Origin of the sequence: Acidovorax sp. HDW3, from assembly GCF_011303755.1 — a bacterium.
Taxonomy (GTDB): Bacteria; Pseudomonadota; Gammaproteobacteria; order Burkholderiales; family Burkholderiaceae_C; genus Paenacidovorax.
In genome coordinates, this window is record NZ_CP049885.1 from 600,149 (window position 1) to 656,795 (window position 56,647).

At 66.9% G+C, this 56,647-nt stretch carries 51 protein-coding genes (2 of these 51 cut by a window edge); 23 read left to right on the forward strand and 28 right to left on the reverse strand.

The window, feature by feature from the left end; translation table 11 throughout:
* The 23 genes from G7045_RS02670 to grpE all read right to left on the reverse strand — a co-directional run.
* A protein-coding gene (locus G7045_RS02670) for a YfiR family protein (protein ID WP_166156934.1) crosses the window boundary here: on the reverse strand, positions 1-278 show its 5' portion. Its footprint begins 262 nt before the window's first position; only the first 278 of its 540 coding nucleotides appear in the window; the start codon lies at positions 276-278; its stop codon lies beyond the left edge, outside the window.
* 1 nt (position 279) lies between these two features.
* Positions 280-1,527: a sensor domain-containing diguanylate cyclase gene (locus G7045_RS02675; RefSeq protein WP_166156937.1), complete on the reverse strand. Its 1,248-nt coding sequence runs from the start codon at positions 1,525-1,527 to the stop codon at positions 280-282.
* Positions 1,528-1,584: 57 nt separating this feature from the next.
* Entirely contained in the window at positions 1,585-2,454 is an 870-nt protein-coding gene (bla, locus tag G7045_RS02680; protein ID WP_166156940.1) for a class A beta-lactamase, read from the reverse strand.
* Between the two features lie 82 nt (positions 2,455-2,536).
* Positions 2,537-3,769 (reverse strand): nitrate/nitrite transporter, encoded by a 1,233-nt coding sequence (locus G7045_RS02685; RefSeq protein ID WP_166156943.1) that lies wholly within the window; start codon positions 3,767-3,769, stop codon positions 2,537-2,539.
* 34 nt (positions 3,770-3,803) lie between these two features.
* Complete coding sequence (locus G7045_RS02690; RefSeq protein ID WP_166156946.1) at positions 3,804-6,626, reverse strand: nitrate reductase; 2,823 nt, start codon at positions 6,624-6,626, stop codon at positions 3,804-3,806.
* A 33-nt stretch (positions 6,627-6,659) separates the two neighbouring features.
* Positions 6,660-7,040: a nitrite reductase small subunit NirD gene (nirD, locus tag G7045_RS02695; RefSeq protein ID WP_166156949.1), complete on the reverse strand. Its 381-nt coding sequence runs from the start codon at positions 7,038-7,040 to the stop codon at positions 6,660-6,662.
* A gap of 64 nt (positions 7,041-7,104) precedes the next feature.
* Positions 7,105-9,555 carry a nitrite reductase large subunit NirB gene (gene nirB / locus G7045_RS02700; protein ID WP_166156952.1) on the reverse strand — a complete coding sequence of 817 codons (2,451 nt, stop codon included), beginning with the start codon at positions 9,553-9,555 and terminating at the stop codon, positions 7,105-7,107.
* Between the two features lie 191 nt (positions 9,556-9,746).
* Positions 9,747-10,619: an acetyl-CoA carboxylase, carboxyltransferase subunit beta gene (gene accD / locus G7045_RS02705; RefSeq protein ID WP_166156955.1), complete on the reverse strand. Its 873-nt coding sequence runs from the start codon at positions 10,617-10,619 to the stop codon at positions 9,747-9,749.
* Between the two features lie 175 nt (positions 10,620-10,794).
* The gene (gene trpA, locus G7045_RS02710; protein ID WP_166156958.1) at positions 10,795-11,604 is read right to left on the reverse strand and encodes a tryptophan synthase subunit alpha; all 810 of its coding nucleotides are present in this window, start codon (positions 11,602-11,604) and stop codon (positions 10,795-10,797) included.
* Positions 11,601-12,854: a tryptophan synthase subunit beta gene (gene trpB, locus G7045_RS02715; RefSeq protein ID WP_166156961.1), complete on the reverse strand. Its 1,254-nt coding sequence runs from the start codon at positions 12,852-12,854 to the stop codon at positions 11,601-11,603. Before trpB ends, trpA begins: the two co-directional genes overlap by 4 nt.
* Positions 12,851-13,603, reverse strand: coding sequence for a phosphoribosylanthranilate isomerase (locus G7045_RS02720; RefSeq protein WP_166156964.1), 753 nt, complete (start codon positions 13,601-13,603; stop codon positions 12,851-12,853). The genes trpB and G7045_RS02720 overlap by 4 nt, the downstream gene beginning before the upstream one ends.
* A complete protein-coding gene (gene truA / locus G7045_RS02725) occupies positions 13,600-14,427 on the reverse strand; it encodes a tRNA pseudouridine(38-40) synthase TruA (RefSeq protein ID WP_166156967.1) in 828 nt (275 codons plus the stop codon). Before truA ends, G7045_RS02720 begins: the two co-directional genes overlap by 4 nt.
* Positions 14,427-17,069 carry a FimV/HubP family polar landmark protein gene (locus tag G7045_RS02730; RefSeq protein ID WP_166160324.1) on the reverse strand — a complete coding sequence of 881 codons (2,643 nt, stop codon included), beginning with the start codon at positions 17,067-17,069 and terminating at the stop codon, positions 14,427-14,429. The genes truA and G7045_RS02730 overlap by 1 nt, the downstream gene beginning before the upstream one ends.
* Before the next feature lie 441 nt (positions 17,070-17,510).
* Positions 17,511-18,623 (reverse strand): aspartate-semialdehyde dehydrogenase, encoded by a 1,113-nt coding sequence (asd, locus tag G7045_RS02735; protein WP_166156970.1) that lies wholly within the window; start codon positions 18,621-18,623, stop codon positions 17,511-17,513.
* A gap of 270 nt (positions 18,624-18,893) precedes the next feature.
* Positions 18,894-19,964, reverse strand: a complete 1,071-nt coding sequence (gene leuB / locus G7045_RS02740; RefSeq protein ID WP_166156973.1) for a 3-isopropylmalate dehydrogenase — start codon at positions 19,962-19,964, stop codon at positions 18,894-18,896.
* A 69-nt stretch (positions 19,965-20,033) separates the two neighbouring features.
* Positions 20,034-20,687, reverse strand: coding sequence for a 3-isopropylmalate dehydratase small subunit (gene leuD, locus G7045_RS02745; protein ID WP_166156976.1), 654 nt, complete (start codon positions 20,685-20,687; stop codon positions 20,034-20,036).
* A gap of 23 nt (positions 20,688-20,710) precedes the next feature.
* Positions 20,711-20,833: an entericidin A/B family lipoprotein gene (locus tag G7045_RS02750; protein WP_166156979.1), complete on the reverse strand. Its 123-nt coding sequence runs from the start codon at positions 20,831-20,833 to the stop codon at positions 20,711-20,713.
* A gap of 11 nt (positions 20,834-20,844) precedes the next feature.
* The gene (gene leuC, locus G7045_RS02755) at positions 20,845-22,266 is read right to left on the reverse strand and encodes a 3-isopropylmalate dehydratase large subunit (RefSeq protein ID WP_166156982.1); all 1,422 of its coding nucleotides are present in this window, start codon (positions 22,264-22,266) and stop codon (positions 20,845-20,847) included.
* 40 nt (positions 22,267-22,306) lie between these two features.
* The gene (locus G7045_RS02760; protein WP_166160325.1) at positions 22,307-23,242 is read right to left on the reverse strand and encodes a LysR family transcriptional regulator; all 936 of its coding nucleotides are present in this window, start codon (positions 23,240-23,242) and stop codon (positions 22,307-22,309) included.
* A gap of 209 nt (positions 23,243-23,451) precedes the next feature.
* Entirely contained in the window at positions 23,452-24,816 is a 1,365-nt protein-coding gene (locus G7045_RS02765) for an MBL fold metallo-hydrolase RNA specificity domain-containing protein (RefSeq protein ID WP_166156985.1), read from the reverse strand.
* A 92-nt stretch (positions 24,817-24,908) separates the two neighbouring features.
* Positions 24,909-26,048 carry a molecular chaperone DnaJ gene (dnaJ, locus tag G7045_RS02770; protein WP_166156988.1) on the reverse strand — a complete coding sequence of 380 codons (1,140 nt, stop codon included), beginning with the start codon at positions 26,046-26,048 and terminating at the stop codon, positions 24,909-24,911.
* Positions 26,049-26,135: 87 nt separating this feature from the next.
* The gene (gene dnaK / locus G7045_RS02775; RefSeq protein ID WP_166156990.1) at positions 26,136-28,082 is read right to left on the reverse strand and encodes a molecular chaperone DnaK; all 1,947 of its coding nucleotides are present in this window, start codon (positions 28,080-28,082) and stop codon (positions 26,136-26,138) included.
* A 76-nt stretch (positions 28,083-28,158) separates the two neighbouring features.
* Positions 28,159-28,701: a nucleotide exchange factor GrpE gene (gene grpE, locus G7045_RS02780; RefSeq protein WP_166156993.1), complete on the reverse strand. Its 543-nt coding sequence runs from the start codon at positions 28,699-28,701 to the stop codon at positions 28,159-28,161.
* A gap of 186 nt (positions 28,702-28,887) precedes the next feature.
* Here grpE and rpsF point away from each other — a divergent pair, with 186 nt between their 5' ends.
* The 5 genes from rpsF to dnaB all read left to right on the forward strand — a co-directional run bounded on the left by rpsF (position 28,888) and on the right by dnaB (position 31,915).
* Entirely contained in the window at positions 28,888-29,256 is a 369-nt protein-coding gene (gene rpsF, locus G7045_RS02785) for a 30S ribosomal protein S6 (RefSeq protein WP_166156996.1), read from the forward strand.
* Between the two features lie 17 nt (positions 29,257-29,273).
* On the forward strand, positions 29,274-29,564 hold the full coding sequence (gene priB / locus G7045_RS02790; protein ID WP_166156999.1) for a primosomal replication protein N: 291 nt from the start codon (positions 29,274-29,276) through the stop codon (positions 29,562-29,564).
* Between the two features lie 18 nt (positions 29,565-29,582).
* Positions 29,583-29,864, forward strand: coding sequence for a 30S ribosomal protein S18 (gene rpsR, locus G7045_RS02795; RefSeq protein WP_166157002.1), 282 nt, complete (start codon positions 29,583-29,585; stop codon positions 29,862-29,864).
* A 12-nt stretch (positions 29,865-29,876) separates the two neighbouring features.
* Positions 29,877-30,326: a 50S ribosomal protein L9 gene (rplI, locus tag G7045_RS02800; RefSeq protein WP_166157005.1), complete on the forward strand. Its 450-nt coding sequence runs from the start codon at positions 29,877-29,879 to the stop codon at positions 30,324-30,326.
* 170 nt (positions 30,327-30,496) lie between these two features.
* A complete protein-coding gene (gene dnaB / locus G7045_RS02805) occupies positions 30,497-31,915 on the forward strand; it encodes a replicative DNA helicase (protein WP_166157008.1) in 1,419 nt (472 codons plus the stop codon).
* Positions 31,916-31,990: 75 nt separating this feature from the next.
* Here dnaB and G7045_RS02810 read toward each other — a convergent pair whose 3' ends face one another.
* The 3 genes from G7045_RS02810 to G7045_RS02820 all read right to left on the reverse strand — a co-directional run bounded on the left by G7045_RS02810 (position 31,991) and on the right by G7045_RS02820 (position 34,793).
* A complete protein-coding gene (locus G7045_RS02810) occupies positions 31,991-33,652 on the reverse strand; it encodes a PhoH family protein (RefSeq protein ID WP_166157011.1) in 1,662 nt (553 codons plus the stop codon).
* Between the two features lie 160 nt (positions 33,653-33,812).
* A complete protein-coding gene (locus G7045_RS02815) occupies positions 33,813-34,298 on the reverse strand; it encodes a peroxiredoxin (RefSeq protein ID WP_166157014.1) in 486 nt (161 codons plus the stop codon).
* A 120-nt stretch (positions 34,299-34,418) separates the two neighbouring features.
* A complete protein-coding gene (locus tag G7045_RS02820) occupies positions 34,419-34,793 on the reverse strand; it encodes an Mth938-like domain-containing protein (RefSeq protein ID WP_166157017.1) in 375 nt (124 codons plus the stop codon).
* Positions 34,794-34,898: 105 nt separating this feature from the next.
* Between G7045_RS02820 and G7045_RS02825 the strand changes: the two genes are divergently transcribed.
* The 6 genes from G7045_RS02825 (at position 34,899) to moaD (ending at position 41,176) form a co-directional block, all read left to right on the forward strand.
* Positions 34,899-36,140, forward strand: coding sequence for a pyridoxal phosphate-dependent aminotransferase (locus tag G7045_RS02825; protein WP_166157020.1), 1,242 nt, complete (start codon positions 34,899-34,901; stop codon positions 36,138-36,140).
* A 72-nt stretch (positions 36,141-36,212) separates the two neighbouring features.
* The gene (locus tag G7045_RS02830) at positions 36,213-37,547 is read left to right on the forward strand and encodes a homoserine dehydrogenase (protein ID WP_166157023.1); all 1,335 of its coding nucleotides are present in this window, start codon (positions 36,213-36,215) and stop codon (positions 37,545-37,547) included.
* Positions 37,547-38,980, forward strand: coding sequence for a threonine synthase (gene thrC / locus G7045_RS02835; protein ID WP_166157026.1), 1,434 nt, complete (start codon positions 37,547-37,549; stop codon positions 38,978-38,980). The genes G7045_RS02830 and thrC overlap by 1 nt, the downstream gene beginning before the upstream one ends.
* A gap of 70 nt (positions 38,981-39,050) precedes the next feature.
* A complete protein-coding gene (gene mobB, locus G7045_RS02840; protein ID WP_166157029.1) occupies positions 39,051-39,659 on the forward strand; it encodes a molybdopterin-guanine dinucleotide biosynthesis protein B in 609 nt (202 codons plus the stop codon).
* Entirely contained in the window at positions 39,660-40,904 is a 1,245-nt protein-coding gene (glp, locus tag G7045_RS02845; RefSeq protein ID WP_166157032.1) for a gephyrin-like molybdotransferase Glp, read from the forward strand.
* Entirely contained in the window at positions 40,901-41,176 is a 276-nt protein-coding gene (gene moaD, locus G7045_RS02850; RefSeq protein WP_166157035.1) for a molybdopterin converting factor subunit 1, read from the forward strand. Before glp ends, moaD begins: the two co-directional genes overlap by 4 nt.
* Positions 41,177-41,196: 20 nt before the next feature.
* Here moaD and G7045_RS02855 read toward each other — a convergent pair whose 3' ends face one another.
* Positions 41,197-41,490 carry a hypothetical protein gene (locus tag G7045_RS02855; protein ID WP_166157038.1) on the reverse strand — a complete coding sequence of 98 codons (294 nt, stop codon included), beginning with the start codon at positions 41,488-41,490 and terminating at the stop codon, positions 41,197-41,199.
* Positions 41,491-41,497: 7 nt separating this feature from the next.
* Complete coding sequence (locus G7045_RS02860) at positions 41,498-42,148, reverse strand: cytochrome c oxidase subunit 3 (RefSeq protein ID WP_205737200.1); 651 nt, start codon at positions 42,146-42,148, stop codon at positions 41,498-41,500.
* 210 nt (positions 42,149-42,358) lie between these two features.
* Between G7045_RS02860 and G7045_RS02865 the strand changes: the two genes are divergently transcribed.
* The 12 genes from G7045_RS02865 to G7045_RS02920 all read left to right on the forward strand — a co-directional run.
* Positions 42,359-42,865: a molybdenum cofactor biosynthesis protein MoaE gene (locus G7045_RS02865; RefSeq protein WP_166157041.1), complete on the forward strand. Its 507-nt coding sequence runs from the start codon at positions 42,359-42,361 to the stop codon at positions 42,863-42,865.
* A gap of 132 nt (positions 42,866-42,997) precedes the next feature.
* The gene (locus G7045_RS02870; protein ID WP_166157044.1) at positions 42,998-43,096 is read left to right on the forward strand and encodes a potassium-transporting ATPase subunit F; all 99 of its coding nucleotides are present in this window, start codon (positions 42,998-43,000) and stop codon (positions 43,094-43,096) included.
* A gap of 110 nt (positions 43,097-43,206) precedes the next feature.
* Positions 43,207-44,913 (forward strand): potassium-transporting ATPase subunit KdpA, encoded by a 1,707-nt coding sequence (kdpA, locus tag G7045_RS02875; protein WP_166157047.1) that lies wholly within the window; start codon positions 43,207-43,209, stop codon positions 44,911-44,913.
* 13 nt (positions 44,914-44,926) lie between these two features.
* Positions 44,927-45,634 carry a K(+)-transporting ATPase subunit C gene (kdpC, locus tag G7045_RS02880; protein ID WP_166157050.1) on the forward strand — a complete coding sequence of 236 codons (708 nt, stop codon included), beginning with the start codon at positions 44,927-44,929 and terminating at the stop codon, positions 45,632-45,634.
* Entirely contained in the window at positions 45,624-47,735 is a 2,112-nt protein-coding gene (gene kdpB / locus G7045_RS02885; RefSeq protein ID WP_166157053.1) for a potassium-transporting ATPase subunit KdpB, read from the forward strand. Before kdpC ends, kdpB begins: the two co-directional genes overlap by 11 nt.
* A 27-nt stretch (positions 47,736-47,762) precedes the next feature.
* Positions 47,763-47,915: a hypothetical protein gene (locus G7045_RS02890; RefSeq protein ID WP_166157056.1), complete on the forward strand. Its 153-nt coding sequence runs from the start codon at positions 47,763-47,765 to the stop codon at positions 47,913-47,915.
* 47 nt (positions 47,916-47,962) lie between these two features.
* Positions 47,963-48,790, forward strand: a complete 828-nt coding sequence (locus G7045_RS02895; protein WP_166157059.1) for a TorF family putative porin — start codon at positions 47,963-47,965, stop codon at positions 48,788-48,790.
* Between the two features lie 50 nt (positions 48,791-48,840).
* Positions 48,841-51,606, forward strand: a complete 2,766-nt coding sequence (locus G7045_RS02900; protein WP_166157062.1) for a DUF4118 domain-containing protein — start codon at positions 48,841-48,843, stop codon at positions 51,604-51,606.
* Positions 51,603-52,289: a two-component system response regulator KdpE gene (gene kdpE, locus G7045_RS02905; protein ID WP_166157065.1), complete on the forward strand. Its 687-nt coding sequence runs from the start codon at positions 51,603-51,605 to the stop codon at positions 52,287-52,289. The genes G7045_RS02900 and kdpE overlap by 4 nt, the downstream gene beginning before the upstream one ends.
* Positions 52,290-52,371: 82 nt before the next feature.
* Positions 52,372-54,972 carry an ATP-dependent chaperone ClpB gene (gene clpB / locus G7045_RS02910; RefSeq protein WP_166157068.1) on the forward strand — a complete coding sequence of 867 codons (2,601 nt, stop codon included), beginning with the start codon at positions 52,372-52,374 and terminating at the stop codon, positions 54,970-54,972.
* A gap of 51 nt (positions 54,973-55,023) precedes the next feature.
* Positions 55,024-55,338 carry a hypothetical protein gene (locus tag G7045_RS02915; protein ID WP_166157071.1) on the forward strand — a complete coding sequence of 105 codons (315 nt, stop codon included), beginning with the start codon at positions 55,024-55,026 and terminating at the stop codon, positions 55,336-55,338.
* 33 nt (positions 55,339-55,371) lie between these two features.
* A protein-coding gene (locus G7045_RS02920) for a coniferyl aldehyde dehydrogenase (RefSeq protein WP_166157074.1) crosses the window boundary here: on the forward strand, positions 55,372-56,647 show its 5' portion. It continues 164 nt past the right edge of the window; 1,276 of the gene's 1,440 nt are visible here — the first part of the coding sequence; its start codon is at positions 55,372-55,374; its stop codon lies off the right edge, out of view.

Consider the following 56,647-nt stretch of genomic DNA (forward strand, 5'->3'; position numbering starts at 1 on the left):
TCTTGTACCTGGGCCACGCTGCGGATGCGCACGGGCCGGCCCTGGATGCGCTGCGTGGCATACAACTGGGCCAGCTGCTCGCTCAGGGGGTGGCTGCCCAGGACGGTGATGTCAAACGCTGCGCGCTCGGGCTGCGGCCACTGCACATAGCTGGCAAAGCGCCCCAGAAAGACGGCCTTGAGCTGCAGCTCATCCTGCCCCGGCCACGCTGGCGCCATGCCCGCGAGCAGGCACAAGAGCGTGGCCAGCAGGGGTTTGAGGCGTGTGAAGGGGGGCACGTCAGGCGCTTTCAACGCGGTTGCGGCCGGCCTGCTTGGCGCGGTACAGGGCCTGGTCGGCGGCTTCGATCAGCGCCATGGCAGCGTCGGCACGGGCGCTGCCTACGTGCAGGCCCAGGCTGACGGTCACTTGCAGCTGTGGGCCCTGCGCCAGGACGAAGCGGTGGCTGGCCACGCTGGCACGGATGCGTTCGGCGATCTCGGTGGTGGTGGCCAGGTCGGCGCCGTCGCACAGCAGCAAAAATTCTTCGCCGCCGTAGCGCGCGGCCAGATCGTAGGTGCGGATGCCCGCTTGCAAGATGCGCGCAATTTCCTGCAGTACCTGGTCGCCCGCCGGGTGGCCGTGCTGGTCGTTGACTTGTTTGAAATGGTCCACGTCGAGCAGGATCACGCCCATGGATTCGTGCTTGCGCTGGGCGCGGGTGGCCATGGCTTGCAGGGTTTCCAGGGCATGGCCTCGGTTGGCCAGGCCGGTGAGGGCATCGGTGGTGGCCAGACGGCTGAGCAGCTCGTCGCGCTGTCGGATCTCGTGCAGCATGGCATTGAAGCCCCGGTAGAGCTCGCCAAACTCGTCCGTGCGCAGCGTGCCCAGCGTGGCGGTGTAGTCCTTGCTGTGGCCAATGCGGCGCATACTGGCCAGCAGCTGCAGCATGGGGCGCGTGAAAATCAGTTGCAAACGCCAGGACAACAGCAGCAGGCTGGCAAAAATCAGCAGCGATGCGCCGCCTTGCAGCCACATAAAGCTGCGCATCTTGGCGTACATGGCGTCGTTGTCGGCCAGCAGTGCGAGGGTGCCCAGGTGCGTGTCATCCAAGGTGATGGGGTAGAGCACGTAGTGGTGGGTGCGCTCCATGCCTTCGTGCACTCCAGCCTGGGGGGCCATCAGGGGCTTGATGCGCGCTTGCCAGGCTTTGGCCGCAGACGCGGGCATGGCGGGTGCGAGGTACTGGCTGAGCAACTGGCCGTGTTCGTTCTCGACGAAGGCGTAGTGGATGTGCGGGTTGGTGTGCAGCGCCGCCAGCATTTTGTCGGCGCTTTGTGCGTCATGGAACGCCAGTGCGGCGCGCATGTTCTCGCTGGTGATGGCGGCGATCTGGTGCAGGGCGCGCAGCGACGACTGGCGCTCGGCAGCAAAGGTGGAGTACAGCGCCACCAGGGAAGATACCAACAGCCCCAGCCCCAGGCTCAGGCCGAGCAGCACCACGAGTTTGTAGCGGATGGAGAGCTGATCGAGCGAGAGGACGTTCAAGGCAGGGCAGTAGCGGGGGGCTGGATCGACGGCACTATACCCAAGGATTTTGGATGTTTACAGGGGACTATTGCGGGCGGCGTGGGCCACCTGCGCAAGCGCAGCCTCGCGGGTTTGCAGGCTGGCCGCAGACTCTGTCAGGAACGCCGCCACCACCAGGGGCGCATGTCCTGCGGGCCAGTAGATACCGACGTCGTTGGTGGTTCCATGGCCGCCGGTGCCGGTTTTGCTGCCCACGCGCCAATCGGCGGGCATCTGGGCCGCCAGCCGCGCGGTGTTGGTGCGTGTGCCTCGTAGCCATTGGGTGAGTTGGGCGCGGCTGCGGGCGGACAGGGCATCGCCCAGGACGCAGCGCTGCAGTAGCCCCGCCATGGCCCGGGGGCTGCTGGTGTCGCGCGCATCGCCAGGCGTGGCCTCGTTGAGCTCGGGCTCCCAGCGGTCCAGGCGCGTGACTGGGTCGTCGAGCTGGCGCGCAAACTGTGTCAGCCCTTTGGGGCCGCCAAGGGTGTGCAGAATCAGGTTGGCTGCGGCGTTGTCGCTTTCGGTGATGGCGGCGTGGCACAGCGCGGCCAGGGTCATGCCGTTGCCGTCGGCATGGCGCTCGGTCACGGGCGACCAGTGCAGCAGTGCTTCAGGCCCGAAGGGAATTTGACGTTCGAGCTGTTCCAGGCCCTGGTCTACCCGCTGCAGCACATGCGCGGCAGCGAGCCACTTGAACGTGCTGCACATGGGAAAACGCTCATCGAGACGATGGCCGGTAAGCCGTCCGCTGTGTGTGTTCAGCACCGCCACGCCCAGGCGCCCCTGGCTGCTGGCTTCTATGGCTTGCCAGGGTGGGGGTTCTGTGGTGGTTGCGGCGGCGGCCCAGCCTGGGGCGAGCGCGCCGCACGACAGCAGAGCGAAGCGATGGAAGTCTCGACGTTGCATGGGGCTGGAATGTCAAAGCTTTCAATGATATGTGCGGTCGCGCAGTTATCGGGCGGTGTTGTGCGCTATGCAGCTGTGTTCGTTAGGCGACCGGGGCTGCCTGGGGCAGTGGTGCGCGCCCGCCAGCACGGCTCCAGCTGCGTGTCCAGCGCGGCTGCAGCAGGTGCAGCACAGCCAGCATGGTCACGGCCAGCACGGCCAGGGCGATGAAGCCCCACAGGTAGCTGCCCAGGTACTGGCGTGACAGGCCCATGGTGGCCGGCACCAGGCCGCCGCCCAGTGCGCCGATCTCGCCGATCATGGAGCCGGCCACGGCCGTGCTCTGCGGCCAGCGCAGCGGCACCAGCTGGAACAGCGCGCCGTTGCCCGCGCCCAGGGCGGCAAAGCACAGCAGCAGCAGCGCCGTGGTTCCCAACAGCGAGGTTTGGGTGAGACTGCAGGCGCCCAGGCTCAGGCCGACGGTGACGAGCACTACGGTCAGGGTGTTGATGCCGCCCCAGTGGTCGGACAACCAGCCGCCGACGATGCGCAGCGCCGCGCCCATGAAGGCGGCCAGCATGGTCAGCTGCCCGGCCTGTACCTTGCTCACACCGAACTGGTCGTAGTAGTAGGTTGGCAAAAACGTGACCAGGCCGATGAAGCCGCCGAAGGTGACAGCGTAGATGGCGCTGAAGGCCCAGCCATCCAGCTCGAACAGGCAGGCGATGTGCTCGCGCAGCGAGGCGTGCGGTGCCACGTCCTCGGGTTCGCGCGCCAGCGTCAGCATGACGGCAATGGGCAGCAGCAGACCCAGGGCGGTGAGGCCGTAGACCGCCTTCCAGCCCCACAGCTGCGCTAGCGCCGGCGCCAGCAGCGCGGCCACCGAGGTGCCGACGTTGCCCGCGCCCACCAGCCCCATGGCCAGGCCCTTGTAGCGCGGCGGGAACGAGCCCGAGCCCAGCGACAGCGCCACGCCAAAGCTGGCCCCGGCTACGCCCAGCAGCACACCCATGGCCAGCAGGTCGTTGAAGGTTTCGACGACAAAGTAGCCGTACAAGAGCGCGATGGCGATACCGCCCATCTCCACCAGGGTGGCGTTCTTGCGCCCGATGTACTGCGCTAGCACGCCCAGCGGAAAGCGCATCAGCGCGCCGGCAAAGATGGGCACTGAGAGCATCAGTCCCACCTGCGCGGGCGTCAGCTGCAGTGCCTCTTTGATAAAGGGCGCCATGGCGCCGTTGGACACCCAGACGCCGCAGCAGTAGGTGAAGTAAACAAAGGCCGCCAGCAGCGTGGGCGCGTGGCCGGCTTTGAGAAAGGAGCGAAATCCCGCCATGGTGTGTCTCCGTGGAAGTAAGGAAGAGGGGGGGTCAGGCCGCTGCCATGCTGGCCTGCACCATGCGCTGCAGCTGCGGTACGCAGGAGCCGCATTGCGTGCCGCAGCGCAGCTCGGCCTTCAGGCGCTGCAGGCGGGTGGGTGCATCGCCTTCGCAGGCCTTGAGCAGGCCGGTGATGGAGTTCTCGCCCACGCCCTCGCAGGCGCAGACGGTGGCACCGCGCGGGGCCAGTGGCTGCGGCGGCTGGGCGCCGGGTTGCAGCAGGGCGCGGCGCAGGGGCTGGGCATCCAGGCGTTCCTGCAGCAGCGGGGCGATCCAGGCCTGGGCACTCACATCCCCGGCCAGCAGCACGGCCTGCAGCTGCTGGGCCTTGCCTGCGGCCTCCAGCCGGGCGCGGCGCCACTGGCCCCGGCGCGCGTCGCGGTAGGCCAGCAGGCCCGCGCCCTGCAGGCCCAGGATGGCGGCGATGCGCTCGACCAGCGCCTCGTCCACGGCCTGGTGCGCGGCGGCGCGCAACTGAACGCCACAGCCTTGCACGCTGCTGCCCTGCTCGGCGCGGCCAAACAGGCTGCAGCTGGCAAAGGGGAATTGCTCCATCAGCGCTTCAAGCTGCTGGCGCACGCGCTGCACCTGGGCCAGCGGCAGCCAGGCCTGGGCCCACAGGCCCCAGGGCAGCTCGGCCTTCAGCACCTTGATGGCCGTGTGCTTGAGCTCGGGCTGCAGCGATTGCGGGCAGCGCGCGTCGGCTGTCAGCGCGTTGACGCCCGCCAGGCGCCGCCCCGTGCTGCTGGCGCCGCCCAGCGCCTCGTCGCCCCAGTGCATGGGCAGGAACACCTGGCCGGGCGCCAGCGTGCTGCTCTCCTGCACCGGGGCGACGATGCTGCCCCGGCGGCTGGTGAGGTAGGCCAGGTCGCCGTCCTTGAGGCCCAGGCGCACCATGTCGGCGGCGTGCAGCTCGGCGCGCGGCTCGCTGGCGTGGGCCCAGAGGTTTTCCACCAGGCCGCTGCGGCTCAGGCCATGCCACTGGTCGCGCAGGCGGCCGGTGATGAGGGCGAAGGGGTGGCGCGCGTCGGTGGGCTCGGCCACGCTGGCGGGCAGCTGCAGGGCAAAGCGCGCGCGGCCGTCGGGGGTGGCGAAATGCTGGTCGGTGTACAGGCGCGCAAGGCCCTGGCTCTGGCCCTCGGGGCAGGGCCATTGGCGCGGCGCGGCTTCGAGCTGCGCCCAGGACAGGCCCGTGATGTCCAGGTCGCGCCCGCGCGTGCTTTCGCGGTGCTCGTTCCAGATGGCCTCGGGGCCGTCGTAGGGGAACAGGCTGGGCAAGGCGGCGCGGCTGGGCAGCAGCGGCTGCAGGCGCCGTGCCACCTCGGTGACGATGCGCCAGTCGGCCCAGGCCAGATCCGGCGGTGCAATAGCGGCGCGCACGCGGCTGATGCGGCGCTCGCTGTTGGTGACGGTGCCCTCTTTTTCGCCCCAGGTGCTGGCGGGCAGCAGCAGGTCGGCGTAGCGCGCCGTGGCGCCCGTGGCGTAGGCGTCTTGCACCACCACGTACTCGGCGCGCTGCAGGGCGCGGCGCACCAGGGTCTGGTCGGGCAGGCTGTGCGCGGGGTTGGTGCAGGCAATCCACAAGAGCTTGATCTGCCCGTCGGCGGCGGCCTGGAACATCTCTACTGCGGCCTTGCCCGGCTGCGCGGGCACGCTGGGCACGCCCCACAGTGCGGCGACTTCGGCGCGGTGCTGGGCGTCGGCCAGGTTGCGGTGGGCGCTGAGCTGGTTGGCCAGCGCACCGACCTCGCGCCCGCCCATGGCGTTGGGCTGGCCGGTGAGCGAGAACGGCCCCGCGCCGGCCTTGCCGATCTGGCCACAGGCCAGGTGCAGGTTGATGAGGGCGGTGTTGTTGTCGGTGCCGTGCGCGGATTGGTTCAGGCCCTGGCAGTACAGGCTGAGCGTGGGCTGGCGGGTGGCCTGCGTGATGTGCCCATCGTGCACGCCGGCAAACCAGCGCGCCGCCTGCAGCAGTTCGGCGGGGGCGATGCCGCAGTGCTGTGCGACGGCCTCGGGCGTGGCTTGGGCGACGAGGGCAGCCAGGGCCGTCCAGCCCTGGGTGCGGGTGGCGATGAAGCGCTCGTCGAGCCAGCCCTGCTCCAGGATGCAGCGCAGCATGCCGTGGTAGAGCCACACGTCCGAGCCGGGTTTCAAGGCCAGGTGCAGGTCGGCCAGCTCGGCGCTGTCGGTGCGGCGCGGGTCGCAGACGATGATTTTGAGCGCCGGGTTGGCGCGTTTCGCGTCCTCGATGCGCCTGAACAGGATGGGGTGCGCCCAGGCCGGGTTCGCGCCGCTGATGAACAGCGTGGCGGCCTGGGCGATGTCGTCGTAGCAGGCGGGTGGCGCGTCGGCGCCCAGCGTGGCCTTGTAGCCGGCCACGGCGCTGCTCATGCACAGGCGTGAGTTGGTGTCGATGTTGTTCGTGCCCAGCAGCCCCTTGGCGAACTTGTTGAAGGCGTAGTAGTCCTCGGTCAGCAGCTGGCCCGAGACGTAGAGGCCCACGGCGTCCGGCCCATGCTGCCGCACGGTGCTGGCCAGGCGCTGGGCCAGGCCGTCGAGCGCTGTATTCCAGGCGATGGGCTGGGCGCTGCCTGTGCGTGTGCTGCGCTGCTGCGGCTGCAGCAGGCGCACCTGGGGCGTGAGTTCGGGCCTGGCCGTCAGGTGCAGCGTCGAGCCCTTGGAGCACAGGCGGCCCCGGTTGGCCGGGTGCTCCGGGTCGCCGCGCACGCCGGTGATGCGGCCGGCCTCGCTTTCGATCAACACGCCGCAGCCGACGCCGCAGTAGGGACAGGTGGAGGGGGTAGAGGTCTTCATGCGCGACCGCCTTCTCGTGGTGCGTGTCGGGGGTTACGTACAGCGCAGCGCCGGCCCGGCCAGCGGGCGCGTTTGCGTCAGTGCATGGCTGGCCAGTTCGGTCGCGTCCAGATAGACGGCGCCGGCTTCTATTTGCACGCGGAAGGTGGGCGTGCTGCCCTCATCGGGCGCCAGCGCCTGGCCGTCGGCCAGGGCTATCGTCCAGTTGTGCAGCGGGCAGGCAACGTTGGCGCCGAACACCATGCCCTGGCTCAGCGGCCCGCCCTTGTAGGGGCTGTAGTCGAGCAGGGCGTAGACGGCGTCGGCGGCGGTGCGAAACAGCGCCACCTCCAGCCCCTGGGGGCGTGCGACGCGGCGCGCGCCCTGGCGCGGGATGTCGGCGACTTGGCAGATGTATTTCCATTGCGGGTTCATTGCTATACCTTTCATAGCTGCTAGCGCTTATCCATTGGGCGCTAGAGCCTGTTTTTGCTTGAAATCAAATAGCGACGGCGATCGGGATGAACTGGCGCTCGTCCACGCGCGCCTTCTCGCCCTCGAACCACGGGTCGGGCTCGCCCTCCAGGGCGAACTGCAGCCGCGCCCACAGCGCCTGGCGGTTGTCCGCGTCTTCCAGCACCTTGTGCTTGACGTGTTCCAGCCCCACGCGGGCGACGTAGTGCGTGGTGCGCTCCAGGTACCAGCCCTCTTCGCGGTAGAGCTGCAGGAAGGCGCCACTGATCTCCATCACCTCCTCGGCGGTTTTCACCTTGGTGAAGAAGTGCGCCACCTCGGTCTTGATGCCGCCGTTGCCGGCAATGTGAATCTCCCAACCGGAATCGACGCCGATGATCCCCACGTCCTTGATGCCGCTTTCGGCGCAGTTGCGCGGGCAGCCGCTGACGGCGAGCTTGACCTTGTGCGGTGCGTACATGCGCCACAGCGCACGCTCCAGGTCGCGGCCGAGCTGGCTGCTGTCTTGCGTGCCAAAGCGGCACCATTCGCTGCCCACGCAGGTCTTCACGGTGCGCAGGCTCTTGCCGTAGGCGTGGCCGCAGGGCATACCGATGTCGCGCCACACGCCCTGCAGGTCTTCCTTTTTCACGCCCAAGAGGTCGATGCGCTGGCCGCCCGTGACCTTGACGCCGGGGATCTGGTACTTGTCCACCACGTCGGCAATGCGGCGCAGCTCGGCCGCCGTGGTCTCGCCACCCCACATGCGCGGGATGACGGAATACGTGCCGTCCTTCTGGATGTTGGCGTGGCTGCGCTCGTTGATGGCGCGGCTTTGCGGGTCGTCCAGCGCCTCCTTGGGCCAGGTGCTGGTGAGGTAGTAGTTGACTGCCGGACGGCATTTGGGGCAGCCGTCGGGCGTCTTCCACTCCATGAAGGCGAAGACTTCTTCCTTGCTGATGAGGTGGTGGGTGCGAATCGCATCGCGCACCGCCTGGTGGCCGTGGTCGGTGCAGGCGCACACCGGCTGGGCAGTGCTGGCCGCCGCGTAGGCGCCGCCCACGGTGGCCATCAAAATCTGCTCGACCAGGCCCGTGCACGAGCCGCAGCTGGCGCTGGCCTTGGTGTGCTTGCGCACCTCGTCGATGGTGAACAGGCCTTTTTCCTTGATCGCCTTGCAGATCGTGCCCTTGGTCACGCCGTTGCAGCCGCAGACCTCGAAGCTGTCGGGCAAGGTCGCCGCCTGGTTCTGGCCGGCGTGGCCGCCTTCGCCGATGTTGCTCTCGCCAAACATCAGCTTGTCGCGCAGCTCGGCCACGCTGCGGCCCTCGCGCAGCAGCCGGAAGTACCAGCTGCCATCGACCGTGTTGCCGTACAGGCAGGCGCCGACCAGCTTATCGTCCTTGAGCACCAGCTTTTTGTACTGGCCGCTGCCGGGGTCGCTGAGCAAAATCTCCTCGGTGCCCTCGCCGCCCATGAAGTCGCCGGCGGAGAACAGATCGATGCCCGTGACCTTGAGCTTGGTCGAGGTCTGCGAGCCCACATAGCGGCCAATGCCGAATTCGGCCAGGTGATTCGCCAGCACCTTGCCTTGCTCGAACAGCGGCGCCACCAGGCCATAGGCCACGCCCCGGTGCGCAGCGCATTCGCCCACGGCGTAGATGCGTGCGTCGGTGGTGGTCTGCATGGTGTCGTTCACCACGATGCCCCGGTTCACGTGCAGGCGCATGGATTCGGCCAACTGGGTGTTGGGGCGGATGCCCACGGCCATCACCACCAGATCGGCGCTCACTTCGCTGCCGTCCTTGAAGCGCACGGCTTTCACCCGGCCATCGTCACCGCCCAGCAGCTCCTGGGTCTGCGCCGACATCAGGAAGTTCATGCCGCGCTCGGCCAGCGCTTTTTGCAGCATCTGCCCGGCCACGGGGTCGAGCTGGCGCTCCATCAGCCATTCGCCGGCGTGCACCACGGTCACTTGCATGCCGCGCTTCATCAGGCCGTTGGCGGCCTCCAGCCCCAGCAGGCCGCCGCCGATGACCACTGCGTGCCGGTACTTGGCGGCGGCGTCGATCATGGCCTGCGTGTCGGCAATGTCGCGGTAGGCCAATACGCCCGCCAAGTCCTTGCCCGGGATCGGCAGCATGAAGGGGTTGGAGCCCGTGGCCAGGATCAGCCGGTCGTAGGGCACGGTGATGGCCTCGCCGTTCGCATCCGTGGCGTGCACCGTGCGCCGCGCGCGGTTGACCTCGGTCACGGTGGTGCCGGTGTGCAAGGTGATGCCGTGCTCCTGGTACCAGGACCAATCGTTGAGCACGATCTGCTCCAGCGTCTGCTCGCCCGCCAGCACGGGCGAGAGCAGGATGCGGTTGTAGTTGGGGTGCGGCTCGGCGCCGAAGATGGTGATGTCGTAGAGCTCGGGCGCGAGCTTGAGCAGCTCTTCGAGCGTGCGCACCCCCGCCATGCCGTTGCCTACCAGAACCAGTTTTGCTCGCTTCATCGTGTGCCCTTCTGCAGTGAATGCAGTGGGAGTACGCAATGACCGTGCCAGGGTGTTTTCCCTTGGGGAAGGTCTGGGATGGTGCGTGTTGGGCCTGATTTGGTGCAAACCCTCGGCCCATGCACCAAGCAGGGGAATGACGACGTAAAAAAACCGCCAGGCGGCGGTTTGGGGTTGGGGCTGCTGCGCGCTTATGCGACGGCGTCTGCCGGCAGGCGCTGGAGCATGGCCAGGCTCTTGGCGATGGTGTCGCGCAGCTCGCGCCGATCGACGATCATGTCCACGGCGCCTTTTTCCTGCAGGAATTCGGCGCGCTGAAAGCCCTCGGGCAGCTTGACGCGCACAGTGGTTTCAATCACACGTGGGCCAGCAAAGCCGATCAGCGCCTTGGGTTCGGCGATGACGATGTCGCCGATGAAGGCGAAGCCGGCGGAAACGCCGCCCATGGTCGGGTCGGTGAGTACGCTGATATAGGGCAGGCCTTTTTGCGCCAGGCGTGTGAGGGCGGCATTGGTCTTGGCCATTTGCATGAGAGAGAACAGACCCTCTTGCATCCGTGCGCCACCGGTGGCGGTAAAGCAGATGAAGGGCACCTTCTGTTCGATCGCGGTCTCCACCCCGCGCACAAAGCGCTCGCCCACCACCGAGCCCATGGAGCCGGCCATGAAGTCGAATTCGAAGCAGGCCGCCACCACGTTGATGCTCTTGACCGCGCCGCCCATGACGATGAGCGCATCGGTCTCGCCGGTATTTTCCAGCGCTTCTTTCAGGCGCTCGGGGTACTTGCGGCTGTCCTTGAATTTCAGGGCATCGACCGGCAGCACTTCCTGGCCGATTTCATAGCGGCCTTCGTTGTCGAGGAAGGCGTCGAGGCGCGCGCGCGCACCGATGCGGTGGTGGTGGCTGCAACCGGGGCAGACGTTCTGGTTGAATTCCAGGTCGTTCTTGTACAGCACCGTCTCGCAGCTGGGGCACTTGATCCACAGGCCCTCGGGCATCTGGCGGCGCTCGGTGGGGTTGGTTTGCTGGATCTTGGAGGGCAGGAGTTTTTCGAGCCAGGACATGGGTGTTCCTTCTATGAATTTGCCAGGCTGTACGCACAGCCTATGAAACTGGCACGGCCCAGGCCAGTGGCCGCCGTGCAAGGGCCGCCCCGCTGCACTGGCGGCGTCCCCCTTCCCGCGCGAAGCGCGAGAGAAGGGGGAAGCGGCGCAGCCGCTCAGGGGGTTGCGTTCTTGATTATGCGTCGAGGGCCTTGCGCACGCCGCGCAGAAAGTCCACGGTGACGGCCACCACTTTTTCGTGCGGCTGGTCTTCGATCAGTTGGATGATGCGGCTGCCGATGACCACGGCGTCGGCCACCTGGCCGATGGCCTGGGCCGTGGCCGCGTCGCGGATGCCAAAGCCCACGCCCACCGGGATGCTGACGTGGCGGCGGATGACGGGCAGCATGGCGGCGACTTCCTCGGTGTTGAGCGCGCCCGAGCCGGTCACGCCCTTGAGCGAGACGTAGTACACGTAGCCGCTGGCCACGCGCGCCACCTGCTGCATACGCTCCTCGGTGCTGGTGGGGGCGAGCAAAAAGATCAAATCCATGCTGTGGGCCTGCAGCTGCGCGGCAAAGTCTTCGCACTCCTCGGGCGGGTAGTCCACCACCAAAATGCCATCGACCCCGGCAGCGGCGGCATCGCGCACAAAAGCGCCCGTGCCGTGGATCTGGTCGTAACGCTCGACCGGGTTGGCGTAGCCCATCAGCACCACGGGTGTGCTCTGGTTGCGCTGGCGAAAGCTGCGCACCATGTCCAGCACCTGCACCATGCCAATGCCCAGCGACAGGGCTTTTTCGCCCGCTTTCTGGATCACGGGGCCGTCGGCCATGGGGTCGGAAAACGGCACGCCGAGTTCGATCACGTCGGCCCCGGCCTCGACCATGCCGTGCATGAGGGCGGGCGTGATGTCGGCAAACGGGAAGCCGGCGGTGACGTAGGGAATCAGGGCCTTGCGGCCCTTGGCTTGCAGTTGTGCAAAGGTGTCCTGGATGCGGCTCATGGCTTGTCTGCTCCCTTGACCTTGAGGCCGCGCATGGAGGGCCGGTCGTAAAAATCGGCGCCCGAGAGGTCGGCCACGGTGCCAATGTCCTTGTCGCCCCGGCCCGAGAGGTTGACCAGGATGGACTGGTCGGCGCGCATCGTCGGCGCGAGCTTCATGGCGTAGGCAAAGGCGTGGCTCGATTCGAGCGCGGGGATGATGCCCTCGGTGCGGCACAGGTGGTGAAAGGCCGCCAGCGCCTCGGCGTCGGTGATGCCGACGTATTGGGCGCGGCCTGTTTCCTGCAGCCAGGCGTGCTCGGGGCCGACGCCGGGGTAGTCCAGCCCGGCGCTGATGCTGTGTGTCTCGGTGATCTGGCCGTTTTCGTCCTGCAGGATGAAGGTGCGGTTGCCGTGCAGCACGCCGCTGGTGCCGCGCTGCAGGCTGGCCGAATGCTTGCCGCTGTCGAGCCCCTCGCCGGCCGCTTCCACGCCAATCAGGCGCGTGTCCGCATGGTCGATATAGGGGTAGAAGATGCCCATGGCGTTGCTGCCGCCGCCCACGCAGGCGACCACGGCGTCGGGCTGGCGGCCTGGGCCCAGGAATTCGGGCATCTGCGCCAGGCACTCCTCGCCAATCACCTTCTGGAAGTCGCGCACCATCATGGGGTAGGGGTGGGGGCCGGCGACGGTGCCGATGATGTAGAAGGTGTTGTCCACATTCGCCACCCAGTCGCGCATGGCTTCGTTGAGCGCGTCTTTGAGCGTTTTGCTGCCCGATTCGACCGGCACCACCGTGGCGCCCAGCAGCTTCATGCGGTAGACGTTGGGGCTTTGGCGCTTCACGTCCTCGGCGCCCATGTACACGATGCATTCGAGGCCATAGCGCGCGCAGATGGTGGCCGTGGCCACGCCGTGCTGGCCGGCCCCGGTTTCGGCAATGATGCGCGGCTTGCCCATGCGCTTGGCGAGCATGGCCTGGCCGATGACGTTGTTGATCTTGTGCGCGCCGGTGTGGTTGAGGTCTTCGCGCTTCAAGTAAATCTGCGCGCCGCCGAGCTCGCGGCTGGTGCGCGCGGCGTGGTACACGGGCGAGGGGCGGCCCACGAAGTGCGCCAGCTCGGCTTGGAATTCGGCCTGGAACGCTGGGTCGTTTTGGTAGCGGGCGTAGGCCTCGCGCAGCTCGGTCAGGGCGTGGGTCAGCGTCTCGCTGGCGAAGCTGCCGCCGTAGGGGCCGAAGTGGCCGCGTGCGTCAGGTTGTTGGTAGATCATGGGTATTTTTGTGCAAGTTGGGCGTCGGCCGCACGCACGGCGGCAACGAAGCGGTGGATCTTGTCGGCATCCTTGATGCCTTTGAGGGGCTGGCCGTCGGCGCCCGTGGCTTCGACGCCGGAGCTGACGTCAACCGTGAGCGTGCGGCAGCGCGGGCGCACTTGCACGATGCCATCGGTCACGTTTGCAGGCGTGAGTCCACCAGACAAAACGAGGTGAGAGTTGACGCTTGGTGGAAGGAGTGACCAATCGAATGCCTTGCCGCCGCCGCCATAGCCTTCGACATGCGCGTCGAGCAAGATGGCCTGGGCTTGAGAAAAATCCTGCGCGTATTTTACGAGGTCAAAATTTGCCGCCCCCGCGCCCAGGGGAATGCGCGCCGCCCGCAGCCAGGGGCGCGCGCCCAGGCCGCTGGCGGCCCAGCAATCGGCGGGCGATTCATCACCATGAAATTGGGCTGTAGCGCCCGGTACATAAGCGCAAGCAGCTATCACATTGATAGCATTTTCGTTCACGAACAGCAGTACGGGCGTGACGAAGGGCGGCAGGCGCTGCGCCAGCGCGGCGGCGCGCTCTGGGGTGATGGCGCGCGGGCTCTTGGCGTAGAGCACAAAGCCCACGGCATCGGCCCCAGCGGCCACGGCGCAGTCCACGTCCTGCTCACGCGTGAGGCCGCAGATCTTGATGCGGGTGCGGGAGGCGGGCAGGGGGGTGGGGGGACTGGTGGGGCTGGGGGCGGGGCTGCTCATGGCAGCCAATCATACGCAGCCGTGCGCGTGGGCAGGTTCCACTCCGGGCCGTACACCGGGCCGAGGAAGTACAGGCCATCAGGGGCAAAGGTGGGCGCAGCCGCGTCGCGCGAGCGCGCGGCGAGCACCTGCGCCATCCAGTCGGCGGGCCGTGCGCCCTGGCCGATGGCGATCAGGCAGCCCATGATGTTGCGCACCATGTGGTGCAGGAAGGCATTGCCCTCGAATTCAAAGCGCCAGTAGCAGCTCTCGCTGCCCTCGCCCCCGCTGCGGCGCTGGCTGATGGCGATGCGGTGCAGGGTCTTGATGGGCGTCTTGGCCTGGCAGGCGCTGGCGCGAAACGAGGTGAAGTCGTGCTCGCCCAGCAGGTGGGCAGCACCGGCGCGCATGGCGTCGCCGTCGAGCGGGTGGAACACCCAGCCCACGCGCCCGGCCTCCACGCTCGGGCGCACGGGCGACTGCAGCAGCACGTAGGCGTAGCGCCGCGCTGTGGCGCAAGCGCGGGCGTGGAAGGCGGCCGGCACGGCCTGCGCCCATTGCACGGCAATGTCGGGCGGCAAAAAGGTGTTGGTGCCGCGCACCCAGGAAAACGGCGTGCGCTCGACCGGTGCATCAAAGTGCACCACCTGCATCAGGCCGTGCACGCCGGCGTCGGTGCGCCCGGCGCACAGGGTGGGCAGGGGCGCGCCCAAAGCCACGAAGCGGCCCAGGGCCGCTTCGAGGTGGTCTTGTACGGTGTTGCCACCGGGCTGGCTTTGCCAGCCCCGGTAGCGTTGCCCGTTGTAGCTCACGCCCAGGGCAACGCGGGTACTTGCTGCGGGCATCAGCCTATCTTGGTCAGGAGTTTTTGTGCCCGCTCTTTGACGGCGCCGCTGGCTTCCGCAATGACTTCTTCGATCAGGCTGCGGGCGCCGTCGCTGTCGCCAATGGCGTGAAATTCTTCGGCCAGCGCGAGCTTGGTGGCGAGTGGGTCGCTGTCGTCGGCTCCGGTGGCCATCGGCAGGTGCTCCTCCAGGGGCAGGGCGTGGGTGTCGGAATCGAGGTCGAGCGAGAGATCGCCGAGGTCGAATTCGAGCGAATCCGAGGCTGGGGCTGGGGCTGCTGTAGGCGCCAGCGATGCGGCGGCAGAATCGAGCAGGCCCAGGTCCGAGGTTGGGAAGTCGAGCGCGGCACCCAGGTCGGCCACGGGGGCTTCGGGGGCGGCTTCGGGAAGGTGGAAGTCGGGCATGTCCAGCGTCGGCATGTCGGCCATGGGTTCTATGGCCTGCGCAGCGGTGGCAGCCGCAGCCGCAAAGTTGCCGGGAGCGGCGTCACCGACGGGGGCTGGCAGGCTGTTGCCCAGGTCGAGATCCAAGTCCAGGCTCGGCGGCGTCGCCACCGGTTCGGCCTTGGGCTGGGGCGTGACAGGGGTCGTCTGCAGGAAGTCCGGCGCAGGTGTGGGCGCAGTCTCAGCCGTCATCCTGGGGTGGCCGCCGGGTTGGTACATCGGGTTTTCGGGGTCGAGGCCGCGACCGAGGTCGGTGACGCGGTTCCAGTCCTGGCCCTGGCCTTGGGTTTGACGGAAGATTTCTGCCGCCACGACTTCGAGTGCCTTGCGATCCTGGCGCTTGGCGTAAATCTCAGCGAGCTTGACCTGGATAGAGGAGCGATCGGGGTTGTGGCGCGCAGCTTCCTTGAGGATTTCTTCGGCCTGCAGGTCGCGGCCATAGGCCAGGTAAACATCGGCCTCGGCCACGGGATCGACGTCGCCGCCGGCATCGAGCTGGCTCGGCGAGTACGCCAGGGACGAGCCACCGGTGGTCATTTCGCTGTTGGCGGTGTCCACGCGCTGGCCGCCGCTTTGGCCAAAGAAGGAGTCGGGCTGCAGCTTGCTTTCCATGAAGCTGCTGTCCACGCCAGTGCCAGCGGCCTGGCGGCGGCGCTGCCAGACACGGTAGCCACCAAAGCCCAGCAGCAGGGCCAGCAGGCCGCCACCGGCCATGGGCACCATTGGGTCTTCGAGCAGGCTGTCGATGAAGCTGGGCTCAGGCTGCGGTTCGGGGGCGGGCGGCGGCGGGGCCTTGGGCGTTGGTGCGGGTGCCGGGGTAGGTTCGACCGGGGCTGCTTCAGCTGCAGGGGGTTCGGCGGCTGCGGGCTCTGTCGGCGCTGCGGGTGTTTCGGCGGGCGCAGCTGCGGCGGCAGGCTCAGGTGCGGCGGCTGGGGCCGGGGTGGGAGCTGGCGCCGGTGCGGCGGCAGGGGCCGGGGTCGGTGCTGGGGTGGGGGCGGCGGCAGGAGTGGGCGCCGGAGTGGGTGCAGGTGCAGCTGGCGGGGTGGCTACGGGGGCAGCCACGGGTACGTTCACGCCGGCGGCGGGTTTGGCGGCTGCGGCTGCGGCTGCAGCGGGGGCTGGTGCGCCGGCTGCACCGATCTGGTTCAGCTCGGAGAGGTTGCGCGAGAGCTCGGCCTTGCGGGTGGCGGTTTCTTCGGCCTGCTTGGCTTTGGCAAGTTTGTCGTCGGCCGATTTTTGGCCTTTCATGGCGCCCTTGGAGAGCGTGAGCTTGTCGGGAGCGGCTTGGCTTGGGCGCTTGTCTTGCACCTCGGTTTGCACTTTGCCGCTGGCGCTGCGGCTGGCGCTGCCAACGTCGGCGCTGGGGGCCGAGGTGGCAAGCTTGCGGCGGAACTCGCCAAAGTCGCGGCTTTGCGTGGCCACGATCTGGCGTGCTTCGCTTTGGGAGACGGACTGCGCATTGGCGGCGTCGGGCATGTGCAGCACGGCGCCGGATTTGAGGCGGTTGACGTTGCCGCCGACGAAGGCGTCGGGGTTGCTGCGCACCATGGCGACGAGCATCTGGTCGAGCGAGACGCCCGAGGGACGGTGGGCTTCAGCCAGGCGACCAGCGGTGTCGCCAGGGCGCGAGGTCACGGTTTCGCCGTCGGCGTGGGAGCTGGTGGCAACGGGTGCGGCAACGGGTGCTGGGGCCGGGCTGGCTTTGGCCTTGGTGCTGGCCTTGCTCTTGGTGGCAGCGCCGGGGGTGGCGCTGCTTGCCTGGGCCGGGGTGCTGACGGCGGCGGGGGCCTTGCGCAGCGTTGGCGGGTCAAACAGCATGGTGTAGCTGCGCACGATCTGGCCGGAGCTCCAGGTGGCGTTGAGCACCAGATCGACGAAGGGCTCGTTCATGGGGCGGCTGCTGGTCAGGTGCAGCACCATGGTGCCGTCGGTGCGCCGCTGCAGCTGGGCCTGGACGCCGTTGATGGCGGTGGAGTATTCCATGCCCTGGGCACGGAACACCTCGGGCGATGCGATTTGCGTGCGCAGGGATTCGGCTTCGGCCGGGGTGATTTGGGGCAGTTCGATTTCAGCGCGCAGGGGCTCGCCCAGGGCCGATTGCACGGTGATGCGGCCCAGGGCCAGGGCAGCGGCGTCGCCCGCGTACAGACCGCCAAGGGCGAGGGCAGCGGCGAGGGCAGAGAATTTCCAGCGGTGCATTTTTGCCATTTGTTGCAGGGGTTGGGTGGCGCGATTGGCCGGCGTTGTTGTCATGGTCGGGTGCCTCTACCGCAGCGCAGAAATAAAAAATGACTTACGAAAATCGGACGGGCGCGACGACGTGGAACCTGTGGCTCTATCTTCGCAGCCCCCCTTTTTGCATAAGTCCTACAAATGTAAAAAAGCACCTTAGCAGCAATGTTTTGCACTGACAAGCGCAAGGCCGGCCCAGGCTTTCCCGGGGGCGGCACGGTGGATTTTTACGTTGGCTGGGGACAACGTACGGTAACTAGCCGTATCCACTACGCAAATTTGTAGCGACAAAAAAGCACTGCAGCGGAGCATTTCTACTGCTTGCATTCACCTTAGCAGCGGCCAGGTGCAACGCAAGGGTGGAAAAATGCGGCGGCTGCAGTGCTTTTTGGCGTTTGACCGTGGCGTTTATGCTGCCAGCAGGATGCGCAACATGCGGCGCAGCGGCTCGGCCGCGCCCCACAGCAACTGGTCGCCAATGACGAAGGCCGACACGTACTCAGGGCCCATATTGAGCTTGCGCACGCGGCCCACGCCCACTTCCAGGCCGCCGGTGATGGCGGCGGGGGTGAGTTCCTTGACCGTGACGGCCTTGTCGTTGGCAACGAACTTGACCCAGGGGTTGCCGCCCTGGATGAGGGCCTCGATCTCGGCCAGCGGCAGATCCTTCTTGAGCTTGAGCGTCAGCGCCAGCGAGTGGCAGCGCATGGCGCCGATGCGTACGCACAGACCGTCCACGGGGATGGTGGCCGCAGTGCCGAGGATTTTGTTGACCTCGGCCTGGCCCTTCCATTCTTCCTTGGACTGGCCGTTATCGAGCTGCGAATCGATCCATGGAATCAGGCCGCCGGCCAGGGGCGCGCCGAAGAATTCGGTGGGCACGTCCTGGCGGATGGTGGCTGCCACCTTGCGGTCGATCTCCAGGATGGCCGAGGCCGGGGTGGCCAGCTCGTCGGCCACGCTGGCGTAGACCACGCCCATGCCCTTCAAGAGCTCGCGCATGTGGTTGGCGCCGCCGCCCGAGGCTGCCTGGTAGGTCATGGAGCTGACCCACTCCACCAGGTCGGCCTTGAACAGACCGGCCAGGCCCATGAGCAAGATGGAGTTGGTGCAGTTGCCGCCGATCCAGTTCTTGCCGCCGGCGGCGAGTTTGTTCTTGATGAGGCCGTCGTTCACCGGGTCGAGCACGATGACGGCGTCATCTTCCATGCGCAGCGCGCTGGCGGCGTCGATCCAGTGGCCCTGCCAGCCGGCGGCGCGGATTTGGGGGAAGACTTCCTTGGTGTAGTCGCCGCCCTGGCAGGTGATGATGATGTCGCATTGGGCCAGCGCGGCGACGTCGTTCGCGTCCTTCAACTGGGTGTGCGTCTTGGCCATGGCGGGCGCCTTGCCGCCGGCGTTGGAGGTGGAGAAGAACACCGGCTCGATGAGGTCGAAGTCGCCTTCGGCCTGCATACGATCCATCAACACCGAGCCGACCATGCCGCGCCAGCCGACCAAACCTACCAATTGCTTGCTCATTTCTATCGCCCTTTCAAGTGGAAAAACAGTGTGTGCCAGACCGGTGGTGGCTGTTTTCCTGCCCCGGCTCGTCTGGCCAGGGAGGGCGCACGACGATGCCGGAGCTGGATCAGCCCTTAATGGTCGTCGTGGTTTTGGAGGTGTTTGCGCACGCGCCGCAGGCCGCAGGGGCGGGCGGTGTTTTCAACGGGAAGGCTGGCGTGGCAAACATAAAAAAACATTGTAGGGGATGCAGCGCGCGGCACTGCATCCGTGAAAGTAAACGCTGCTTTAACGTAAGGCGTTGACCACCGCATCGCCCATCTGCACCGTGCCGACCTTGGTCGTGCCTGCGCTGTAGATGTCGGGCGTGCGCAGGCCCTGGGCCAGCACCTTTTGCACGGCCGCTTCGATGCGGTCGGCGGCCTCGCTCTGGCCCAGGCTGAAGCGCAGCATCATGGCCGCGCTGAGGATGGTGGCCAGCGGATTCGCCACGCCCTTGCCGGCGATGTCGGGCGCGCTGCCGTGGCTGGGTTCGTACAGGCCCTGTTTTTTGTCGTTGAGGCTGGCGCTGGGCAACATGCCGATGGAGCCGGTGAGCATGGAGGCTTCGTCCGAGAGGATGTCGCCGAACATGTTGCCGGTGACGATCACGTCAAACGCCTTGGGCGCCTTCACCAGCTGCATGGCGGCGTTGTCCACGTACATGTGCTGCAGTTCCACGTCGGGGTAGTCTTTGTGCACCTCGGTGACCACGTCTTTCCAGAACTGGAAGGTTTCCAGCACGTTGGCCTTGTCCACACTGGTGACTTTTTTGTTGCGTTTGCGGGCGGCTTCAAAAGCCACGCGGGCGATGCGCTCGATCTCGGGCTTGGAGTAGCGCATGGTGTCAAACGCTTCTTCAGCGCCAGGGAAATGGCCGTCGGTGGCCACCCGGCGCCCGCGCGGCTGGCCGAAGTAGATGTCGCCCGTGAGCTCGCGGATGATGAGAATGTCCAGCCCGGCGATCAGCTCGGGCTTCAAGCTGCTGGCGCCCACGAGCTGCTCGTAGCAGATGGCGGGGCGGAAGTTGGCAAACAGGCCCAGCGCCTTGCGCAGGCCCAGGATGGCCTGCTCGGGGCGCAGCGGGCGGTCGAGCGTGTCGTACTTCCAGTCGCCCACGGCGCCGAACAGGATGGCGTCGGCCGCCTTGGCCAGGTTGAGCGTGGCTTCGGGCAGCGGGTGGCCTGCGGCCTCGTAGGCGGCGCCGCCGACGGGGGCGGTTTCCAGCTCGAACTTCAAGTCCAGGGCTTTGAGAACCTTGACGGCTTCGGTGACGATTTCGGTGCCAATGCCGTCACCCGGCAGAACTGCGATTTTCATGGTTTGCTATTAATTTGATAGCTGCTGGCGCTTGTCTGGTAAGCGCTACAGCTTGTTTTTACTTGAATTTCAGGCGGCCATGGTATGCGCCAGCCAGGGCTTGGCGGCCAGGCGCTGGGCCTCGAAGGCGGCGATTTTTTCCTGGTGGCGCAGCGTCAGGCCGATGTCGTCGAAGCCGTTGAGCAGGCAGTATTTGCGAAACGGCAGCACGTCGAAGGCGATCTCCTCGCCCTGCGGGCGGATGACCACCTGGCGTTCGAGGTCGATGGTCAGCTGGTAGCCCGGCTCGGCAGCGACGGCGTCGAACAGCTGCGCCACCGTGGCCTCGGGCAGGACGATGGGCAACATGCCGTTCTTGAAGCAGTTGTTGAAGAAGATGTCGGCAAAGCTCGGTGCGATCACCGTGCGAAAGCCGTACTGCTCCAGCGCCCAGGGTGCGTGCTCGCGGCTCGATCCGCAGCCGAAGTTCTTGCGCGCCAGCAAGATGCTCGCGCCCTGGTAGCGCGGCTGGTTGAGCACGAAGTCGGGGTTGGGCTGGCGTGCTGCTGCGGGCACGCCGGGCTGGCCGGGTTGGTCCAGGTAGCGCCATTCGTCAAACAGGTTGGGGCCAAAGCCGGTCTTTTGGATCGACTTCAGAAACTGCTTGGGGATGATGGCGTCGGTATCGACGTTTTCGCGGTCCATGGGGGCGACCAGGCCCTGGTGGCGGGTAAATTTTTGCATCGTGCAAGCCTGTGGGGTGCGGTTTACTTGGCCGCGCGCTCGATGGCGTCGCCGGCTTTCTGTACGTCCTGGCCTACGCCTTTGACGGTGTTGCAGCCGGCCAGCATGAAGGCCAGGGCGAGCAGGGCAGCGAGGGTCTTGTTCATGGCAGTTCCTTTCAAGCGATGGTGCGGATATCGACAAAATGACCGTGGATGGCAGCCGCCGCCGCCATGGCCGGGCTCACCAGGTGCGTGCGCCCGCCCGCGCCCTGGCGGCCTTCAAAGTTGCGGTTGCTGGTGGAGGCGCAGCGCTCGCCGGGTTCGAGGCGGTCGGCATTCATGGCCAGGCACATGGAGCAGCCGGGCTCGCGCCACTCAAAACCTGCGGCCTTGAAGACCCGGTCCAGCCCCTCGGCCTCGGCCTGCGCCTTGACCAGGCCCGAGCCTGGCACGACCAGCGCCAGTTTCACGTTCGGTGCAATTTTGCGCCCGCTTTTTTGCACCACGGCGGCGGCGGCGCGCATGTCCTCGATGCGGCTGTTGGTGCAGCTGCCGATGAAGACCTTGTCCACGGCAATGCTTTGCAGCGGTTGATTGGCGTTCAGCCCCATGTAGGCCAGGGCGCGCTCCATGGCGGCGCGCTTGTTGGCGTCGCCCTCTTGCGCCGGGTTGGGCACCTGGGCATCGACGCCGAGCACCATCTCCGGGCTGGTGCCCCAGGTGATTTGCGGCACGATGTCGGCGCCGTTGAGCTCGACCACGGTGTCCCAGTGCGCATCGGCGTCGGAGTGCAAGGTCTGCCAGTAAGCCTCGGCCTGCGCCCATTCGGCGCCGGTGGGGGCCATGGGGCGGCCTTGCACGTAGGCAATGGTTTTGTCATCGACCGCCACCAGACCGGCGCGCGCACCGGCTTCGATGGCCATGTTGCACACCGTCATGCGCCCTTCCATGGAGAGGTCGCTGATCGCCTGGCCGGCAAATTCAATGGTGTAGCCCGTGCCGCCGGCCGTGCCGATCTGGCCGATGATGGCCAGCACGATGTCTTTGGCGGTGATGCCTGCGGCCACCGGGCCGTTGACGCGCACCAGCATGTTCTTGGCCTTTTTGGCCAGCAGCGTCTGCGTGGCCAGCACGTGCTCGACCTCGCTCGTGCCGATGCCGTGGGCGAGGGCCCCGAAGGCGCCGTGCGTGCTGGTGTGGCTGTCGCCGCAGACCACCGTCATGCCCGGCAGCGTGGCGCCGTTTTCCGGCCCGATCACGTGCACGATGCCCTGGCGCTGGTGCATGAAGGGAAAGAACGCGGCGGCGCCGACGGCGGCAATGTTCTTGTCCAGCGTGGTGATCTGCTCTTTGCTGATGGGGTCGGTGATGCCGTCGTAGCCCAGCTCCCAGCCGGTGGTGGGCGTGTTGTGGTCGGCCGTGGCGACGATGGAGCTGGTGCGCCAGACCTTGCGCCCGGCTTCGCGCAGGCCCTCAAAAGCCTGCGGGCTGGTGACTTCGTGCACCAGGTGGCGGTCGATGTAGAGCACGGCGGTGCCGTCTTCTTCGGTGTGGACGACGTGCTCGTCGAAGATTTTGTCGTACAGGGTGCGTCCCATGGCAGTCTCTTTTCTTCGGGGGGTTACAAATCGGGTGGGGTTACAAGCGGGTGGCCGGCCGGGTAGGGGCCAGGTGTTCGAGCAGCAGGCGCGCGCTCGCCGGCAGGGCGGCAAAATCGCGCGCCACCAGGCGCAGCTCGCGCTGCGCCCAGGCGTTGGTCAGGGGCACGGCGGCCAGCGGCCCCAGGCCCTGGAGCAGGCCAAAGGCGCGGCTGGGCAGCAGGCCCACGCCCAGGCCGTTGGCCACCATGCGGCACATGGCGTCCAGGCTGGTGACCTGGATGCGCTGGCGCAGCGTGCGCCCGGCGCGCGCCGCCGCCTGCTGCATGGCCAGGCCGACGGAGCTGCCCGCCTGCAGGCCGACGATGTCGCAGTCCAGCGCTTCTTCAAAATCAATAGCAGCTCGCGCGCTCAGGGCGTGGCTTCGCGGCATGACAAGCACCAAATGGTCGCTGCGGTAGGGGCGGCTTTGCAGGCCCGCTGGGCTGCCGCTGCTGCCCAGGTGGCACACGCCCAGGTCGGCCGCGCCCTCTTGCACCGCTTGCAGCACGGCGGGCGAGAGGTGCTCTTGCAGGTCGATCTTGATCTGGCTGTGCACGCGGGCAAAAGCGCCCAGGTCTTCGGGCAAAAACTGCACGATGGCCGAGATGTTGGCGTGCATCCGCACATGGCCGCGCACGCCGTGGGCATATTCGGCAAGCTCGCCCTGTATGCGTTCGAGGCCAAACAGCACACTGCGCGCGTGGTGCAGCAGGCTCTCGCCGGCGGCGGTCAGCGCCACGCCCCGGCTGTGGCGCTGCAGCAGCGTGGTGCCCACGGCTGCCTCCAGGTCCGACAGGCGCTTGCTCACCGCCGAGGCGGCGATGAACTCCTGCTGCGCCGCACGGCCAATGCTGCCCTGTTCGCACACGGCGACGAACAGTTGCAGCGAGGTCAGATCAAGGCGGCGCGCAAAGCTGCGCTCGGAGTTTTTCATGGACTGTGGGGTTTGCATTCTTGTATGGCGAATGCTGGGTGTATTTTCACACGCTCAACCCCGGTTAGTCATCGTAATACACGATGGGTTCTATCGTTGCTGGCCGGGCCTATCGGCGCGGCTGGATGGGGAGTAGGGGACGTTTTGCTATTAAATACATAGCTGCTAGCGCTTGATGTATAAGCGCTAGAGGCCAAAAACATTCCAAATTACAGGCTGTAGCTGGCGCCGGCGTGCGGCACCTGGGCCGGCCAGTGCAGTTCGCGCTCGATGCGTTGGCGCAGGGCGTCGGAGGCGCCCATGTCGCCATGGACGACGAAGACCTTGGCCGGGGCGGGGTGCATCTGGCCAAGCCAGCCCAGGAGCTGGCGTGCGTCGGCGTGCGCCGAAGCCGAATGCAGCTGCTGCACTTCGGCGCGAATGGCCACGTCCTGGCCCAACATGCGTACGGTTTTTTCGCCAGCAGCCAGGCGGGCGCCGCGCGTGCCCGGGGTTTGGTAACCGGTGAGCAAGATGAGGTTGCGGTGGTCGCCCGCGTGCAGCAGCAGGTGGTGCAGCACGCGCCCACCGGTGGCCATGCCGCTGGCGGCAAGGATCACGCGCGGGCCGTGCAGCCGCGCCAGGGCCTTGGAGTCGTCGGCGCTGTGCACCAAGGTCGTGCCCTGGGCCATGGCCTGCAGTTCGGCGCTGCAGAGGCGGTGCGCGCCCATGTGCTGCCCGAGCAGCTGCGTGGCACTCACGGCCATGGGGCTGTCGAGGTACACCGGCAGGCCGGCGGGGATGCGGCCCTGGGCCTTGAGGCGGGTAATCGCCAGCATCAGCTGCTGCGCGCGCCCCACGGCAAACACCGGCACCACGGCGACGCCGCCGCGTGCCGCCAGGCGTGAGAGCAGCGGCGCGAGTTCATCCTCCATCACCACCGGCGCGTGTTCGCGGTCGCCGTAGGTGGACTCGACCAGCACCACGTCGGCCGCTGGCGGCGCCTCGGGTGGGGGCATGAGCGGGTCGTCCGGGCGGCCCAGGTCGCCCGAGAACAGGATGCGCTGCCCGCCCACTTCCAGCAGCACGCTGGCCGCGCCCAGGATGTGGCCGGCGCCAAAGAAGCGTGCGCGCCAGCCCGGCAGCGGATCGAACGGCTGGTGCAGCGGGTGCGCCTGCAGCAGGCGCAGGCTGCGTACGGCATCGAGCCGCGTGTACAGCGGCAGCGCCGGGTCGTGGCGGCTCAGGCGGTGGCGGTTGAGGTAGGCCGCTTCTTCCTCTTGCAGGTGACCGCTGTCGGGCAGCAAGATGGCGCACAGGTCGCGCGTGCCGGCGGTGCAGTGCACCGCACCGCCGTAGCCTTGGCGCGCCAGCAGCGGCAGGTAGCCGCTGTGGTCGAGGTGGGCGTGGGTCAGCAGCACGGCGTCGATGCTGGCCGCCGCCAATGGCAGCGGCTCCCAGTTCATCTCGCGCAGCGTTTTGTAGCCCTGGAACAGCCCGCAATCGACGAGCAGGCTTTGGTTCTGGTAGCGCACCAGGTATTTGGAGCCGGTGACGGTGCCGGTGGCACCGAGAAAGGTGATGCTGACGCTCATACGGGCCTCCTGTGGTGGTGCCAGCGTAGCAGCAAAAGAACGGTAAAAAAAAAACGGCACGCGCTCGGCGTGCCGTGGTGGTGTGTGCCCGATCAGCTGAAGAAGCTCTTGAGCTTGTCGGTCCAGCTCTCGGCGCTGGGCGAATGCTTGCCGCCGCCTTTTTTCAGCGACTCTTCGAGCTCGCGCAGCAGCTTGCGCTGGTACTCGGTGAGCTTGACCGGCGTCTCGACGACGATGTGGCAGTACAGGTCGCCGGGGTAGCTGGCGCGCACGCCCTTGATGCCCTTGCCGCGCAGGCGAAACTGCCGGCCTGCCTGCGTGCCTTCGGGGATGTCGATCACGGCCTTGCCAGCGAGCGTGGGCACCTCGATCTCGCCGCCCAGCGCTGCGGTGATGAAGCTCACCGGCACCTGGCAGTGCAGGTCGTCGCCATCGCGCTCGAAGATGTCGTGCTTCTTCACGCGGATCTCGATGTACAGATCGCCCGGCGGGCCGCCGTTGGTGCCGGGCTCGCCGTTGCCGGTGCTGCGGATGCGCATACCGTCGTCGATGCCGGCGGGGATTTTCACGTCCAGCGTCTTCTGGCGCTTGATCTTGCCCTGGCCGTGGCAGCTGGTGCAGGGCTCGGGAATGATCTTGCCCGTGCCCCGGCAGTGCGGGCAGGTTTGCTGCACGCTGAAAAAGCCCTGGCGCATCTGCACCACGCCCTGGCCGCTGCAGGTGGTGCAGGTCTTGGCCTGGGTGCCGGGCTTGGCGCCGCTGCCGTGGCAGCTGTCGCAGGCATCCCAGCTGGGGATGCGAATTTGTGCATCTTTGCCATTGGCCGCTTCTTCGAGCGTGATGTCCATGGCGTAAGACAGGTCGCTGCCCCGGTACACCTGGCGGCCACCGCCGCGCCCGCCCCGGGCGCCGCCGAACATGTCGCCGAAGATGTCGCCAAAAGCCTCGGCAAAACCGCCAAAGCCTTCGCCGCCACCGCCTGGGCCGCCGCGCATGTTCGGATCGACGCCGGCGTGGCCGTACTGGTCGTAGGCGGCGCGTTTTTGGCCGTCCGAGAGCATCTCGTAGGCCTCTTTGGCCTCCTTGAATTTTTCTTCGGCAGTCTTGGCGGCATCACCCTGGTTGCGGTCCGGGTGGTACTTCATGGCCAGCTTGCGGTAGGCCTTTTTGATGTCGTCGTCCGAGGCGTTCTTGGGTACGCCCAGGACTTCGTAAAAGTCTTTTTTCGACATGGTGCAATCCGTTTGCTTGTAAGCGCAACGCCGCGCAAGGCCGGGAGGGGCCTGCGCGGCGGTCGTGGGTCAGCGCAGCGGCAGGGATCAGCCCTTCTTCACTTCCTTGACCTCGGCGTCGATCACGTTGTCGTCGTCGGCGGGCTTGGTGTTGGCACCAGCTTGCGCGCTGGCAGCACCTTCGGCAGCGCCGGCAGCAGCTTGCGCGGCCTGGGCGTCGGCGTACATCTTCTCGCCGAGCTTCTGGCTGGCGGCCATCAGGGCTTCGGTCTTGGCGTCGATGTCGGCCTTGTCGTCGCCCTTGAGGGCTTCTTCCAGGGTCTTGGCGGCGGCTTCGATGGCGGATTTTTCAGCCGCGTCGAGCTTGTCGCCGTGTTCGCCCAGGCTCTTGTGCACGCTGTGCAGCGCGGCTTCGCCCTGGTTCTTGGCCTGCACCAGTTCGAGCTTTTTCTTGTCGTCGGCGGCATTGAGCTCGGCGTCCTTCACCATGCGCTGGATCTCGTCTTCCGACAGGCCCGAGTTCGCCTTGATGGTGATCTTGTTTTCCTTGCCCGTGCCCTTGTCCTTGGCGCCCACGTGCAGGATGCCGTTGGCGTCGATGTCGAACGACACCTCGATCTGCGGCAGGCCGCGCGGTGCCGGCGGGATGCCTTCGAGGTTGAACTCGCCCAGCAGCTTGTTGCCGCTGGCCATCTCGCGCTCGCCCTGGAAGACCTTGATGGTCACGGCCGGCTGGTTGTCGTCGGCGGTGGAGAAGGTCTGCGCGAACTTGGTCGGGATGGTGGTGTTCTTGGTGATCATCTTCGTCATCACGCCGCCCAGGGTTTCAATGCCCAGGGAGAGCGGGGTGACGTCCAGCAGCAGCACGTCCTTGCGGTCGCCCGAGAGCACCTGGCCCTGGATGGCGGCACCGACGGCCACGGCCTCGTCAGGGTTCACGTCCTTGCGCGGCTCCTTGCCGAAGAATTCCTTGACCTTGTCCTGCACCTTGGGCATACGGCTCATGCCGCCGACCAGGATCACGTCGTTGATGTCGGCCACGCTGATGCCGGCGTCCTTGATGGCCGTGCGGCAGGGGGCGATGGTGCGCTCGATCAGCTCATCGACCAAAGACTCCAGCTTGGCGCGGGTGAGCTTCAAGTTCAGGTGCTTGGGGCCGGTGGCGTCGGCGGTGATGTAGGGCAGGTTGATGTCGGTCTGCGCGCTGTTCGAGAGCTCGATCTTGGCCTTTTCGGCCGCTTCCTTCAGGCGCTGCAGGGCCAGCACGTCCTTGGACAGGTCCACGCCCTGGTCCTTTTTGAACTCGCTGATGATGTAGTCGATGATGCGCTGGTCGAAGTCTTCGCCGCCCAGGAAGGTGTCGCCGTTGGTGGAGAGCACTTCAAACTGCTTCTCGCCATCGACGTCGGCGATCTCGATGATGGAGACGTCAAACGTGCCGCCGCCCAGGTCGTACACGGCGATCTTGCGGTCGCCCTTTTCCTGCTTGTCCAGGCCAAAGGCCAGGGCGGCAGCGGTGGGCTCGTTGATGATGCGCTTGACTTCCAGGCCGGCGATGCGGCCAGCGTCCTTGGTGGCCTGGCGCTGGGCGTCGTTGAAGTAGGCCGGCACGGTGATGACGGCCTCGGTCACGGGCTCGCCCAGGTAGTCCTCGGCGGTTTTCTTCATCTTGCGCAGGATGTCGGCGCTGACCTGCTGGGCCGAAATTTTGTTGCCGCGCACTTGCACCCAGGCGTCGCCGTTGTCGGCGGCCACGATGGCGTAGGGCATCAGGTCGATGTCCTTTTGCACTTCTTTTTCCGAGAACTTGCGGCCGATCAGGCGCTTGATGGCGAACAGCGTGTTCTTGGGGTTGGTCACCGCCTGGCGCTTGGCCGAGGCGCCGACGAGGATTTCGCCGTCTTCCTGGTAGGCGACGATGGAGGGCGTGGTGCGCGCGCCTTCGCTGTTCTCGATCACGCGCGTGGTGTTGCCTTCCATGATGGACACGCAGCTATTGGTGGTGCCCAGGTCGATGCCGATGATTTTTCCCATGTTTCTTCTCCGAATGCTGGAATGTTTGAATGTGTTGTATCTGTGAACGGTTTGTGCGGTTTCAAGGGCCGGGCGCTTATTTGGGCGCCGCCACCGTCACCAGGGCCGGGCGCAGCACGCGCTCGGCGATCAGGTAGCCTTTTTGCAGCACGCTGACGACGCTGTTGGCTTCCTGCTCGGCCGGCACCATGCTGATCGCCTGGTGCTGGTGCGGGTTGAATTTTTCGCCCACGGCAGGGGCAATCACCACCACCTTGTTGCGCTCCAGGGCCGAAACCAGCTGGCGCAGCGTGGCGTCTGAGCCCTCGCGCAGCTGCTCGGCGGTGGCGCTCTCCAGGGTCAGGGCCGCGTCCAGGCTGTCGCACACCGGCAGCAGGCTCTCGGCAAAGCTCTCGATGCCGAATTTGCGTGCCTTGGAAACCTCTTCTTCGGCGCGGCGGCGGGCGTTTTCGGCCTCGGCCTTGGCGCGCAGGAACTGGTCGGCCAGGTCGGCGCTCTTGGCCTTGAGTTCGGCGAGCTCGGTTTGCAGGCGATTGAGCTCGTCGGCGGCGTTGGCCGCCAGGGCAGCTTCGACTTCTTCGGGCGAGGTGGGCGTGGCTTTGGGGTTCAGCTCAGACATGGCGGGTAGTGAAAAGTCGTTGAAAACGGGTATGGCCGCTTACCTGGGGCCGGGCGCCGGATTTTCAAGACACCCGGCGGCGCAGTGGCGAGTGTACAAAAATCAACGCACTGCTATAATGCCCGGCTTTGCCTTGCCACACCGCTACTTTGACGCAGCGGGCGGCTTCAACCAAAAGGAGTGTTTATGCGTCACTACGAAATCATTTTGTTGATCCACCCGGATCAAAGCGAGCAGGTTCCGGCCATGCTCGAGCGCTACAAGGGCATGATCGCCGCTGGCGGCGGTGCTGTGCACCGCGTGGAAGACTGGGGCCGCCGTCAACTGGCGTACCTGATCAACAAGCTGGCCAAGGCCCACTACCTGTGCCTGAACATCGAGGCCGACCAGGCTGTGATGGCCGAGCTTGAGCACGCCTTCAAGTTCAACGACGCCGTGCTGCGCCACCTGACGGTGCAAAAGAAGAAGGCCGACACCGGCGCTTCTTCCATGATGAAGACCGTTGAGCGCGAAGAGGCCCGCAAGGCCAACGCCGCTGAACAAGCAGCTGTCTGATCGCTCTCGCACCCGGGGTGCATAACCACGTTTGCCTGACTGCCTGTATCGCCGAGGCCCAGCCTTTGCGCTACACCCCCGCCGGCCTGCCCGCGCTGGACTTGCGCCTGGAACACCAGTCGCGTCAAGCCGATGCCGGTCAGGAACGGGACGTCAAGCTCTCGCTCAAGGCCCTGGCCTTTGGCGTGTTGGCCGAGCGGCTGGCGCGCCAGAATCTTGGAAGCAGTTTTTGTTTTCAGGGTTTTTTGGCCACAGGACGCGGCGGTAAAACCGTGGTGCTGCATATCCAGGACATTCAACAAGATTAATTTTCAAGAGGCTCGACAATGGCCACCTTCAAGAAATTCAACAAGGACAAGCGTCCCAAGCGCAACTCCCAGTCGCTGCTGTTCAAGCGCAAGCGCTTCTGCCGCTTCACCGTCGCTGGCGTCGAAGAAATCGACTACAAGGACGTGGACACCCTGCGCGACTTCATCGCTGAAAACGGCAAGATCATCCCCGCGCGCCTGACCGGCACGCGCGCCATCTACCAGCGCCAGCTCAACACCGCCATCAAGCGCGCCCGCTTCCTGGCCCTGCTGCCCTACAGCGACCAGCACAAGATCTAAGGAGTCAGAACCATGCAAATCATTCTGCTCGACAAGGTCGTGAACCTCGGCAACCTCGGCGAAATCGTCAAGGTCAAAGACGGCTACGCCCGCAACTTCCTGATCCCCACCGGCCGCGCCCGCCGCGCCACTGCCGCTGCCAAGGCCGAGTTCGAAGCCAAGCGCGCCGAACTGGAAAAGGCTGCTGCTGAAAAGCTCGCTGCTGCCCAGGCACAAGGCGAGAAGCTCGCTGGCACCACCGTCAAGCTGACCCAGAAGGCCGGTGTCGATGGCCGCCTGTTCGGCTCGGTCACCAACCACGACATCTGCGAAGAAATCAACAAGCTGGGCTACCAGCTGGTGAAGTCGCAGATCCGTATGCCTGGCCTGATCAAGACCGTGGGCGACACCACGCTGAGCGTGGCGCTGCACACCGACGTGGTGGTCGAAGTGACGGTTTCCGTCTACGGCGAAACCGCCTAAGCACCGCTGCTGCGGTACTGGCAAAAGCCGCCCTCGGGCGGCTTTTGTGTTTTTCGTCCCCTGTTTATTCCCCGCCTGCCCACTGCTTGTGCAGTGCTTATCCACAGGGTTATGCCATGACGGCTGCGCCCCTGCGCCCTACGATGGCGGGCTTCGCTCCAAGGAATCCCATGTCTGCCGTGATGCCGCCGCTCGACGACGATTTTCTTTCCATGCCGCCGCCGCTCGATCGTGAGGTGGCACAGCTGCGCGTGCCGCCGCATTCGATGGAGTCGGAGTCGAGCGTGCTCGGCGGCCTGCTGCTGGACAACAACGCCTGGGACCGCATTGGCGACGTGCTGGGGGAGAGTGACTTTTACCGCCACGAGCACCGGCTGATTTTTACCGCCATCAGCGGCCTGATCAACGCCAGCAAGCCGGCGGACGTGATCACGGTGTATGAGCAGCTGCAGGGCCTGGGCAAGGCCGAGGAGGTTGGCGGGCTGGTGTACCTGAACCAGCTGGCGCAGTACGTGCCCAGCGCCACCAACATCCGCCGCTACGCCGAGATCGTGCGCGAGCGCGCCATTTTGCGCAAACTCGTCACCGCCAGCGAAGACATTGCCACCAACGCCTTCAGCCCGCAGGGGCGCACGGTCGAGCGCATCCTGGACGAGGCGGAGGCGAAGATTTTTGCCATTGGCGAAGAGGGCTCGCGCACCAAGCAGGGCTTTCAGTCGCTCGACACCCTGGTGATCGACCTGCTCGACCGCGTGCAGGAGATGGCCGACAACCCGGTGGACGTGACCGGCGTGCCCACCGGCTTTGCCGATCTTGACCGCATGACCAGCGGCCTGCAGGCGGGCGACCTGGTGGTGCTGGCGGCGCGCCCCTCCATGGGCAAGACCTCGTTCGCCGTCAACATTGCCGAGCACGTGGCGCTCAACGAAGGGCTGCCGGTGGCGATTTTCTCGATGGAAATGGGTGCGGCGCAGTTGGCGGTGCGTATCGTCGGCTCCATCGGCCGCGTGAACCAGGGCAATCTGCGTACCGGCAAGCTCAGCGACGAGGAATGGCCGCGCCTGACCGAGGCCATCGAGCGCCTGCGCACCGTCAGCCTGCACATCGACGAAACCCCGGGCCTGACGCCCACCGAGCTGCGCGCCAACGCCCGGCGCCTGGCGCGCCAGTGCGGCAAGCTCGGCCTGATCGTGGTGGACTATTTGCAGCTCATGAGCGGCTCGGGTGCCGCCAGTTCGGACAACCGTGCCACGGAGCTGGGCGAAATCTCACGCGGCCTGAAAATGCTGGCGAAGGAACTGCAGTGCCCGGTGATTGCGCTCTCGCAGCTCAACCGCTCGGTCGAGCAGCGCACCGACAAGCGCCCCATGATGAGCGATCTGCGCGAATCGGGCGCCATCGAGCAGGATGCAGACATCATCATGTTCATCTACCGCGACGACTACTACAACAAGGATTCGAGCGAGCCCAACATTGCCGAGGTCATCATCGGCAAGCAGCGTAACGGCCCGACCGGCACGGTCAAGCTGTTCTTCCAGAAGAACCAGACGCGCTTTGAAAACCTCGCCATGGGCGGCGATGGGTATTGATTTTGATAATAAAAATAGCTTCCAGCGCTTGTGTGGCAAGCGCTAGAAGCTATCTATTTGATAGCAAAATCAGGCTTAAAGCACTTCGCTGGCAAAGTCTGCCAGGCGCGAGCGCTCGCCGCGCGCTAAGGTGATGTGGCCGCTGTGCGGCCAGCCCTTGAAGCGATCGACGGCAAAGGTCAGGCCCGAGCTGCCCTCGGTGAGGTAGGGCGTGTCGATCTGCGCCAGGTTGCCCATGCAGATGATCTTGGTGCCGGGGCCGGCGCGGGTGATGAGGGTCTTCATCTGCTTGGGCGTGAGGTTCTGCGCCTCGTCGATGATGACGAACTTGTCGAGGAAGGTGCGCCCGCGCATGAAGTTCATGCTCTTGATCTTGATGCGGCTCCTGATCAAATCGTTGGTCGCGGCGCGCCCCCACTCGCCGGCGTTGCCGCCGTCGCCTTTGGCCAAGAATTCCAGGTTGTCGTCCAGTGCGCCCATCCAGGGGCCCATTTTTTCTTCCTCGGTGCCGGGCAGGAAGCCAATGTCCTCGCCCACGCTGACGGTGGCGCGGGTCATGATGATCTCGCTGTAGCGGCGCTCGTCGAGCACCTGGCTCAGGGCGGCGGCCAGGGTCAAGAGCGTCTTGCCGGTGCCGGCCTGGCCGGTGAGGGTGACGAAGTCCACCTCCGGGTCCATGAGCAGGTTCATGGCGAAGTTCTGCTCGCGGTTGCGCGTGGTCACGCCCCAGACGGCATTCTTGGCGTGGCCGTAGTCCTTGAGGGTTTCAAGGACGGCGGTCTTGTCGCGGATCTCGGTCACGCGCGCGTACAGGCTGGGCTCGCCCGGGGCCTCGAAGTAGACGAACTGGTTGATCATCAGCCCCGCTGCCAGCGGGCCGCTGATGCGGTAGTAGGTGTGGGCGCCGCTTTGCCAGCTCTCGATCTTCTTGCCGGCCTTGCTCCAAAAATCGGGTGGCAGGGCGAGTACGCCGGCGTACAGCAGGTCGTCGTCGTCGAGCGCCTTGTCGTTCTGGTAGTCCTCGGCGGGCAGGCCCAGGGCGCGGGCCTTGACGCGCATGTTGATGTCCTTGGACACCAGCACCACCTCGCGCCCGGGCTGCTGTGCGCGCAGGGCCTCGACCACGCCCAGGATCTGGTTGTCGGCCTTGCCCTGGGGCAGGCTGGCGGGCAGCTGGTAGGGCAGGGGGGCGGTCTGGAAGAACAGCTTGCCGCTGGCAGTGCGCTGGCCGGTGGCGTCCAGCGGGATGCCGTTGCACAGGTCGCCGCCTTGCGTCGCCACCAGGGCGTCGAGCGAGCGGCTGACCTGGCGGCCGTTGCGTGCCACCTCGGTCATGCCTTTTTTGTGCGCATCCATCTCTTCGAGCACGATCATCGGCAGGAAGATGTCGTGCTCCTCGAAGCGAAATAGGCAGGTGGGGTCGTGCAGCAGCACGTTGGTGTCGAGCACGAACAGCTTGCGCGGGCCGCTGCTGCGCGCCTTGCCGGGCTTGGCTGCAGGCGATGGGGTGCTGCTGGCCTTGGTCGGGGCGCGGCTGGTGCGTGCGCGTACAGGTGTGGCTGCGGTGGTGGGTGCGGGCGCAGCGACGGGTACGGGTGCGCTGTGCGCCGTGGCGATGGGCTCGGGAGCGGCAGCTGCAGCCGTTTTTTTGCTGCGCTTGGGCGTGGCTTTGCTGGTGTTGAAAGCGTCGGCGTTGAGGCGGGCTGCGCGTTGGGTGGGGGCGGGGGGCAGGGGCATGGAGCGATCCTCCGGGCGTCAATCAAAAAGCAAAAAGCCGCCAGGCGAACCGGGCGGCTTGTCGTAGGGCGGTGGGGGCAGAAAGCGTCTCGTGCTGAGGGTGCATCGGCCCATTATGCCGCCGCCAGATGACAACTGGCGGGCAGACGGGGCGGCGTTTTCAGGCGGCTTTTTTCAGTGCCTTGAGGGATTTGACGGCCTTGAGCACTTCGTCCACATGGCCGGGCACTTTCAGGCCGCGCCATTCCTGGGCCAGGATGCCGTCGGCGTTGATGAGGAAGGTGCTGCGCTCGATGCCCTTGACCTTTTTGCCGTACATGATTTTGTTTTTCACCACGCCGAACATATGGCACATTTTTTCTTCGGTGTCGGCGATGAGCTCAAACGGCAGTTCGAGTTTTTCCTTGAAATCGTCGTGCGATTTCATGTTGTCGCGCGAGACGCCAAAGACGGCGGCGCCGGCTTTGACAAAATCCTTGTACTTGTCACGAAACTGCATCGCCTCGGTGGTGCAGCCGGGGGTGTTGTCCTTGGGGTAGAAGTACAGCACCAGAATCTGCCCCTGGTGTGAGAGGTTGGAGACCTTGATGCCGCCGGTGGCGTTCGCTTCAAATTCGGGGAGGGGCTTGTTGACAACGATCGCCATAAAGTCTCAATCTCTGCTGGAAATGGTCGTGAAGAAAAAGTCGGGGAAGTGGGATTTTTATTTTTATTGGTGCCCCGACCGCAATCCGCGATTTTACCCCGAAATGCCTTTTCTTCGGGATCAGGGGGTTTCCAGCAGCAGGGCCAGGGCGACGCGGCGGTCTTCGGCGAGCAAAAAGTTGTAGGTGCGGCAGGCGGCGGCGCTGTCCATGGTTTCGACGCCGATGCGCCGCTGCATCAGGGGCGCGAGCCAGGCGGGTGGCACAAAGCGCAGGCGCTCGCCGCTGCCAAACAGCACCAGCTCCACGTCCAGTGCGGCCAGGGCCGCAAAGTGCGCTGCCGTCAGCGCGTCAAAGCGTGTGCAGTCCCAGGGCTGGCGCAGGCCGTTGGGACCGAGCAAAACGCTGTGTGCGATCTTGTCAGGCCCGACCTGCACCCAGCCGGGGCCGTGGCGGCTGATGGATTGGATGCTGGCGGGATCGGGCTGGAATTTCATGGCAGGGCGGGGGCGCGGGCAGCGCCAATGTTCTGTGGTCAAATTATAGGTTTCGCCGCCTGTTGCCGTGGGCGGCGCCCTGTTGTCAGCCACTGCACTCCAGCGATGAAAACTGTCCGCAAATCCGCCAAGCTCAACCATGTTCTCTACGACGTTCGCGGCCCCATCGTGGACGCAGCGCGGCAGATGGAGGACGAGGGCCAGAAAATCATCAAGCTCAACATCGGCAACATGGCGCCGTTTGGTTTTGATGCGCCCGAGGAAGTGCAGCAGGACATGATCCGCAACCTGCCCAACTCGGCGGGCTACTCGGACAGCAAGGGCATTTTTGCCGCGCGCAAGGCGGTGATGCACTACACCCAGCAGCTGGGCATTGCGGGCGTGGCGCTCGACGACATTTACCTCGGCAACGGTGCCAGCGAGCTGATCGTGATGGCGACGAACGCGCTGCTCAACGATGGCGATGAGCTGCTCGTGCCCATGCCCGACTATCCGCTGTGGACAGCGGCCACCAGCCTCTCGGGCGGCAAGCCGGTGCATTACCGCTGCGACGAGGACAACGGCTGGCTGCCCGACCTGGCCGACATGCGCGCCAAGATCACTGAGCGCACGCGCGGCATCGTCGTCATCAACCCCAACAACCCCACGGGCGTGCTCTACCCGGTGGCGCTGCTGCGCGGCATCATCGAGATCGCGCGCGAGCACGGCCTGGTGCTGCTGGTCGATGAGGTCTACGACAAGGTGCTGTACGACGGCGTCACGTTCACGTCCATGGCCAGCCTGAGCACCGACGTGCTCACGCTCACGTTCAACTCGCTCTCCAAGGCCTACCGCAGCTGCGGCTACCGCGCCGGCTGGATGGTGCTCTCGGGTCCCAAGCAGGACGCGCGCGACTACATCGAGGGCCTGAACATGCTGGCCAACTTGAAGCTCGGCTCGAACGTGCCCGGCCAGTGGGCCATCCAGACGGCGCTGGGCGGCTACCAGAGCATCAACGATCTGGTCAAAGAAGGCGGGCGCCTGCGCCGCCAGCGCGACCTGGCGTACGAGCTCATCACGCAAATTCCTGGCGTCACCTGCGTCAAGCCGCAGGCGGCGCTGTACATGTTTCCGCGCCTGGACCCGGCGATGTACCCCATCGCTGACGACCGCCAGTTCTTCATGCAAGTGCTGCGCGCCACGCGCGTCATGCTGGTGCAGGGCTCGGGTTTCAACTACCCGGACAACCAGCATTTCCGCATCGTCTTCCTACCCCACGAGGACGATCTGCGCGAAGCCATCAACCGCCTGGCGGGCTTTCTGGCCCAGTACCGACTGCGCCACGCCCCGGTGGCGCAAGACGTTTGAGTGCTCCTTTTTTTATAGCTGCTAGCGCTTGTCCATCAAGCGCTGCAGCCACTTTTGACTGGTAAATTTGATATGAAACCCATCCAAGTCGGCCTGCTGGGCATTGGCACCGTGGGCAGCGGTGTGTTCCACGTACTCGCGCGCAACCAGGAAGAAATCCGCCGCCGCGCCGGTCGCGGCATTGAAATTGCCATGGTGGCCGACCTGGACGTGGCGCGCGCCCAGAGCGTGGTCGGCGCTGGCGTGCAGGTGGTGAGCGACGCGCGCGCCGTCATCGCCAACCCCGAGATCGACATCGTCATCGAGCTCATTGGCGGCTACGGCATTGCCAAGCAGCTGGTGCTCGAAGCCATCGCCGCCGGCAAGCACGTGGTCACGGCCAACAAGGCGCTGCTGGCCGTGCATGGCACGGAAATTTTCAAGGCCGCCGCCGAGAAGGGCGTGGTCGTGGCCTACGAGGCGGCCGTGGCTGGCGGTATCCCCATCATCAAGGCGCTGCGCGAAGGCCTGGCGGCCAACCAGATCCAGTGGGTGGCCGGCATCATCAATGGCACCACCAACTTCATCCTTTCGGAGATGCGCGACAAGGGCCTGGACTTCGACGTGGTCTTGAAGGAGGCCCAGCGCCTGGGCTACGCCGAGGCTGACCCGACCTTCGACATCGAGGGCGTGGACGCGGCGCACAAGGCCACCATCATGAGCGCCATCGCCTTCGGCATCCCGGTGCAGTTCGACAAGGCCCATGTGGAGGGCATCACCAAGCTCGGCGCTGCCGACATCCGCTACGCCGAGCAGCTGGGCTACCGCATCAAGCTGCTGGGCATCACCAAGCGCACCGACAAGGGCGTGGAGCTGCGCGTACATCCCAGCCTGGTGCCCGCCAAGCGCCTGATCGCCAACGTCGAGGGTGCCATGAACGCCGTGCTGGTGCAGGGCGACGCCGTGGGCGCCACGCTGTACTACGGCAAGGGCGCGGGCTCCGAGCCCACGGCCAGCGCCGTGATTGCCGACCTGGTGGACATCACGCGCCTGATCGAGGCCGACCCGACGCACCGCGTGCCGCCGCTGGCGTTCCAGAACCACACGCTGCGCGAGGCGGGGCAGGACCTGCCCATTCTGCCGATGACCGAGGTCGTCACCAGCTACTACCTGCGCCTGCGCGTGGCCGATCAGGCCGGCGTGCTGGCCAAGGTGACGGGCATCCTCGCCGGCGCCGGCATCAGCATCGACGCCATGCTGCAGCGCGAGGCCGACGAGGTGGGCGGCGAGGGCAGCACGCAAACCGACCTCATCATCCTCACCCACGACACGCGCGAAGGCACCATGAACGACGCCATGGCGCAAATGCAGCAGCTGCCGACGGTGCTCGCGCCCATCACGCGCATCCGCAAAGAGGAGCTCAACTGATGCGCTACCTCTCCACCCGGGGCGACGCCACGCCGCGCCAGTTCTGCGACATCCTGCTCGAAGGCCTGGCGCCCGACGGCGGCCTGTACCTGCCCGCGCACTACCCGCAGATTAGCGCCGCGCGCCTGGCCGCGCTGCGCCAGACCTACGCCCGCGAAGGCTACGCCGCGCTGGCGTTTGAAATCCTCTCGCTCTACATCGACGACATCCCCGCCGACGACCTGCGCGCGATCTGCGCCAAGACCTACACCGCCGAAGTCTTTGGCAGCCCGGCCATCGTCCCCGTGCGCCCGCTCGAAGGCGTGCTGCACATCGAAGCCCTGTCCAATGGCCCGACGCTGGCCTTCAAAGACATGGCCATGCAGCTCCTGGGCCACCTGTTCGAGTACGAACTGGCACGCCGGGGCGAGCAGCTCAACATCCTGGGCGCCACCAGCGGCGACACCGGCAGCGCCGCCGAATACGCCATGCGCGGCAAAAAAGGCGTGCGCGTCTTCATGACCTCGCCCCACGGGCGCATGAGCCCCTTCCAGCAGGCGCAGATGTTCAGCCTGCAGGACGAGAACATCCACAACATCGCCATCGAAGGCGTGTTCGACGACTGCCAGGACATCGTCAAGGCCGTGAGCAACGACCTGGAATTCAAGCGCCGCTACAAGATCGGCACCGTCAACTCTATCAACTGGGCGCGCCTCCTGGCGCAGGTGGTGTACTACTTCGCCGGCTACTTCCAGGCGACGTCGTCAGAAGGCGAAAAAGTCAGCTTCACCGTGCCCAGTGGCAACTTCGGCAACATCTGCGCCGGCCATGTGGCGCGCATGATGGGCCTGCCGATTGCCAAGCTGGTGGTGGCGACGAACGAGAACGACGTGCTCGACGAATTTTTCCGCACCGGCATCTACCGCGTGCGTGGCAGCAGCGACACGCACGAGACCTCCAGCCCCAGCATGGACATCAGCAAGGCCAGCAACTTCGAGCGCTTTGTGTTCGACCTGCTGGGCCACGACGCAGCAGCGGGCGCCGCCACGCGCGCGCTGTTTGGCGATGCACTGGCACGCCAAGGCTTTTTTGATTTGAGCGCCGACCCGCGCTTTCAAGACGCCGCCAGCCGCTACGGCTTTGCCAGCGGCAAGAGCACGCACGCCGACCGCCTGGCCACCATCCAGGACTGCTGGCAGCGCCTGGGCCAGATGATCGACACCCACACGGCAGACGGCGTGCAGGTGGCGCGTGCCCACCTGGGCACCGAGCCCATGGTGGTGCTGGAGACAGCCCTGCCGATCAAGTTTGCCGCCACCATCGAAGAGGCGCTGGGCCGCGCTCCCGAGCGCCCGCCCCAGTTCAACGGCATCGAGGATTTGCCCAAGCGCGTGCAGGTCATGCCTGCCGACGCCCAGCAGGTCAAGGACTACATCGCCCGGCATTGCGCCTGATTTTTGGCATGAAAATGGCTGCCAGCGCTTATTTGGCAAGCGCGAGCAGCTATTGTTTCAGGAGCAAACCATGAAGGTTGTCGGCTTTGCCGGCTTCTCCGGCGCGGGCAAGACCACGCTCATCGAGCAGTTGATCCCGCTGCTGCGAGCGCAGGGGCTGCGCGTCTCGGTGCTCAAGCACGCGCACCACCGCTTCGACATCGACCAGCCGGGCAAGGACAGCTGGCGCCACCGCCAGGCCGGCGCATTCGAGGTGCTGCTGGCCTCCGACCAGCGCCTGGCGCTGCTGCGCGAGCTGCCTGCGCCGCAGGAGCCCGATATCCACCACCTGCTGGCGCAGTTCGATGCCAGCGTCGATTGGGTGCTGGTCGAAGGCTTCAAGGAGGCGCCGATTCCGAAGATCGAAGTCTGGCGCGCCCCCGAGCCCGGCCAGAGCCCGCGCCCGCTGCGCTACCCGCAGGACGACGCCATCATCGCCATTGCCAGCAACGCGGCATTGCCCGCACCCGCACCCGCACCCGCACCCGCACCCGCACCCGCACCCGCGCCCGCGCCCGCGCCCACGGTACTGGCGCAGCTCGACCTCAACGCCCCGGCGCAGCTGGCCGCTTGGCTGCTGGCTGCGGGCGACCGCTTTGATTACCGGGCGCCCGCAGCGGCGCCCCGCACGGAGGCTTGAATGCAACCCCGCCCCCCCCTCATGCCCTTTGACCAGGCCCTGGCCCAGCTGCTGGCCCAGGCCCAGCCCCTGCCCGATATTGAATGGGTAGACAGCTTTGACGCCGATGGCCGCGTGCTCGCGCACGACCAGGTCTCGGCCCTGCAGGTGCCGCCCTTCGACAACAGCGCCATGGACGGCTACGCCCTGCGCTGCGCTGATCTGGCTGGCGTCGGCACCGAGCTGCCGGTGGCGCAGCGCATCGCCGCCGGCAGCAGCGGCCAGCACCTGCAGCCGGGCACGGCGGCGCGCATCTTCACCGGCGCGCCCGTGCCCGCCGGGGCCGACGCCGTCGTCATGCAGGAAGCCTGCGAGGCCCTCGATGGCGGCGCACGCGTGCGCATCCAGGCCGCAGTGCAGCCGGGGCAGAACATTCGCCGCGCGGGCGAGGACATTGCCCTGGGCGCCACGGTGCTCGCCGCCGGCCAGCGCCTGGGCCCGGCTGCCCTCGGGCTCGCTGCCAGCATCGGCCTGGCGCAGCTGCCGGTGCACCGGCGCCCGCGCGTGGCGCTGTTTTCCACCGGCGACGAACTCGTCATGCCCGGCCAGGTGGCGCCGCAAGACCTGCCCGCAGGCGCCATCTACAACAGCAACCGCTTCTTTCTGCGCAGCCTGCTGCAGCGCCTGGGCTGCAGCGTCACCGACATGGGCATCGTCCCCGACACACGCGAGGCCACCATCGCCGCCCTGCGCCAGGCCAGCAGCGGGCACGACGTCATCCTCACCAGCGGTGGCGTCTCGGTGGGCGAGGAAGACCACATCAAGCCCGCCGTCCAGGCCCTGGGCAGCCTCGATCTGTGGCAAATCGCCGTCAAGCCCGGCAAGCCCTTTGCCTATGGCCGCGTGCAGAGCGGCGCAGGCGCGGCAGCGCACTTCCTCGGCCTGCCGGGCAACCCGGTGGCCAGCTTCGTCACCTGCCTGGTGCTGGTGCGGCCCTTCCTGCTGCGCCTGCAGGGGGTGGCGGATGTTGCTCCTAAAACAATAGCTGTTCGCGCTGATTTTGATTGGCCCCGGGCCGATAAACGCCGTGAATTCTTGCGCGCCCGCCTGCAGCCCGACGGCAGCCTGGCGCTGTTTGGCCAGCAGGGCTCGGGCGTGCTCACCTCCACCGCCTGGGGCGATGGCCTGGTGGACAACCCGCCCGGCCAGAGCATTGCGCGTGGCGACAGCGTGCGCTTCATTCCTTTTGGCGGGCTGCTGGCATGAGCGCCGCACAGAACCCGCACAAGCGCATCACGCTGCGCTATTTCGCCTCCCTGCGCGAGGCCCTGGGCCAGGGCAGCGAAAGCCTGGAAACCAGCGCCGCCACCCTGGGCGCACTGCGCCAGGAGCTGCGCGCACGCGGCGGCGCCTACGCCGAGGTGCTGGCGCCCGGGCGTGCAGTGCGCATGGCGCTGAACCAGGAGCTGAGCCAGGAAACGGCAGCGCTGCCCGATGGTGCCGAGGTGGCGTTCTTTCCCCCCGTCACAGGCGGGTAGGGCAGAATTTGAGTGTTGCCTTAGCGCAAAAACTCATGCCAGGCCGACACCACCAGCCCCAGCGGGGCCAGCGTGGCAAAGCCTTGCAGCAGGCGCGAGAACACCGGCCCGGCGCGGTGCGCTTCCAGGTAGTGGCGAAGCAAAATCCGCGCCTTGATCCAGGCGACCCACGCCACGGCCAGCGCCAGCACCAGGCGTATGGCGCCGCTGTGGTGCTGCGCCGCCAGCGACACGCTCAGCAGCGTCAAAGCACACAGCAGCAACCAGGCCCATGTGGTGGCGCCCACGGGCAGGCGGGTGAAAAAGGCTTTCATACGGCGTTCAAACAAAGGCGTAGAACAGGGCAAAAATCATCAGCCACACCAGGTCGGTGGCGTGCCAGTAAATGGCCAGCGCCTGCGGCCCCCGGGCATCGTCGGCCGAATAGCCGCCGCTGTACAGGCCGATCAAAATCCACAGCATCCCCATCAGCCCCCAGCAGGCGTGGATGAAGTGGTTGATCGTCAGGTAGTAATAGACGACGACGAAAATGCCGGCGCTGGCATCGAGCCCGTGCGACAGGTTCCACTGCCACTCAAAAATCTTCAGCGCCGGGTAGATCAACCCGGTGCAAAACGCCGCAGTCATCCAGGCCGTGGCCTGCTGGCGCCGCCCGGCCTCCAGGTGGTGCACCACGCGCGTCAGCATGTAGCCGCTGCTGATCATCACCAGCGTGATGCATACGCCGCTGAGGGTGGAAAGCCGCGTCGGCCCCTCCTGGAACGCCTGCGGGTAGTGCCAGCGCGCGGTGAAGTAGACGGCAAAAAACACCGTGAATTCCAGGCATTCGAGGCAGATGCCGACCCACATCGCCTTGTAGCCCGGACGCGGCATGTCGCGCAGCGGGGCGTAGGTGGGGGCTGGTGGCGCGGGCTCGGGCGCCGGCAGGGGTGGCGTGGCCAGTGGGGCGGGGGAAAGCGTGCAGGTCGTCATGGGGGCATTGTCCGGCGCTGGGGCAAGGCGAGATCAGCGGGCCAGGGAAGATGCCAGGGACTATGCCGCTATCACGGCGGCTGCGACAGCAGCAGCGGGGGCGAAAAATACCATACCAGTTTGCTGCAGCTTTTTTCAAAACCCTGTGGCCCAGGCCGGCATGGGGGTGGCGACAATAGCCACCTGCCGTTTCATTTCGCCGCCCTTGCCATGACTGCCGCCCCCGTATCCAGCGTTTGTATCCAGACCCAGGACTTCGACGTTTCCACCGAACTGGCGCAGCTGCGCGCCCAGGACGCGCGCGTGGGCGCGGTGTGCTGCTTCGTCGGCACGGTGCGCGATCGCAACGAGGGCGACAGCATCCGCACCATGGAGCTCGAGCACTACCCCGGCATGACGGAAAAATCCATAGAGGCCATGATCGATGCCGCCTTCGCGCGCTTCGATCTGTACGGCGCCCGCGTCATCCACCGCGTTGGCCTGCTCGCGCCGCTCGACCAGATCGTGCTCGTGGCCGTGACCAGCGCGCACCGGGGCGAGAGCTTTCAGGCGTGCGAATTCCTGATGGACTACCTCAAGACCCAGGCGCCGTTCTGGAAGAAGGAGCAGACGCCCGAGGGCGCGCGCTGGGTCGATGCGCGCGTGACGGACGACGCCGCCATGGCGCGCTGGGGGCTGCAGCTGCCGCCCATGGCCGCGCCCGGGACTGAATCTTGATGCTTTCTTGATACCCGCCGCTGCAATCTTGACCCCGGCCTGATACCCCAAAACCTAGCATTCCTCCACCACACAACGGAGGAATGCCATGCGCTTACACACCCCCCTTTTTTCGGCTCCCAAGGAGCGCCCATGACCGGCCTCGCCCTGCTCCATTGGCTGGCCGCTGGCGGCGCCTGCGCCCTGTTCGTCTACCTCGGTTACGCCTTGCTGCGGCCCGGGCAGTTTTGACGGCTGGAGGCTGCACATGCAAGACCTGATCTACATCGGCCTGTCGGCCGCGTTTTTTGCCGCCACCGCCTGGGCCGTCCTGGCGCTGCGCCGGCTGTAAGGGGGCGCTCATGGAACTCAATATCACCGGCTTTGCCCTGGTGCTGGCGGTCATGGGGGCGCTGGCCGTTCTTATGGGCCACTGGCTGGCCAAGGCCTTTCAAGACGAGCGCCACTGGGCGGTCGAGCGCCTGAGCTACCGCGCGCTGGGCGTTGACCCGGCCGAAACCATGGGCTGGGCGCGCTATGGCCTGGCGCTGCTCTTGTCCAACGCCGCCATGATGACCCTGGGCTACCTGCTGCTGCGCCTGCAGGGCTGGCTGCCGTGGAACGACCTGGGCAACCTGGCGCAAACGCCCGACCTGGCCTTCAACACCGCGGCCTCGTTCATCACCAACACCAACTGGCAGGCGTATGCGGGCGAGAGCAGCCTGTCCAACGCCACACAGATGCTGGCGATCACCTTCCTGATGTTCTGCGGCGCCACGGCCGGCGTGGCGGCGGCGGGTGGCTTCATCCGTGCGCTCTCACGCGCCAGCAGCCAGGACATGGGCAACTACTGGGTGGACTTCATGCGCGTGCTCTGGCGCGTGATGCTGCCGCTGTGCTTTGCCATGGCCCTGGTCTATGTCTGGCAGGGAATGCCGCAAACCCTGGACAGCCAGGCCGTGGCGACCACGCTTGAAGGCGCGCGCCAGCAGATCGTCTTGGGCCCGGTGGCGAGCCTGGAGAGCATCAAGCACATAGGCACCAACGGCGGCGGTTTTTTCAGCATGAACGCCGCGCACCCGTTCGAGAACCCGACACCGCTGACCAACACGCTGCATATCCTCTCGATGCTGCTGATCCCGTCGGCGCTTACTGTCACCTTCGGCCTGATGCTGGCGCGCCGGCGCCAGGGCTGGGTGTTCTTTGGCGCTTTCCTGACCCTGTTCATCGGCTTCCTGGCGCTGGTGTACGGCGCCGAGCAAGGCGGCAACCTGCTGCTCGCCAAGGCCGGCGCCGACCAGAGCCTGAGCGCGACCCAGCCGGGCGGCAACATGGAAGGCAAGGAAATGCGCTTCGGCATTGCCGGCACGGCCTTGTTCGTGGCCACCACCACGGCGGCGACCACGGGCTCGGTCAACGCCATGCACGACTCGCTCACGCCCCTGGGCGGCTTCGTGCCGCTGGCGCAGATGATGCTCAACTGCGTGTTCGGCGGCGACGGCGTGGGGCTCATCAACCTGATCCAGTACGCCATCCTCACCGTCTTTCTGGCCGGCATGATGATCGGGCGCACGCCCGAGTTCCTGGGCAAGAAGATCGAGGCGCGCGAGATCCAGCTCGTCATGCTCTCGGTGCTGGCGCACCCGGCGGCCATCCTGGGCTTCACGGCGCTGGCCGCGCTCTGGCCCGACACCGGCGCCAGCCTGGCGAACCACGGCGCGCATGGCTTCTCGGAAGTGCTCTACGCCTACACCTCGGGCACGGCCAACAACGGCTCGGCCTTTGCCGGTTTCAACGCCAACACGCCGTTCTTCAACACCACCATCGGCCTGGCGATGCTGGTCGGGCGCTACCTCACGCTGCTGCCGCTGCTGGCCGTGGCCGGCTCGCTGGCGGCCAAGAAAACCGTGGCCGCAGGCCCCGGCACCTTCCCCACGGCCACGCCGCTGTTCATGGGCCTGCTGGTGTTCGTGGTGCTGATCGTCGGCGGCCTGACCTTCCTGCCCGCCCTCGCCCTGGGCCCCGTCGTCGAGCAGCTGCAAATGCTGGCCGGCCAGGTGCAACCGTGATTGGAGATTTGCCATGACCACCCATACTCTTTCCGTTTCCGCCAGCACCCCGGCGCAGCGCAGCCCGCTGCAGGGGCTGCTGGGCCCCTGCGTGCGCGGCGCGGTGTTCGTCGCCCTGGTCACCGGCCTGGCCTACCCACTGCTGACCACCGGCGTGGCCCAGCTCGCGCTGCCGGCGCAGGCTTCGGGCAGCCTGGTGCGCCAGGGCGAGGCCATCGTGGGCTCGCAGCTCATCGGCCAGCAGTTTACGGCGGCGCATTTCTTTCATGCCCGCCCTAGCAGCACCAGCGCATCCGACCCGCAGAACCCGGGCCAGACGGTGAGTGCGCCCTACAACGCTGCTGCCTCGGGGGCGAGCAATCAGGGGCCGACCAACGCGGCCCTGATCGACGCCGTGGCCCAGCGCGCCAGCGCCTACCGCGTCGCCAACGGCCTGGCGGCCACGGCGGTCGTGCCGGTGGACGCCGTCACCGCCTCGGGCTCCGGGCTCGATCCCCACATCTCGCTGGCCAACGCCCAGCTGCAGGTGGTGCGTGTGGCGCAGGTGCGTGGTCTGGCCCCGGCCCAGGTGCAGGCCCTGGTGGCCACGCACACCGAGGGTCGCCTGCTCGGCTTGCTCGGTGAGCCGCGCGTCAACGTCCTGGCTCTGAACCTGGCGCTAGAGGCTCAGGCCCCGCGCCAGCTGGCCGCTCGCACAGAGGGAGTCAAACATGTCGAATAAAAAATCCCTGTCCCTGTTCGATCCGGCGCTCACGCGCCAGGCGTTGCGCGACGCATTCGCCAAGCTCGCGCCGCAGGCGCAGTGGCGCAACCCGGTGATGTTCGTCGTCTACCTGGGCTCCATCCTCACCACGCTGCTGTTCGTGCAGGCGCTGCTGGGCGCGGGCGAGGCGCCGGCGGGCTTCATCCTGGCGATCAGCCTGTGGCTGTGGTTCACGGTGCTGTTCGCCAACTTTGCCGAGGCCCTGGCCGAAGGCCGCAGTAAGGCGCAGGCGGCCAGCCTGCGCGGCCTCAAAAAGCAGACCTGGGCCAAGCGGCTCGACGGCAGCCGCTACGAGGGCGGCCACCACGCGCGCAGCGAGCTGCCCTGGCTGCCCATCGAGGCCGACAGCCTGCGCAAGGGCGACATCGTGCTGGTCGAGGCCGGCGAGGTGATCCCGGCTGACGGCGAGGTCATCGACGGCGTGGCCTCGGTGGACGAGTCGGCCATCACGGGCGAATCGGCGCCGGTGATCCGCGAGGCGGGCGGCGACTTTTCCGCCGTTACCGGCGGTACGCGCGTGCTGTCGGACTGGATCGTGGCGCGCGTGGCGGTGAACCCGGGCGAGACCTTCGTCGATCGCATGATCGCCATGGTCGAAGGCGCGAGCCGCAAGAAAACGCCCAACGAGATTGCGCTCACCATCCTGCTCGTCGGGCTGACGCTGGTGTTCCTGCTGGTGATCGCCACGCTGCTGCCGTTCTCGCGCTTTGCCGTGGCGCAAGCCGTGAACGCGGGAGGGAGTGGCACCGTGGTCAGCATCACCGTGCTGGTGGCGCTGCTGGTGTGCCTGATTCCGACCACCATCGGCGGCCTGCTTTCGGCCATTGGCGTCGCCGGCATGAGCCGCATGATGCAGGCCAATGTCATCGCCACCTCGGGCCGTGCCGTGGAGGCGGCGGGCGACGTGGACGTGCTGCTGCTGGACAAGACCGGCACCATCACCCTGGGCAACCGCCAGGCCAGCAGCTTCATCGCCGTGCGCGGCGTGAGCGAGCAGCAGCTGGCCGACGCGGCGCAGCTGGCCTCGCTGGCCGACGAGACGCCCGAGGGCCGCAGCATCGTCGTGCTGGCCAAGCAGCGGTTCAACCTGCGCGAGCGCGACGTGGCCAAGCTGGGCGCGCAGTTTGTGCACTTCACGGCGCAAACGCGCATGAGCGGAGTTGACCTGGGCGATGGCCGCAGCATCCGCAAGGGCGCGGCCGAGGCCGTGCGCCGCCATGTCGAATCGCTGGGCGGCTCCTTTCCCGCCGAGCTGCAGCAAAGCGTGGACGACATTGCGCGCCGGGGCAGCACGCCGCTGGTGGTGGCCGAGGGCAGCCGCGCGCTGGGCGTGGTTGAGCTCAAGGACATCGTCAAGGGCGGCATCAAGGAGCGCTTTGCCGAGCTGCGCCGCATGGGCATCAAGACGGTGATGATCACCGGCGACAACCGCCTCACCTCCGCCGCCATTGCCGCCGAGGCCGGGGTGGACGACTTCCTGGCCGAGGCCACGCCCGAGGCCAAGCTGGCGCTGATCCGCGAGCACCAGGCCAAAGGCCAGCTGGTGGCCATGACCGGCGACGGCACCAACGACGCCCCGGCGCTGGCCCAGGCCGACGTCGCCGTGGCCATGAACACCGGCACCCAGGCCGCCAAGGAAGCCGGCAACATGGTGGACCTGGACAGCAACCCCACCAAGCTGATCGAGATCGTCGAGACCGGCAAGCAGATGCTGATGACGCGCGGTGCGCTCACCACCTTCAGCATTGCCAACGACCTGGCCAAGTACTTCGCCATCATCCCGGCGGCCTTCGTCAGCACCTACCCGCAGCTGGCGGCGCTCAACGTCATGGGGCTCGCCAGCCCGGACTCGGCCATCCTGTCGGCGGTGATCTTCAACGCGCTGATCATCGTCGTGCTCATCCCGCTGGCCTTGAAGGGCGTGCCGTACCGTGCCGTGGGCGCCGCCGCACTGCTGCGCCGCAATCTGCTGATCTACGGCCTGGGCGGGGTCATCGTGCCCTTCATTGGCATCAAGCTGATTGATGTGCTGATTTCCGCTCTATGGCTTGTAGGATAAGCGCAAGCAGCTATTAAAAATATAGTGATGCCTGCCTTTGACCTGACCCTTGCCGATGGCCTGGCCCTGCTCGCTGCGCTGGCCGTGCTGGTGCTGCCCATGGCACTGGCCTGGCTGCTGGTGCGGCGCAGCGCGGGCGAGCGCAAGGCACAGCCCACCCCACCCGAGCACGAGCGCTGAGCCGTCCTGGTGGTGAATCCTTTTTCTCTTTTTCCACGGATTTTGTGATGCAACGTCTTCTCAACTCTTTTGCACTGGCTGCAGTCCTGGCCGGCGCCGTGACGACACCCGCCCAGGCCGAACCCGGCTGGAGCGCCAACCTCAACCTCGCGAGCCACTACCGCTTTCGCGGTATCGACCAGACCTGGGGCCGCCCAGCGGTGCAGGGCGGCATCGACTGGAACCACGAGGGCGGTTGGTATGCCGGTGCCTGGGCCTCCAACGTCAGCCAGCGCTCCTACCCCGGCGGCGGCGCCGAGATCGACCTGTATGGCGGCTACAACGGCAAGATTGGCGACGTCTGGAGCTATACCGCTGGCGTCTATGGCTACCTCTATCCCGGCGCCAACCTGCGCCATGCGCAATGCCCCTCGGCGGCCTTCTCTGCCCCCTGCGACGGCCTGCCCAGCCAGCGTTTCAACACCCTGGAGCTCAACGCCGGCCTGGGCTGGAAGTGGCTCGCCTACAAGCTGTCGGTATCGGCCACCGACTACTTCGGCGCCAACCAGCGCACCGGCTACAGCGGCGGCACCAGCGGCACGCTCTACCACGACCTGACGCTGACCGTACCGCTGTCGGACACGCTGAACCTCATCGCTCACGCCGGCTACACCGACGTCCGCGCCCGCTACGGCGCACACAAGCCCAGCTACGCCGACTGGCGCGTGGCGCTGGGCCAGAGCTTCGAGGGCGGCTGGAACGCCAGCCTGGCCGCCGTCGGCGCTAGCAACGATGGCATGTACCGCCCGCCCAGCGGCGGCCTGTCGGCCACCAATGGCGCCACGCGTGCGCTCAACCGCACGGTGGTGGTGCTGCAGGTCGGCAAGACCTTCTGAGCGTTCCTCTGGCCGCCACCTGTGCCAGTCCTGAGGACATAACATTCGCCATGTCCGCACTGCCCGATACGCACGACGACCCGCGCCCCGACCCCGACGCGCTGCTGCGCCAAGTCCACGCCGACGCCGCGCGCGCCGAGCGCGGGCGGCTGAAGATTTTCTTTGGCGCCTCGGCGGGCGTGGGCAAGACCTACGCCATGCTGCAGGCCGCGCGCGCCGCCCAGGCGCAGGGGGCCGTCTTGACGGTGGGCCTGGTCGAAACCCATGGCCGCGCCGAGACCGAGGCGCTGGTGGCCGGCCTGCCGCTGCTGCCCCTCAAAGAGGTGCCGCACAAGAACCGCAGCCTCAAGGAGTTCGACCTGGATGCGGCCCTGGCCTTCGGCGCCGTGCACCTGGGCGGGGCCGCGCCGCCGCTGGTGCTGCTCGACGAGCTGGCGCACAGCAACGCGCCTGGCTCGCGCCACCCCAAGCGCTGGCAGGACGTTGAGGAGCTGCTGACCGCCGGCATCGACGTCTGGAGCACGATGAACGTGCAGCACCTCGAAAGCCTCAACGACATCGTCGGCGGCATTACCGGCATCCGCGTCTGGGAGACGGTGCCCGACACGCTGTTCGACGCCGCCGACGAGGTGCTGGTGGTCGATCTGCCGCCCGACGAGCTGCTGGCGCGGCTGGCGGCCGGCAAGGTCTACATCCCCGCGCAGGCCGAGCGCGCGGCGGCCAACTTCTTCCGCAAGGGCAACCTGATTGCGCTGCGCGAACTGGCACTGCGCCGCACGGCCGACCGGGTGGACAGCCAGATGCAGACCTGGCGCCGCACCGCCGGCAATGCCCGCGGCGGCCAGCCGCAGTGGTCCACGCGCGACGCGCTGCTGGCCTGCGTAGGGCCCGGTGCAGGCGGCGAGGCCGTGGTGCGCAGCGCCGCGCGCCTGGCGACGCAAAGCGGTCTGCCCTGGCACGCCGTTTTCGTCGATGCGCCCTCGCAGCAGAACGTGGCCCCGGCCGAGCGCGAGCAGGCCCTGCGCGCGCTCAAGCTGGCGCAGGAGCTGGGCGCGGGCGTTGCCACGCCCACCGGCGCCGACGTGGTGCACACGCTGGCGCGCTATGCGCGCGAGCACAACCTCTCGCGCCTGGTGCTGGGGCGGCGCAGCGGGCGCCGGCAGTGGCGCGCCTCGCTGACCGAGCGTCTGGCCGAGCAGACGCCGGACATGGACATCCTGCAGGTGCCGCTGCCGCTGCAGGCGGGCGCCGCGCCGCCGCAGCAGCGTGCGCCCGGGGCCACGGCGCCCGTCCCCTGGCTGGGCTACGCGGTGGCCACAGGCGCCTGCTTTGCCGTGGCCCTGCTGGCCACGCCGCTCAGCAGCGTGCTGGAGCTGACCAACATCGTCATGCTGTTTCTGCTGGTGGTGGTGGGCGTGGCGCTGCGCTACGGGCGCGGGCCGGCCATGCTGGCGGCCTTTCTGGGGGTGGCGCTGTTTGACTTTTTCTTTGTGCCGCCCCGGCTGTCGTTCAACGTCAGCGACGTGCAATACCTCATCACCTTCACCGTGATGCTGGTGGTGGCCCTGGTCGTGGGCCAGCTCATGGCCAGCCTGCGGGCCCAGGCGCGCGCCGCCACCGAGCGCGAGCGGCGCGTGCGCGGGCTCTACCAGATGTCGCGCGAGCTTTCCGCCGTGCTGCAGGTGGAGCAGGTGGCGGAGGTGGGGGCGCGTTTTCTGCGGGCCGAATTCAATGCTCCATCGGCTCTGCTGGTGCTCGATGACGACAACCATCTGGTGCTGCAGCCCGGCGCCTCGGCGCAGGTCGATCACGCCGTGGCGCAATGGTGCTTCGACCGGGGCGAGGCCGCAGGCCGGGGCACGAACACGCTGCCGGCCAGCGCCAGCCTGATGCTGCCGCTCAAGGGCCCCATGCGGCTGCGCGGCGTGCTGGTGCTGCAGCCGGCGCAGGCCAGCACGCTCACGCCCGAGCAGCGCCAGCTGCTCGACACCTGCGCCTCGCTGCTGGCGATCTCCATCGAGCGCATCCACTACATCCAGGTGGCGCAGAGCACCACGGTGCAGATGGAGTCCGAGCGCCTGCGCAACTCGCTGCTCTCGGCCATCTCGCACGACCTGCGCACGCCGCTGGCGGCGCTGGTGGGGCTGGCTGACACCTTGGAGCGCACACAGCCGCCGTTGCCGCCGGCGCAGGCCGAGATCACCGCCGCCATGCGCGAATCGGCGCAGCGCATGAACGCCCTGGTGGCCAACCTGCTCGATATGGCGCGCCTGGAGTCGGGCGGCGTGCCCCTGCGCCGCGAATGGCAGCCGCTGGAAGAAGTGTTGGGCAGCGCCCTGGCCGCCTGCCAGCCGGTGCTGGCGCGGCACCCGGTGGAACTGCAGCTGCCCGATGACCTGCCGCTGCTGCACCTGGACGCCACGCTGCTCGAACGCGTGCTGGCCAACCTGCTGGAGAACGCCGCCAAGTACACGCCAGCGGCCACGCCCATTCGCATTGCCGCCACGCCGCTGGCGCAGGAGCTGCGCATCACCGTCGATGACGACGGCCCCGGCCTGCCGCCGGGGCGCGAGGAGGCGGTGTTCGAGAAGTTCGAGCGTGGCAGCAAGGAATCGAGCGCGCCGGGCGTGGGCCTGGGGCTGGCCATCTGCCGCGCCATCGTGCAGGCGCATGGCGGGCGCATCTGGGGCGAAAATCGCCTGCAGGACGGCCGGGTCGCCGGTGCGCGCTTCGTCATCGTGCTGCCGCGCGGCACGCCGCCGCAGGACGACGGCAGCCAGGCCTTTGCCGCGCAGCCGGGCCCAGAGACACCATGAACGCCATCCGCATACTGATCGTCGAGGACGAGGACAACATCCGCCGCTTCGTGCGCCTGACCCTGGCCGCCGAGGGCTACGAGGTGTTCGAGGCGGCCAGCTTGCAGCGCGGCCTGATCGAGGCCGGCACGCGCCGCCCTGACCTGCTGGTGCTCGACCTGGGCCTGCCCGACGGTGACGGCGTGGACTTGATTCGCGAGCTGCGCACCTGGTCGGCCATGCCCATCATCGTGCTCTCGGCGCGCAGCAGCGAGGCCGACAAGATCGCCGCCCTGGACGCCGGCGCCGACGACTACCTGGTCAAGCCCTTCGGCGCTGGCGAGCTGCTGGCGCGCGTGCGCGCCCAGCTGCGCCGCCAGCAGGGGCCCACGGCGGCGGGCGAGCCGCTGCTGCGCTTTGGCGACGTGGCCATCGACCTCACCCGGCGCAGCGTGGCGCGCGCCGGCCAGGCGCTGCACCTGACGCCGATCGAATACCGCCTGCTGACCTACCTGGCGGCGCACCCGGAAAAGGTGCTCACCCACCAGCAGCTGCTGCAGGCCGTCTGGGGCCCGGGCCACGCCAGCGACACGCACTACGTGCGCGTGCACATGGCCAACCTGCGCAAAAAGCTCGAAGACGACCCGGCGCGCCCGCGCCACCTGTGCACCGAGGCGGGCATCGGCTACCGGCTGGTGGTGTGAGCAGACCGCTTGAAAACAGGGGGGTGTGCCATCACGTAGAGGTCATTCAACTATGGTTGACACACACAAGGGAGCCCTCCCCATGCGCATCGACAAACTCACCACCAAGTTCCAAGAAGCCCTGGCCGAGGCCCAGACCCTGGCCCTGGGCAACGACCACGCCTACATCGACCCGCTGCACCTGCTCGCCGCCATGCTGCGCCAGGAGGACGGCCCGCGTGCGCTTTTGCAGCGCGCCGGCGTGCAGTTGCCCGCCCTGCAGGCGGCGATCGAGAACGCCGTCAAGCGCCTGCCGCAGGTGCAGGGGCAAGAGCAGGTGCAGGTCGGCCCCGACCTGGCGCGGCTGCTGCAGGCGACGGAAAAAGAAGCCATCAAGCGCGGCGATGCCTTCATCGCCAGCGAATTGTTTTTGCTCGCCCTGGCCGATGGCAAGGGCGAGGCCACGCACATTGCGCAGCAGCACGGCCTCTCGCGCAAAAGCCTGGAAGCGGCCATCGACGCCGTGCGCGGCGGGCAAAAAGTGGATAGCGCCGAGGCCGAGGGCCAGCGCGAGGCGCTGAAAAAATACTGCCTGGACCTCACCGAGCGCGCCCGCATGGGCAAGCTCGATCCGGTGATCGGCCGCGACGATGAGATTCGCCGCGCCATCCAGGTGCTGCAGCGGCGCAGCAAGAACAACCCGGTGCTGATCGGCGAGCCCGGCGTGGGCAAGACCGCCATCGTCGAAGGGCTGGCGCAGCGCATCATCGCGGGCGAGGTGCCCGAGAGCCTCAAGGGCAAGCGCGTACTCAGCCTGGACATGGCGGCGCTGCTGGCAGGCGCCAAGTACCGGGGCGAGTTCGAGGAGCGCCTCAAATCCGTGCTCAAAGAGCTGGCGCAGGACGAGGGCCAGACGATTGTGTTTATCGACGAGCTGCACACCATGGTCGGCGCCGGCAAGGCCGAGGGCGCGATGGACGCGGGCAATATGCTCAAGCCGGCGCTGGCGCGCGGCGAGCTGCACTGCGTGGGCGCCACCACGCTCGATGAATACCGCAAGTACATCGAGAAAGACGCGGCGCTGGAGCGGCGCTTTCAAAAAATCCTGGTGGGTGAGCCGACGGTGGAGGCCACCATCGCCATCCTGCGCGGCCTGCAAGAGCGCTACGAGCTGCACCACGGCGTGGACATCACCGACCCGGCCATCGTCGCGGCAGCGGAATTGAGCCACCGCTACATTACCGACCGCTTCCTGCCTGACAAGGCGATTGACCTGATCGACGAGGCAGCGGCCAAGATCAAGATCGAGATCGACTCCAAGCCCGAGGCCATCGACCGGCTCGACCGCCGCCTGATCCAGTTGCAGATCGAGCGCGAGGCGGTGAAGAAGGAAAAGGACGAAGCCTCGCAAAAACGCCTGCAGCTCATCGAGGAAGAAATCGCCAGCCTGCAGCGCGAGATTGCCGACCTCGAAGACCTGTGGAAAAGCGAAAAAGCCCAGGCCCAGGGCAGCCAGCAGGTGCGCGAGCAGGTGGAAAAGGTCAAGCTGCAGATCGAGGAATTCAAGCGCAAGGGCGACTTCAACAAGGTCGCCGAGCTGCAGTACGGCCAGTTGCCCGAGCTGGAAAAGCAGCTCAAGGAAGCGCAGGCCAAAGAGGCCGGCAGCGCCGGTGCGCCGGCTGCGCACCGCCTGCTGCGCACCCAGGTGGGGGCCGAAGAAATTGCCGAGGTGGTCAGCCGCGCCACCGGCATTCCCGTGGCCAAGATGATGCAGGGCGAGAAAGACAAGCTCTTGCAGATGGAGGACAAGCTGCACCAGCGCGTGGTCGGCCAGGACGAGGCGATTGCCGCCGTCGCCAACGCCATCCGCCGCTCGCGCTCGGGTCTGTCCGACCCCAACCGGCCCACGGGCTCGTTCCTGTTCCTCGGCCCCACGGGCGTGGGCAAGACCGAGCTGTGCAAGGCGCTGGCAGGCTTTTTGTTCGACAGCGAGGAGCACCTGATTCGCATCGACATGAGCGAATTCATGGAAAAGCATAGCGTCGCACGCTTGATTGGCGCGCCTCCGGGCTATGTGGGCTATGAGGAGGGCGGCTACCTGACGGAGGCCGTGCGGCGCAAGCCGTATTCCGTGCTGCTGCTCGACGAGGTCGAAAAAGCGCACCCGGACGTGTTCAACGTGCTCTTGCAGGTGCTCGACGATGGCCGCCTGACCGACGGCCAGGGGCGCACGGTGGACTTCAAGAACACCGTCATCGTGATGACCAGCAACATCGGTTCGCACCTGATCCAGGCCATGGTGGGCCAGGACAGCGAGGACATCAAGGAGGCGGTGTGGGGCGAGTTGAAAAACCACTTCCGCCCCGAATTCCTCAATCGCATCGACGAAACGGTGGTGTTCCACGGCCTGGATGCGGCGCACATTGCGGCCATTGCCAGAATTCAGCTGCGCATCCTGCAGCAGCGCCTCGATCGCCTGGAGCTGCACCTGAAGGTGTCGGAGGCGGCGCTGGCCGAGCTGGCCAAGGTCGGGTTCGATCCGGTGTTTGGCGCCCGGCCCTTGAAGCGCGCCATCCAGCAGCGCATCGAGAACCCGCTGTCCAAGCTGCTGCTCGAAGGCCGCTTTGCGCCCAAGAGCACGATTGCGGTCGATGTCGATCCGGTGCAGGCGCCGGGTGTATTTCAATTTGAACTGGCGGCGTAACGCTGCCCTCCCCGCGCCGCCTGGGCGCGGGGTTTTAGAGAAGGATTGGATTTGACCGATTTTTTTGCCACCGTCATCGGTTGGGTGCTGCGCGCGGTGCTGGTGCTCGCCGGTTTGGTGTTTTTCCTGAGCCTGCTCGCCGCCGCCACGCTGCTGGCCTTGTTGTGGCTGCTGCGTGCGCTGTGGGCGCGGGCCACGGGCCAGCCGGTGGTGGCCTGGCGCATGGGCATCGATCCGCGCGCCGGCTTTGGCCGCGTGTACCGCAGCGCCGAGCGCTGGACGCCCCCGGCGCGCCGGCGTGGCGGTGTCCTGCCCGGGGCCGACAGCGTTACCGACGTTACCGTGCGGGAAGTGCGCAAACCCTAATTTGGCCGAGCCCAGCGCCCTATCATGCAGCGCATGAAAACCGAAGACATCCGCGCCCTGTTCGACGCCCAGTACCAGGCCAGCCGTGCCCAGACTGAGGTGCCCCTGCTTTTGCGCCGCGAGCGCCTGCTGCGGATGCGCCGGCTCATTGACGAGCACCAGGGGGCGCTGTCGGCGGCGATGCAGGCCGACTTCGGGATGCGTTCGCCGCGCCTGTCCGAGGTGGCGGATTTTTTTGTGCTGCGCGCGCTGCTGTCGCACACCGAGTCGCACCTGGCGCGCTGGATGAAGCCGCAAAAGGTTTCGACCCCGCTGCACCTGCGCCCGGCGCGCGCCTACATCGCGCGCCAGCCGCTGGGCGTGGTGGGGGTGATTTCTCCTTGGAACTACCCGGTGCAGCTGGCGCTGGCGCCGGCCATCACCGCGCTGGCAGCGGGTAACCGTGTGCTGCTCAAGCCCAGCGAGCTCACGCCGCACACCAGCGCCAAGCTCGCCGAGGTGGTGGGCCAGTTCTTTGCGCCCGAGGAGTTTGCCGTCGTCCAGGGCGACGCGGCCACGGCGGCGCTGGTGGCTTCGCTGCCGTTTGACCATCTGGTGTTCACTGGCTCCACGGCGGTGGGGCGCAAGGTGGCGCAGGCGGCAGCGGCCAACCTCACGCCCACCACGCTGGAATTGGGCGGCAAGTCGCCCTGCATCGTCGATGCTGGCGCCAATCTGCAGGACGCGGCCCTCAAGATCGCCCACGGCAAGCTGCTTAACGCCGGCCAGACCTGCATTGCGCCCGATTACCTGCTGCTGCCCAGGGGCAGCGAGGCGGCGTTCACGGCCGCCTACCGCGCCGCCGTGGCGCAGCTGTTCCCGCAGATCGAAGGCAACCCCGACTACGCCGCCATCATCACGCCGCGCCACCTGGCGCGCCTGCGCACCATGCTGCAGCAGGCCCAGACCCAGGGGGCCGAGGTGGTCAACGTGCAGCCGGCGCCGCCGCAGCCCGTGCCCAACCACCAGGGCGGCCTGGGCGAGGGCATCAGCCGCCAGCTGGCGCCGACGCTGGTGTTTGGCGCCACCTCGGCCATGCAGCTGATGCAGGAAGAAATTTTCGGCCCCATCTTGCCGGTGGTGACCTACGAGCGGCTCGACGACGCCATCACGCACATCAACGCCGGCCCGCGCCCGCTGGCGCTGTACTGGTTTGGCAGCGACAACGCCGCGCGCGACCGGGTGCTGGCCTGCACCGTCAGCGGTGGCGTGACGGTGAACGACACGCTGATGCACATCGCGCACGACAACCTGCCGTTTGGCGGCGTGG

Bases quoted from the DNA above. Each gene is read 5' to 3' on its own strand.
- leuC (WP_166156982.1), bottom strand. From the start codon at position 22,266: ATGGGACGCACCCTGTACGACAAAATCTTCGACGAGCACGTCGTCCAC.
- trpA (WP_166156958.1), bottom strand. From the start codon at position 11,604: ATGAGCCGCATCCAGGACACCTTTGCACAACTGCAAGCCAAGGGCCGC.
- rpsR (WP_166157002.1), top strand. From the start codon at position 29,583: ATGGCCACCTTCAAGAAATTCAACAAGGACAAGCGTCCCAAGCGCAAC.
- nirB (WP_166156952.1), bottom strand. From the start codon at position 9,555: ATGAAGCGAGCAAAACTGGTTCTGGTAGGCAACGGCATGGCGGGGGTG.
- kdpB (WP_166157053.1), top strand. From the start codon at position 45,624: ATGTCGAATAAAAAATCCCTGTCCCTGTTCGATCCGGCGCTCACGCGC.
- G7045_RS02690 (WP_166156946.1), bottom strand. From the start codon at position 6,626: ATGAAGACCTCTACCCCCTCCACCTGTCCCTACTGCGGCGTCGGCTGC.
- G7045_RS02815 (WP_166157014.1), bottom strand. From the start codon at position 34,298: ATGGCGATCGTTGTCAACAAGCCCCTCCCCGAATTTGAAGCGAACGCC.
- grpE (WP_166156993.1), bottom strand. From the start codon at position 28,701: ATGTCTGAGCTGAACCCCAAAGCCACGCCCACCTCGCCCGAAGAAGTC.
- G7045_RS02900 (WP_166157062.1), top strand. From the start codon at position 48,841: ATGTCCGCACTGCCCGATACGCACGACGACCCGCGCCCCGACCCCGAC.
- G7045_RS02855 (WP_166157038.1), bottom strand. From the start codon at position 41,490: ATGAAAGCCTTTTTCACCCGCCTGCCCGTGGGCGCCACCACATGGGCC.
- truA (WP_166156967.1), bottom strand. From the start codon at position 14,427: ATGCCCGCAGCAAGTACCCGCGTTGCCCTGGGCGTGAGCTACAACGGG.
- glp (WP_166157032.1), top strand. From the start codon at position 39,660: ATGCAACCCCGCCCCCCCCTCATGCCCTTTGACCAGGCCCTGGCCCAG.
- clpB (WP_166157068.1), top strand. From the start codon at position 52,372: ATGCGCATCGACAAACTCACCACCAAGTTCCAAGAAGCCCTGGCCGAG.
- rplI (WP_166157005.1), top strand. From the start codon at position 29,877: ATGCAAATCATTCTGCTCGACAAGGTCGTGAACCTCGGCAACCTCGGC.
- G7045_RS02895 (WP_166157059.1), top strand. From the start codon at position 47,963: ATGCAACGTCTTCTCAACTCTTTTGCACTGGCTGCAGTCCTGGCCGGC.
- G7045_RS02720 (WP_166156964.1), bottom strand. From the start codon at position 13,603: ATGAGCAGCCCCGCCCCCAGCCCCACCAGTCCCCCCACCCCCCTGCCC.
- mobB (WP_166157029.1), top strand. From the start codon at position 39,051: ATGAAGGTTGTCGGCTTTGCCGGCTTCTCCGGCGCGGGCAAGACCACG.
- dnaK (WP_166156990.1), bottom strand. From the start codon at position 28,082: ATGGGAAAAATCATCGGCATCGACCTGGGCACCACCAATAGCTGCGTG.
- G7045_RS02870 (WP_166157044.1), top strand. From the start codon at position 42,998: ATGACCGGCCTCGCCCTGCTCCATTGGCTGGCCGCTGGCGGCGCCTGC.
- rpsF (WP_166156996.1), top strand. From the start codon at position 28,888: ATGCGTCACTACGAAATCATTTTGTTGATCCACCCGGATCAAAGCGAG.
- G7045_RS02820 (WP_166157017.1), bottom strand. From the start codon at position 34,793: ATGAAATTCCAGCCCGATCCCGCCAGCATCCAATCCATCAGCCGCCAC.
- bla (WP_166156940.1), bottom strand. From the start codon at position 2,454: ATGCAACGTCGAGACTTCCATCGCTTCGCTCTGCTGTCGTGCGGCGCG.
- G7045_RS02810 (WP_166157011.1), bottom strand. From the start codon at position 33,652: ATGCCCCTGCCCCCCGCCCCCACCCAACGCGCAGCCCGCCTCAACGCC.
- G7045_RS02765 (WP_166156985.1), bottom strand. From the start codon at position 24,816: ATGAGCGTCAGCATCACCTTTCTCGGTGCCACCGGCACCGTCACCGGC.
- nirD (WP_166156949.1), bottom strand. From the start codon at position 7,040: ATGAACCCGCAATGGAAATACATCTGCCAAGTCGCCGACATCCCGCGC.
- thrC (WP_166157026.1), top strand. From the start codon at position 37,547: ATGCGCTACCTCTCCACCCGGGGCGACGCCACGCCGCGCCAGTTCTGC.
- G7045_RS02825 (WP_166157020.1), top strand. From the start codon at position 34,899: ATGAAAACTGTCCGCAAATCCGCCAAGCTCAACCATGTTCTCTACGAC.
- leuB (WP_166156973.1), bottom strand. From the start codon at position 19,964: ATGAAAATCGCAGTTCTGCCGGGTGACGGCATTGGCACCGAAATCGTC.
- dnaJ (WP_166156988.1), bottom strand. From the start codon at position 26,048: ATGTCGAAAAAAGACTTTTACGAAGTCCTGGGCGTACCCAAGAACGCC.
- G7045_RS02830 (WP_166157023.1), top strand. From the start codon at position 36,213: ATGAAACCCATCCAAGTCGGCCTGCTGGGCATTGGCACCGTGGGCAGC.
- G7045_RS02750 (WP_166156979.1), bottom strand. From the start codon at position 20,833: ATGAACAAGACCCTCGCTGCCCTGCTCGCCCTGGCCTTCATGCTGGCC.
- accD (WP_166156955.1), bottom strand. From the start codon at position 10,619: ATGTCCTGGCTCGAAAAACTCCTGCCCTCCAAGATCCAGCAAACCAAC.
- G7045_RS02860 (WP_205737200.1), bottom strand. From the start codon at position 42,148: ATGACGACCTGCACGCTTTCCCCCGCCCCACTGGCCACGCCACCCCTG.
- leuD (WP_166156976.1), bottom strand. From the start codon at position 20,687: ATGCAAAAATTTACCCGCCACCAGGGCCTGGTCGCCCCCATGGACCGC.
- kdpA (WP_166157047.1), top strand. From the start codon at position 43,207: ATGGAACTCAATATCACCGGCTTTGCCCTGGTGCTGGCGGTCATGGGG.
- G7045_RS02730 (WP_166160324.1), bottom strand. From the start codon at position 17,069: ATGCACCGCTGGAAATTCTCTGCCCTCGCCGCTGCCCTCGCCCTTGGC.
- G7045_RS02865 (WP_166157041.1), top strand. From the start codon at position 42,359: ATGACTGCCGCCCCCGTATCCAGCGTTTGTATCCAGACCCAGGACTTC.
- kdpE (WP_166157065.1), top strand. From the start codon at position 51,603: ATGAACGCCATCCGCATACTGATCGTCGAGGACGAGGACAACATCCGC.
- dnaB (WP_166157008.1), top strand. From the start codon at position 30,497: ATGTCTGCCGTGATGCCGCCGCTCGACGACGATTTTCTTTCCATGCCG.
- G7045_RS02890 (WP_166157056.1), top strand. From the start codon at position 47,763: ATGCCTGCCTTTGACCTGACCCTTGCCGATGGCCTGGCCCTGCTCGCT.
- kdpC (WP_166157050.1), top strand. From the start codon at position 44,927: ATGACCACCCATACTCTTTCCGTTTCCGCCAGCACCCCGGCGCAGCGC.
- G7045_RS02685 (WP_166156943.1), bottom strand. From the start codon at position 3,769: ATGGCGGGATTTCGCTCCTTTCTCAAAGCCGGCCACGCGCCCACGCTG.
- asd (WP_166156970.1), bottom strand. From the start codon at position 18,623: ATGAGCAAGCAATTGGTAGGTTTGGTCGGCTGGCGCGGCATGGTCGGC.
- G7045_RS02760 (WP_166160325.1), bottom strand. From the start codon at position 23,242: ATGAAAAACTCCGAGCGCAGCTTTGCGCGCCGCCTTGATCTGACCTCG.
- trpB (WP_166156961.1), bottom strand. From the start codon at position 12,854: ATGATCTACCAACAACCTGACGCACGCGGCCACTTCGGCCCCTACGGC.
- moaD (WP_166157035.1), top strand. From the start codon at position 40,901: ATGAGCGCCGCACAGAACCCGCACAAGCGCATCACGCTGCGCTATTTC.